This is a genomic window from Pedobacter sp. KBW01 (genome assembly GCF_003852395.1).
Lineage (GTDB): Bacteria > Bacteroidota > Bacteroidia > Sphingobacteriales > Sphingobacteriaceae > Pedobacter.
In genome coordinates this window covers 201,201-258,871 of record NZ_QAJQ01000013.1, presented here as the reverse complement: position 1 = coordinate 258,871, position 57,671 = coordinate 201,201, and the positions used below count along the sequence as shown (strand labels likewise).

General features: G+C 39.6%; 50 protein-coding genes (2 of these 50 cut by a window edge). 23 read left to right on the top strand and 27 right to left on the bottom strand.

The window, feature by feature from the left end:
- The 9 genes from DBR40_RS15395 to DBR40_RS15355 form a co-directional block, all read left to right on the top strand.
- Positions 1-595: the 3' portion of an aspartate aminotransferase family protein gene (locus DBR40_RS15395; protein WP_124560639.1), read on the top strand. Its footprint begins 536 nt before the window's first position; the window shows 595 of its 1,131 coding nt (coding positions 537-1,131); its start codon lies beyond the left edge, outside the window; the stop codon is at positions 593-595.
- A 168-nt stretch (positions 596-763) separates the two neighbouring features.
- The gene (locus DBR40_RS15390) at positions 764-1,735 is read left to right on the top strand and encodes an acetylornithine carbamoyltransferase (RefSeq protein WP_124560638.1); all 972 of its coding nucleotides are present in this window, start codon (positions 764-766) and stop codon (positions 1,733-1,735) included.
- 105 nt (positions 1,736-1,840) lie between these two features.
- On the top strand, positions 1,841-2,629 hold the full coding sequence (gene argB, locus DBR40_RS15385) for an acetylglutamate kinase (protein WP_124560637.1): 789 nt from the start codon (positions 1,841-1,843) through the stop codon (positions 2,627-2,629).
- A gap of 250 nt (positions 2,630-2,879) precedes the next feature.
- Positions 2,880-3,689 carry a pyrroline-5-carboxylate reductase gene (proC, locus tag DBR40_RS15380; protein ID WP_124560636.1) on the top strand — a complete coding sequence of 270 codons (810 nt, stop codon included), beginning with the start codon at positions 2,880-2,882 and terminating at the stop codon, positions 3,687-3,689.
- Positions 3,690-3,833: 144 nt separating this feature from the next.
- Complete coding sequence (locus tag DBR40_RS15375; protein ID WP_124560635.1) at positions 3,834-4,901, top strand: M20 family metallo-hydrolase; 1,068 nt, start codon at positions 3,834-3,836, stop codon at positions 4,899-4,901.
- A 101-nt stretch (positions 4,902-5,002) separates the two neighbouring features.
- Positions 5,003-6,421, top strand: coding sequence for a sialate O-acetylesterase (locus DBR40_RS15370; RefSeq protein WP_124560634.1), 1,419 nt, complete (start codon positions 5,003-5,005; stop codon positions 6,419-6,421).
- 6 nt (positions 6,422-6,427) lie between these two features.
- Entirely contained in the window at positions 6,428-7,759 is a 1,332-nt protein-coding gene (argH, locus tag DBR40_RS15365) for an argininosuccinate lyase (protein WP_124560633.1), read from the top strand.
- A gap of 51 nt (positions 7,760-7,810) precedes the next feature.
- Positions 7,811-8,275, top strand: a complete 465-nt coding sequence (locus DBR40_RS15360) for a hypothetical protein (protein ID WP_124560632.1) — start codon at positions 7,811-7,813, stop codon at positions 8,273-8,275.
- Between the two features lie 84 nt (positions 8,276-8,359).
- Positions 8,360-9,613, top strand: coding sequence for a pyridoxal phosphate-dependent aminotransferase (locus DBR40_RS15355; protein WP_124560631.1), 1,254 nt, complete (start codon positions 8,360-8,362; stop codon positions 9,611-9,613).
- 187 nt (positions 9,614-9,800) lie between these two features.
- Here DBR40_RS15355 and DBR40_RS15350 read toward each other — a convergent pair whose 3' ends face one another.
- The 4 genes from DBR40_RS15350 to DBR40_RS15335 all read right to left on the bottom strand — a co-directional run bounded on the left by DBR40_RS15350 (position 9,801) and on the right by DBR40_RS15335 (position 15,300).
- Positions 9,801-11,225, bottom strand: a complete 1,425-nt coding sequence (locus tag DBR40_RS15350; protein ID WP_124560630.1) for an RtcB family protein — start codon at positions 11,223-11,225, stop codon at positions 9,801-9,803.
- A 9-nt stretch (positions 11,226-11,234) separates the two neighbouring features.
- Positions 11,235-12,296 carry a DNA polymerase beta superfamily protein gene (locus DBR40_RS15345; RefSeq protein ID WP_124560629.1) on the bottom strand — a complete coding sequence of 354 codons (1,062 nt, stop codon included), beginning with the start codon at positions 12,294-12,296 and terminating at the stop codon, positions 11,235-11,237.
- Complete coding sequence (locus DBR40_RS15340) at positions 12,286-13,047, bottom strand: DNA polymerase beta superfamily protein (protein WP_124560628.1); 762 nt, start codon at positions 13,045-13,047, stop codon at positions 12,286-12,288. The genes DBR40_RS15345 and DBR40_RS15340 overlap by 11 nt, the downstream gene beginning before the upstream one ends.
- 735 nt (positions 13,048-13,782) lie before the next feature.
- On the bottom strand, positions 13,783-15,300 hold the full coding sequence (locus DBR40_RS15335) for a TROVE domain-containing protein (RefSeq protein WP_124560627.1): 1,518 nt from the start codon (positions 15,298-15,300) through the stop codon (positions 13,783-13,785).
- Positions 15,301-15,589: 289 nt separating this feature from the next.
- Between DBR40_RS15335 and DBR40_RS15330 the strand changes: the two genes are divergently transcribed.
- Positions 15,590-16,645 (top strand): helix-turn-helix transcriptional regulator, encoded by a 1,056-nt coding sequence (locus DBR40_RS15330; protein WP_124560626.1) that lies wholly within the window; start codon positions 15,590-15,592, stop codon positions 16,643-16,645.
- Between the two features lie 56 nt (positions 16,646-16,701).
- Positions 16,702-18,219: a glycoside hydrolase family 32 protein gene (locus DBR40_RS15325; RefSeq protein WP_124560625.1), complete on the top strand. Its 1,518-nt coding sequence runs from the start codon at positions 16,702-16,704 to the stop codon at positions 18,217-18,219.
- Between the two features lie 89 nt (positions 18,220-18,308).
- Here DBR40_RS15325 and DBR40_RS15320 read toward each other — a convergent pair whose 3' ends face one another.
- Positions 18,309-19,892, bottom strand: a complete 1,584-nt coding sequence (locus DBR40_RS15320) for a peptide chain release factor 3 (protein ID WP_124560624.1) — start codon at positions 19,890-19,892, stop codon at positions 18,309-18,311.
- A 311-nt stretch (positions 19,893-20,203) separates the two neighbouring features.
- On the opposite strand from DBR40_RS15320, the gene DBR40_RS15315 reads away from it, so the two are divergent.
- The 3 genes from DBR40_RS15315 to DBR40_RS15305 all read left to right on the top strand — a co-directional run bounded on the left by DBR40_RS15315 (position 20,204) and on the right by DBR40_RS15305 (position 23,370).
- Positions 20,204-22,474 (top strand): helix-turn-helix domain-containing protein, encoded by a 2,271-nt coding sequence (locus DBR40_RS15315; protein ID WP_124560623.1) that lies wholly within the window; start codon positions 20,204-20,206, stop codon positions 22,472-22,474.
- 1 nt (position 22,475) lies between these two features.
- A complete protein-coding gene (locus tag DBR40_RS15310; RefSeq protein WP_124560622.1) occupies positions 22,476-22,658 on the top strand; it encodes a hypothetical protein in 183 nt (60 codons plus the stop codon).
- A gap of 103 nt (positions 22,659-22,761) precedes the next feature.
- Positions 22,762-23,370, top strand: coding sequence for a SprT-like domain-containing protein (locus DBR40_RS15305; protein ID WP_199748356.1), 609 nt, complete (start codon positions 22,762-22,764; stop codon positions 23,368-23,370).
- 10 nt (positions 23,371-23,380) lie between these two features.
- On the opposite strand, the gene DBR40_RS15300 is transcribed toward DBR40_RS15305, so the two are convergent.
- The 17 genes from DBR40_RS15300 to pdxA all read right to left on the bottom strand — a co-directional run bounded on the left by DBR40_RS15300 (position 23,381) and on the right by pdxA (position 41,971).
- Positions 23,381-23,767 carry a hypothetical protein gene (locus DBR40_RS15300; RefSeq protein ID WP_124560621.1) on the bottom strand — a complete coding sequence of 129 codons (387 nt, stop codon included), beginning with the start codon at positions 23,765-23,767 and terminating at the stop codon, positions 23,381-23,383.
- A 16-nt stretch (positions 23,768-23,783) separates the two neighbouring features.
- Positions 23,784-25,421 (bottom strand): adenine deaminase, encoded by a 1,638-nt coding sequence (gene ade / locus DBR40_RS15295; protein WP_124560620.1) that lies wholly within the window; start codon positions 25,419-25,421, stop codon positions 23,784-23,786.
- Between the two features lie 89 nt (positions 25,422-25,510).
- Positions 25,511-27,487, bottom strand: a complete 1,977-nt coding sequence (locus DBR40_RS15290; protein WP_124560619.1) for a thiamine pyrophosphate-dependent enzyme — start codon at positions 27,485-27,487, stop codon at positions 25,511-25,513.
- A gap of 29 nt (positions 27,488-27,516) precedes the next feature.
- Positions 27,517-28,905 (bottom strand): LutB/LldF family L-lactate oxidation iron-sulfur protein, encoded by a 1,389-nt coding sequence (locus DBR40_RS15285; protein ID WP_124560618.1) that lies wholly within the window; start codon positions 28,903-28,905, stop codon positions 27,517-27,519.
- Positions 28,906-29,056: 151 nt separating this feature from the next.
- Entirely contained in the window at positions 29,057-30,691 is a 1,635-nt protein-coding gene (locus DBR40_RS15280) for a M28 family peptidase (protein WP_124560617.1), read from the bottom strand.
- Positions 30,692-30,718: 27 nt separating this feature from the next.
- On the bottom strand, positions 30,719-31,156 hold the full coding sequence (rpiB, locus tag DBR40_RS15275; RefSeq protein ID WP_124560616.1) for a ribose 5-phosphate isomerase B: 438 nt from the start codon (positions 31,154-31,156) through the stop codon (positions 30,719-30,721).
- A 45-nt stretch (positions 31,157-31,201) separates the two neighbouring features.
- A complete protein-coding gene (gene tatC, locus DBR40_RS15270; protein WP_124560615.1) occupies positions 31,202-32,086 on the bottom strand; it encodes a twin-arginine translocase subunit TatC in 885 nt (294 codons plus the stop codon).
- Between the two features lie 162 nt (positions 32,087-32,248).
- A complete protein-coding gene (locus DBR40_RS15265; RefSeq protein WP_124560614.1) occupies positions 32,249-33,451 on the bottom strand; it encodes an LVIVD repeat-containing protein in 1,203 nt (400 codons plus the stop codon).
- A gap of 213 nt (positions 33,452-33,664) precedes the next feature.
- Positions 33,665-35,005: an acetyl-CoA carboxylase biotin carboxylase subunit gene (gene accC, locus DBR40_RS15260; RefSeq protein ID WP_124560613.1), complete on the bottom strand. Its 1,341-nt coding sequence runs from the start codon at positions 35,003-35,005 to the stop codon at positions 33,665-33,667.
- A 97-nt stretch (positions 35,006-35,102) separates the two neighbouring features.
- Positions 35,103-35,579 (bottom strand): acetyl-CoA carboxylase biotin carboxyl carrier protein, encoded by a 477-nt coding sequence (accB, locus tag DBR40_RS15255; protein WP_124560612.1) that lies wholly within the window; start codon positions 35,577-35,579, stop codon positions 35,103-35,105.
- A gap of 194 nt (positions 35,580-35,773) precedes the next feature.
- A complete protein-coding gene (locus DBR40_RS15250) occupies positions 35,774-36,772 on the bottom strand; it encodes a beta-ketoacyl-ACP synthase III (RefSeq protein WP_124560611.1) in 999 nt (332 codons plus the stop codon).
- Between the two features lie 9 nt (positions 36,773-36,781).
- Positions 36,782-37,720, bottom strand: a complete 939-nt coding sequence (gene plsX / locus DBR40_RS15245; RefSeq protein WP_124560610.1) for a phosphate acyltransferase PlsX — start codon at positions 37,718-37,720, stop codon at positions 36,782-36,784.
- Between the two features lie 101 nt (positions 37,721-37,821).
- Positions 37,822-38,013 (bottom strand): 50S ribosomal protein L32, encoded by a 192-nt coding sequence (rpmF, locus tag DBR40_RS15240; protein ID WP_025143959.1) that lies wholly within the window; start codon positions 38,011-38,013, stop codon positions 37,822-37,824.
- Between the two features lie 15 nt (positions 38,014-38,028).
- On the bottom strand, positions 38,029-38,559 hold the full coding sequence (locus DBR40_RS15235; RefSeq protein ID WP_124560609.1) for a YceD family protein: 531 nt from the start codon (positions 38,557-38,559) through the stop codon (positions 38,029-38,031).
- Positions 38,560-38,692: 133 nt separating this feature from the next.
- Entirely contained in the window at positions 38,693-39,535 is an 843-nt protein-coding gene (locus DBR40_RS15230; protein WP_124560608.1) for a sulfurtransferase, read from the bottom strand.
- Positions 39,525-40,706 carry an MFS transporter gene (locus DBR40_RS15225; protein ID WP_124560607.1) on the bottom strand — a complete coding sequence of 394 codons (1,182 nt, stop codon included), beginning with the start codon at positions 40,704-40,706 and terminating at the stop codon, positions 39,525-39,527. The genes DBR40_RS15230 and DBR40_RS15225 overlap by 11 nt, the downstream gene beginning before the upstream one ends.
- Before the next feature lie 185 nt (positions 40,707-40,891).
- Positions 40,892-41,971 carry a 4-hydroxythreonine-4-phosphate dehydrogenase PdxA gene (pdxA, locus tag DBR40_RS15220; protein WP_124560606.1) on the bottom strand — a complete coding sequence of 360 codons (1,080 nt, stop codon included), beginning with the start codon at positions 41,969-41,971 and terminating at the stop codon, positions 40,892-40,894.
- A 183-nt stretch (positions 41,972-42,154) separates the two neighbouring features.
- Here pdxA and rsmA point away from each other — a divergent pair, with 183 nt between their 5' ends.
- Entirely contained in the window at positions 42,155-42,940 is a 786-nt protein-coding gene (gene rsmA / locus DBR40_RS15215) for a 16S rRNA (adenine(1518)-N(6)/adenine(1519)-N(6))-dimethyltransferase RsmA (protein ID WP_124560605.1), read from the top strand.
- 236 nt (positions 42,941-43,176) lie between these two features.
- The gene (locus tag DBR40_RS15210) at positions 43,177-43,779 is read left to right on the top strand and encodes a thioredoxin family protein (RefSeq protein ID WP_124560604.1); all 603 of its coding nucleotides are present in this window, start codon (positions 43,177-43,179) and stop codon (positions 43,777-43,779) included.
- A gap of 79 nt (positions 43,780-43,858) precedes the next feature.
- Here DBR40_RS15210 and DBR40_RS15205 read toward each other — a convergent pair whose 3' ends face one another.
- A complete protein-coding gene (locus tag DBR40_RS15205) occupies positions 43,859-44,140 on the bottom strand; it encodes an ATP-dependent Clp protease adaptor ClpS (RefSeq protein ID WP_121948908.1) in 282 nt (93 codons plus the stop codon).
- A gap of 152 nt (positions 44,141-44,292) precedes the next feature.
- Here DBR40_RS15205 and DBR40_RS15200 point away from each other — a divergent pair, with 152 nt between their 5' ends.
- Complete coding sequence (locus DBR40_RS15200) at positions 44,293-45,339, top strand: 3-oxoacyl-ACP synthase III family protein (RefSeq protein WP_124560603.1); 1,047 nt, start codon at positions 44,293-44,295, stop codon at positions 45,337-45,339.
- Between the two features lie 126 nt (positions 45,340-45,465).
- On the opposite strand, the gene DBR40_RS15195 is transcribed toward DBR40_RS15200, so the two are convergent.
- Positions 45,466-47,922, bottom strand: a complete 2,457-nt coding sequence (locus tag DBR40_RS15195; RefSeq protein ID WP_124560602.1) for a hypothetical protein — start codon at positions 47,920-47,922, stop codon at positions 45,466-45,468.
- Positions 47,888-48,913 carry a hypothetical protein gene (locus DBR40_RS15190; RefSeq protein WP_233603905.1) on the bottom strand — a complete coding sequence of 342 codons (1,026 nt, stop codon included), beginning with the start codon at positions 48,911-48,913 and terminating at the stop codon, positions 47,888-47,890. The genes DBR40_RS15195 and DBR40_RS15190 overlap by 35 nt, the downstream gene beginning before the upstream one ends.
- Positions 48,914-48,943: 30 nt before the next feature.
- On the opposite strand from DBR40_RS15190, the gene dtd reads away from it, so the two are divergent.
- Genes dtd through DBR40_RS15175 form a run of 3 tightly spaced genes read left to right on the top strand, consistent with a single transcriptional unit; the run spans position 48,944 to position 51,292 of the window.
- Positions 48,944-49,396 (top strand): D-aminoacyl-tRNA deacylase, encoded by a 453-nt coding sequence (dtd, locus tag DBR40_RS15185; protein WP_124560600.1) that lies wholly within the window; start codon positions 48,944-48,946, stop codon positions 49,394-49,396.
- 17 nt (positions 49,397-49,413) lie between these two features.
- On the top strand, positions 49,414-50,976 hold the full coding sequence (locus tag DBR40_RS15180) for a glycosyltransferase family 39 protein (RefSeq protein ID WP_124560599.1): 1,563 nt from the start codon (positions 49,414-49,416) through the stop codon (positions 50,974-50,976).
- The gene (locus DBR40_RS15175) at positions 50,966-51,292 is read left to right on the top strand and encodes a nucleotide pyrophosphohydrolase (RefSeq protein WP_124560598.1); all 327 of its coding nucleotides are present in this window, start codon (positions 50,966-50,968) and stop codon (positions 51,290-51,292) included. Before DBR40_RS15180 ends, DBR40_RS15175 begins: the two co-directional genes overlap by 11 nt.
- Positions 51,293-51,374: 82 nt before the next feature.
- Here the strand turns inward: DBR40_RS15175 and DBR40_RS15170 are convergent, their stop codons facing one another.
- Positions 51,375-51,677 carry a DUF4286 family protein gene (locus DBR40_RS15170; protein ID WP_124560597.1) on the bottom strand — a complete coding sequence of 101 codons (303 nt, stop codon included), beginning with the start codon at positions 51,675-51,677 and terminating at the stop codon, positions 51,375-51,377.
- A gap of 267 nt (positions 51,678-51,944) precedes the next feature.
- Between DBR40_RS15170 and DBR40_RS15165 the strand changes: the two genes are divergently transcribed.
- On the top strand, positions 51,945-52,595 hold the full coding sequence (locus DBR40_RS15165) for a hypothetical protein (protein WP_124560596.1): 651 nt from the start codon (positions 51,945-51,947) through the stop codon (positions 52,593-52,595).
- 73 nt (positions 52,596-52,668) lie between these two features.
- Here DBR40_RS15165 and DBR40_RS15160 read toward each other — a convergent pair whose 3' ends face one another.
- Complete coding sequence (locus tag DBR40_RS15160; protein ID WP_124560595.1) at positions 52,669-54,492, bottom strand: tetratricopeptide repeat protein; 1,824 nt, start codon at positions 54,490-54,492, stop codon at positions 52,669-52,671.
- A gap of 228 nt (positions 54,493-54,720) precedes the next feature.
- On the opposite strand from DBR40_RS15160, the gene DBR40_RS15155 reads away from it, so the two are divergent.
- Together DBR40_RS15155 and DBR40_RS15150 are read left to right on the top strand one after the other, a co-directional pair.
- Positions 54,721-56,604: a prolyl oligopeptidase family serine peptidase gene (locus DBR40_RS15155; RefSeq protein WP_124560594.1), complete on the top strand. Its 1,884-nt coding sequence runs from the start codon at positions 54,721-54,723 to the stop codon at positions 56,602-56,604.
- 3 nt (positions 56,605-56,607) lie between these two features.
- Positions 56,608-57,671 carry the 5' portion of a sensor histidine kinase gene (locus tag DBR40_RS15150; protein WP_124560593.1) on the top strand. 610 nt of this gene lie beyond the right edge of the window, so 1,064 of the gene's 1,674 nt are visible here — the first part of the coding sequence; the start codon lies at positions 56,608-56,610; its stop codon lies off the right edge, out of view.

Sequence of the window (57,671 nt, the reverse complement as noted above, 5' to 3'; positions counted from 1 at the left end):
TCAGGGTGTTGGCGGAATTAAAGAAGCTTCGAAAAGTTTCCTGCAAAAAATACGCTCGCTTTGCGATGAGTACAATGCCGTTTACATTGCCGATTCAGTGCAGTGCGGTTACGGTAGAACAGGATTGTTTTACTCGCACGATTGGGCTGGTGTAGAAGCCGATGTATACACCATGGCCAAAGGTATGGGCAACGGATTTCCGGTAGCCGGAATTTCTATTGCTCCGAAATTTAAACCTTGGCATGGCGAACTAGGTACCACTTTTGGCGGTAATCACCTGGCTTGTGCAGCTGCATTGGCGGTGCTCGAAATTATGGAGCAGGATAACCTGATGAAAAATGCCGAAGAAGTTGGTAATTACCTCATTGCCGAACTGAAGAAATTTGAGCAGGTAAAAGAAGTTCGTGGTCGTGGTTTAATGATTGGTATTGAATTGCCTGAAGAACTGGCGCATGTTAAAAAGGAGCTTTTATTTAAACACTTCATTTTTACCGGCGAGGCAAAACCAAATGTAATCCGTTTGCTGCCAGCGTTAAACTTAACCAAAGCACATGCTGATGAGTTTTTGGCTGCGTTTGGTAAATTGGTAAAATAAGGTAGGTGGCAGGAAGGTAGAAGGCTGGAAGGCCTGGGATGAAAAGGCTAAGAATTGTAAATTAAAAAATTAAATCAGGCGGTATTAATCGCAATTGTAAATTTTGAGTGATGGAGGATTGAGGTGTAGCAAACCCTCAACCTTCCAACCTTTAACCTAATAAAAAAGATGAAATTGTTCACTTCCGTACACGATGTTCCAAACATCAAACAATTTGTAACTGATGCATTGGCATTGAAGGCTAATCCTTATGCACATCAGGATTTAGGTAAGAACAAAACCCTGGGTTTGGTTTTTATGAACCCAAGCTTACGTACCCGGTTAAGCACGCAGAAAGCAGCCTTAAATTTGGGTATGAATGTAATGGTGATGAATCTGGATAAAGAAGGCTGGGCTTTGGAAACCCAGGATGGGGTAGTGATGAATGGTTCTACAGTAGAGCATATCCGTGAAGCTGCGGCTGTTATGGGCCAGTATTGCGATATTTTGGGCTTGCGGTCGTTCCCGAAACTAAACAACCGTGAGGAGGATTACAGTGAAGATTTTTTTAACAAGTTTGTAAAATACTGTGCGGTACCAGTAGTGAGCCTGGAGAGTGCAACACGCCACCCCCTGCAGAGTTTTGCCGATATCATTACCATTCATGAAACATGGACCAAGAAACCTGACGGAGCAAAACCCAAGGTAGTTTTGGCCTGGGCGCCGCATGTAAAAGCTTTACCGCAGGCGGTACCAAATTCTTTTGCCGAATGGATGTGTAAGGCACAGGAAGAGGGCATGATCGATTTTACGATTGCGCAGCCTGAAGGTTATGAGCTGGCAGAAGATTTTACGCCAGGGGCTAAAATTGAATATAATTTAGAAGAAGCTCTTGTCGGTGCCGACTATGTTTATGTAAAAAACTGGAGCAGCTATAAAGAATATGGTAAGGTATTAACCTATCCTGACGGCTGGATGATGAACAACGAAAAGTTAAAAATCACCAACGATGCAAAAGTAATGCATTGCTTGCCGGTTCGCCGCGATTTAGAATTATCATCAGAGATTTTGGATGGACCAAACTCATTGGTGATCCACGAAGCGGGAAACCGTTTATGGGCTGCGCAAGCTGTAATTAAAGCGATGCTGGAAGAATTGTAAAACGTTCAGCCCCGGCTCGTGTCTTCACGAACCGAAATTGTTAATATGGTGAAATAAAACAATTAATGTGGTTCGTGGAGGCACGAACCAAGGAAAGCATAAGTTATGAAACAACTCACTATCATAAAAATTGGCGGCAACGTAATTGATAATTCTGAAAACCTGCACCGGTTTTTATTGGATTTTACGGCTTTGCCCGGTGATAAAATTCTGGTGCACGGGGGCGGCAAAATTGCAACCGAACTGGGCGAAAGTTTAGGCGTTGAAGCTAAAATGATTGAAGGCCGCCGGATTACCGATATTGAAACTTTGCGGATTGTAACCATGGTTTACGCCGGATTGATTAATAAAAATATGGTAGCACAGTTGCAGGCCAAAGGCAGTAATGCAATTGGCTTAACTGGTGCAGACGGAAATATTATTCAGGCAAAAAAACGTCCTGTAAAAGAAATCGACTATGGGTTTGTTGGCGATTTGGATGAAAATTCAGTATCTGCAACAACCTTAGATAATTTACTGAAAGCAGGTTTGGTACCTGTTTTATGTGCCATTACCCATGATGGGGAAACACAATTGTTAAATACCAATGCCGATACTATTGCCTCGTCGGTGGCGGTGGCGATGTCGGGCTTATATGAAACACGTTTGGTATATTGCTTCGAGAAAAAGGGCGTGCTGAAAGATGTAAATGATGATGGCTCTGTGGTGAGAGAAATTAGGGCAGATGAATTTGAAGGTTTGAAGGCTGATGGGACTGTTGCAGGTGGGATGATCCCGAAATTGCATAATGCTTTTGAGGCGATTAAAAAAGGTGTTTCGGCAGTGTATATTGGTAAAGCAGATGAACTGACTGAACTTGCAACAGGTACTTTTGGCACTAAAATGCTGAAGTAAGGTAGAAGGCTTAAAGGTTGAGGGCGGAAGGTTAATCTGTTATATAGGCTTTTGCAGAAAAAGGCTGAAATGTACTGGTTTTGCCTAATAAAACTAATAGCAGCGGGCACGGAGTGTAACGGAGTAAAGCGGATAGCAGGACAGAACATCAATAGTATGATGAAATTGCTTTTCAGAATAAAACAGAAAGCTGTGCAATCTTATAAACTGTGAAATCAAACGAACTAGAAACAATAAAACGAACCACAAAATGAAAAAAATCGCCATAATCGGTAGCGGAAATATCGGTTTATCTTTAGCAAAAGGATTGGTTAAAGCCAACTACACCACAACCAAAAACATTACCTTAACCAGGCGCAACACAGCCAATTTATATAAGTTTGCACAAGAGCGCTACAAGGTTACTGCCAATAACGCTGATGCAGCAGCTGATGCAGATGTGATTATTTTAGCTGTGCTGCCTCAGCAGTTAAATGTGGTTTTAGAGGAAATCCAATCGGCCATAAATCCTGCTAAACATTTGGTGATTTCAGTAATCTCGGGCGTAAGCTGTGCTGCGGTTCGCGAGAAACTGGATAGCGATGTTCAAATTATCAGGGCTATGCCCAACACTGCTATTGCGATAGGCCAATCCATGACCTGTATTGCAAGCGACAATGCTTCGCCACAAAATTTAGAAGATGTAACCCGCATGTTTGAAACGGTAGGTTCGGTAGTTAAAATAAACGAAGATTTAATGACTTCGGCTACTGCACTCTGTGCCTGCGGTATTGCCTTCTTTTTAAGGGGAATCAGGGCAGCTTCGCAAGGTGGGGTAGAAATTGGTTTCCATGCCGATGAAGCCTTGAAAATGGCCGTACAAACTGCAAAAGGAGCGGCCGATTTACTTTTATTACACGGAACACACCCAGAATCAGAAATAGATAAGGTAACTTCGCCGAAAGGTTGCACCATTGCAGGGTTAAACGAAATGGAGCACAATGGTTATAGTTCTTCGCTGATAAAAGGTATTAAACTTTCGGCCTTAAAAGCTGGGAACTTGTACACTAAAGAGAGCTAAAAGCTTAAAGACTAAAGTTTAAAGAAGGACGTGCAATGCCTATACTTTTAAAGCTAAAATAAAACAGGTATCAAGTATTCAGTATCTCGAACAGGTTAATCCTGATACTGAATACTTGATACCAGATAAAGAGTACTTGATACTATGTCATTAGAAAATATACAAAAAGAAAGTCTGGACTTATTGCGGCAGTTAATCCGTATCCAGTCTTTTAGCAAAGAAGAAGATAGAACGGCGAATTTAATTGCTCAGTTTCTGGAAGAGAGAGGGATTAAGACCCAGCGTAAAATGAACAACGTTTGGGCCTACAACAAGCATTTCGATGCCGCTAAGCCAACCTTTCTTTTAAACTCGCACCACGATACGGTTAAGCCAAATTCTGGTTATACCCGTGATCCGTACGATGCAGCAATTGAAGGTGATAAATTATTTGGTTTGGGCAGTAACGATGCGGGAGGATGTCTGGTTTCGCTAATTGGAACGTTTCTGTATTACTACGATCAGGAAAATTTAAAATATAATATCTGTTTGGCTGCTACTGCCGAGGAAGAAATTTCGGGCAATAATGGTTTAGAACTGGTGCTGCCAGATTTAGGGGAGCTTGAATTTGGTATTGTAGGTGAACCTACAGAAATGAATTTAGCCATCGCCGAGCGTGGTTTACTGGTCTTAGATTGTGTATCGCACGGTAAAGCCGGGCATGCTGCACGTGAAGAAGGCGAGAATGCCATTTACAAAGCATTAAAAGATATTGAGTGGTTCAGAAACTACCATTTTCCAAAAGTATCAGAGGTTTTCGGCCCGTTAAAAATGACGGTGACCATTATCAATGCAGGTTCGCAGCATAATGTTGTGCCGGCCAATTGTACTTTTACAGTTGATGTACGCGTAACAGATTCCTATACCAACGAAGAGGTTTTGGAGATTATCCGTGCCAATGTTGATTGTGATGTTACCCCACGTTCTATCCGCTTAAAACCTTCGTCTATTGATAAAAACCACCCACTTGTACAGGCTGGAGTTGCTTTGGGAAGAACAACCTATGGCTCGCCAACAACTTCTGACCAGGCTCTACTGGATATTCCATCAGTAAAAGTTGGTCCGGGTTTTTCGGGCCGTTCGCACATGGCCGATGAATTTTTGTATGTTAGGGAAGTAGCTGAAGGTGTTGAAGGGTATGTTAATATGTTAAAACCTGTATTAGGTTTATAGCAGTTGTTGGTTTGAAATGACAAAATGAAACGACCAGGATTTATAAAAATCAAATGATTATAGCCTGTCAGTTTCATTATTACTTAAACAAATCTAAGCAGATGAAAAAAAATATCACATTTTTATTCTCCATCCTATTATTTAATTTTTTCGTTGCGAAAGCGGATATCCGGCTTCCTAATGTATTGGCCAGTAATATGGTTTTGCAACAAAAATCGACTACAAAATTATGGGGTTGGGCAAGTCCTGCTGAGAAAATTAAAATTACTACTTCATGGGACAATAAAACAATTGAAGTTACCGCAACAGGGAATGCCGATTGGCAAGCTAGTGTGCAAACGCCCGCTGCCGGTGGACCTTATACCATATCCTTTGAGGGGCAGAATAAAGTGGTATTGGAAGATATCCTGATTGGAGAAGTTTGGGTATGTGGCGGTCAATCAAATATGGAATGGAGTTACAACCAAACCATTAAAAGTATTAAAGAGGAGTTCGGGCAGCTTAGTGGCCTAAAAATCAGGCTTTTTCAGGTGCCTAAAGGCACTTCTAAATCTCCGCAGGACGATTTGCAGGCCAGTTGGAAAGTATGTGATAGTAATACTTTAAAGGCATTTAGTGCGGTAGGATACTATTTCGGCAAAAAATTAAATCAGAATTTAAATGTACCTATTGGCTTAATCGGGAGCAATTGGGGTGGTACGCCTGCTGAAGTTTGGACACCCGAGCAATTGGTAAATGCAGATACGTCTTTAAAGACGGTTGCAGAAAAGCGAGCTCAGGTTGCCTGGTGGCCGGTAAGCGCAGGCCTGGCTTATAATAGTATGATAGCTCCCTTAACCAATTTTAATATTGCTGGTGTTATTTGGTACCAGGGCGAAAGCAACCGCGATTTCCCTTCAACCTATAGCAAGCTATTAGGTAAAATGTTGGACGCATGGCGTAATAAATGGCAAAAAGATTTTCCCTTTTATTTTGTACAAATTGCACCGTTTAAATCGGCTATTGATAATGAGGTTGCGCTATTGCAGGAGCAACAGGCTAAATTTCTTGGTCAGAATACTAATGTCGGTATGGTTGTAGTTTCTGACATTACCGGCGATGTAACCAATATCCACCCTACAAATAAGAAAGATGTAGGCACCCGATTGGGCAATTTAGCTTTGTCTAAAACCTATGGAAAAATTATACCAGGTGCTGGCAGTCCCCTTTATCAATCTGTGAGCTTTAATGGGGCAAAGGCACAGGTAACTTTTAATATTGGCGATAGTAAAGGCCTTCAGTTACAGAGTGCAAATGTCGATGAGCTGTTTCTCGCTGGCCAGGATGGTATATTTTATCCTGCTAAGGCAAATATTGGAAAGAATATAATTACAGTAAGTAGCAATCAGGTTAAATCTCCTAAAGCGGTAAGGTACCAATTCAGTAATACAGGTATTGGAAATTTAAAAAATAAAGAAGGATTACCAGTAGCCCCTTTTAGAACAGATAATTGGGAAATAGGGCAGACGAAAATCAAATAATTAGACATGAAAATCTGGCAAAAAAATATAGATGTAAATAAATTTGTAGAAACCTTTACCGTTGGTAAAGACCGCGAACTGGATCTGCAAATGGCAAAATTTGATGTTTTGGGTTCTTTGGCCCACACAGAAATGTTGGAAACTATTAATTTGCTTACTGCTGATGAATTAAAAACCGTTCAGCAGGAACTGAAAAATATTTACGCCGAAATTGAAGCCGGTAATTTTACCATCGAAGATACTGTAGAAGATGTACACTCGCAGGTAGAGTGGTTGCTTACGCAGCGTATTGGCGAGGCGGGTAAGAAAATCCACAGTGGCCGCTCGCGCAACGACCAGGTTTTGGTTGATTTAAAACTGTTTTTCCGCGCCTGTATCGAAGACATGGTCGGTCAAACTGCAACTTTATTTAACCAGCTAATTGAACTGAGCAATACCCACAAAGATAAATTACTTCCGGGCTATACGCACTTGCAAATTGCTATGCCTTCATCGTTTGGTTTATGGTTTGGGGCTTACGCTGAAAGCCTTGCTGATGATATGGAACTGATGTTGGCTGCCTGGAAAATCACCAATAAAAATCCATTGGGTTCTGCAGCAGGTTACGGCTCGTCGTTCCCGTTAAACAGAACTTTAACCACTAAATTGCTTGGCTTTGAAAGCTTAAATTATAATGTGGTTTATGCACAAATGGGCCGTGGTAAAACCGAAAGAATCCTGGCGCAAGCCATGAGTGCAGTGGCCGCAACTCTTGCAAAAATGGCTATGGATGTTTGCCTGTTTATCAACCAGAATTTCGGCTTTATCAGTTTTCCACCTGAGCTTACCACAGGTTCGAGCATTATGCCGCATAAAAAGAATCCTGATGTTTTCGAACTGATCCGTTCGCGCTGCAATAAAATTCAGGCACTGCCAAATGAAATTGCCATGATGATCACCAATCTGCCATCAGGCTATCACCGCGATTTACAATTGTTAAAAGAGAACCTTTTCCCGGCAATTACTTCATTAAATGAGTGTTTAGAGATCGCTACGTTTATGTTCCAGAACATTACGATAAAGGATGATATTTTAAAAGATAAAAAATACGATTACCTGTTCAGTGTAGAAGTGGTAAACGATTTGGCATTGCAAGGTGTTCCATTTAGAGAGGCCTACAAAATAGTTGGCGAACAGATTGAAAGTGGTACTTTTGCACCATCAAGCCAAATACATCATACACATGAAGGCAGTATAGGTAACCTTTGTAACGAGCAAATTTCTGCTTCAATGAACGCTGTTTTAGCACAATTTGGTTTCGAAAAAGTGAATAAAGCGATAAGGGATTTGGTTAAATAACTCTTATTAAATCTCAAGTTGTTGAAATTTTAATAATATAAATTAAAAAAAATGAAATTTTACCTAGCTACCTTCGCACTTCTGTTCGCTGTAAGTATTGCTAATGCACAAAAAAAGCCAAATCACCAGGAAAAACCTAATCCAATATCAAAAGCTTCATTTAGTGGGAATGCCTGTGATATTTTGGTAGGACAACTTGTAGACCCAAAAGATTTTAAAGCAGTAGGCTTATCCGGCATTAGTTCTGCAGATATGTTAAAGCCAAAGATTGACAAATCAATAGGGGTTGATATTTCATTGAAAGAAGATGCGGAGGTAATGAATGCAACGGCCTTCTTTAAATATTATGAAGTTCCTGCTGAAAATCAAGAACTAATTAAAGTTAATGGCAGTGCGTTAAAAACTCTAGAGAATTTCCTAGCAAGTAAAACAATGATTAGGAAAGTAGAATTTGGTAAGGATCAGACAGGTAGACTGTTTACCAATATTGTCACCCTTAACAACAAGAAGAAGTAAGTCAACGTTTAATTAAGTGGTTTTATTTCTTGAAATAATTGATACAGCTGGATAAAAGAAAGCTAAGCGAATAAAAAAGAACATATGAAAGTTTCAGTAATAGCCAATTCATTAATTGGCTCGGAAATTATAAAAATTGGTAACGAGGTTAATGAAATGAAGCGCAAAGGCGCATCAATTGCTAATTTAACCATTGGCGACTTCGATTCGAACATTTACCCGATTCCGGCCGAATTAAAAGAAGGAATTGTAGCGGCCTACAACACCAATCAAACCAATTACCCACCAGCCGATGGTGTTTTGCAATTGCGCGAAACGGTTTCTGAATTGCTAAAAGACAGATTTGGTTTAGACTATAATACCAACAGTATTCTGGTTTCAGGAGGTTCACGCCCTTTAATTTATGCTACTTTTCTGGCATTAATTGACCCAGGTGATACAGTAGTATTTCCGGCACCATCATGGAATAATAACCACTACTGTCATTTAACTTCGGCAAATGCGATTGCGGTAGAAACCGATGCTGCCCATAATTTTATGCCTACTGCAGCACAATTAAAACCGCATTTAAAAGGCGCAACTTTATTGGCTTTGTGTTCGCCATTAAACCCTACAGGTACCATGTTCGATGCCGATGCTTTGGCTGAAATTTGCGATGCAGTTTTGGAAGAAAATGCACGCCGTGGAGCAGATGAAAAGCCACTTTATTTAATGTACGATCAGATTTACTCGCTTTTAACTTTTGATAAAGAGCATGTAAATCCGGTTTCGTTGCGCCCTGCAATGCGCGAGTTTACAGTTTTTGTAGATGGTAGTTCTAAATGCCTGGCAGCAACTGGTGTACGTGTGGGCTGGGGTTTTGGTCCCGAAGATATCGTAAACAGAATGAAAGCATTGGTAGGGCACATGGGCGCCTGGGCACCAAAAGCAGAGCAGGTAGCCATGTCTGATTACTTTAACAATAAACCACAGGTTGATGCTTTTTTAACCAGCTTTAAAGGCCAGATACAAGACAGCTTAAATGCGCTTTATAATGGTTTTAGTGCATTAAAAGCTGAAGGTTTTAACGTAGATGCAGTTGAGCCGATGGGTGCCATTTACCTGACGATTAAGATTGATTACATTGGTAAAACAACCGAAGATGGTCAGCTTTTAAAAGATAGTGCTGATGTAAACTTCTACTTAATTAAAGAAGCCGGCGCTGCGCTGGTACCGTTCTCGGCATTTGGAAACGAGCACAGTATGCCGTGGTTCAGGGCATCAGTAGGGGCTTGTACCTTACAGGATATTAAAGATATGTTGCCAAGGATTAAAACAGCTTTAAGTAAGTTGAAATAAGATTATAAATAGATAGGAAAGCCTCTTCAATTAATTTTGAAGAGGCTTTTTGTTTATTTGGGCGTCATTTCGAGCGGAGTGCAACGCAGTCGAGAAATCTGCCTAGAGATAATCTCTCCGCTTCACTGCGTTCCGGTCGAGATGACGACTTTTTTATCGGGTTTGCTATAGACTTAAGACTAAAAAACTAATCCTCCCTACTTCCGTCATCAGCCATTCTCACCATTTTAGGTTCGAATTTAGCCACTACATCAACCAATTCGGTTTGTGCAGCCATTACTTTGTGGATATCTTTATAAGCCATTGGGGCTTCGTCTAAACCGGCACCAATTAGAGTAACGTTATGGTCTTTCAAAATGGCTTTCATATCCGATTTGGTGATCGATTGGATCGCTTTCGTTCTACTCATTTGTCTACCCGCACCATGCGAAGCTGAATTGATCGAACTCATCTCACCTTTTCCCCTTACCAAGAATCCTGGAGCTGTCATACTTCCCGGGATAATTCCCATTACGCCTTTACCAGCCGGTGTGGCACCTTTACGGTGAACAATCACTTCCTCGCCATTAATTAGTTCTTTCCAGGCAAAATTATGGTGATTTTCTACTTTGGCTAAAACCTTGGCACCAATGGCCCTTGTTAACCTTTTATGGATCACCTCATGGCAAGCCGAAGCATAATCGCCGGCTAAGTTCATGGCAATCCAGTATTCTTGCCCTTCAGCTGTGTTAAGGTCTAAATAGGCCAGATTTGCTGCCTCTTTAGGTAGTTTACAAATGCCTTTCGCCAGTTTGGTATAATGATCAGCAATGGTTGCGCCCAATCCACGCGAACCGGAATGGGTTAGCAAAGCTACATAACGGCCTTTATCGATATTTAAAACTTCATCTCGTTCTGCAAAATCTATAATTCCCCATTCTACAAAGTGGTTACCACCACCCGATGTACCCAACTGTGCCCAGGCTTTTCCGTGCAGGTTTTTTAAGAAAGGTGTGCTGTTAAAAGCTTCATTTTCTAAAACGTCGTGATCAGCTTTTTCTGTCCCACGGAAGTTTTGTCCTGCACCAAATTTGGTAAAGGCAATTAATTCGCGTTTGTACATGTCGTCCTTACCGAAATAATGTTTCTCGGGGATATTAAAGATACTAAGGGCCATTCGGCAGCCAATATCAACGCCTACTCCGTAGGGAATAATGGCGTTTCTGGTGGCCAGTACACCACCAATAGGTAGGCCATAACCTTGGTGCGCATCAGGCATTAAAGCGCCCGCTACCGCTACCGGTAGTTTCATGGCAGTATCCATTTGGTTTCGCGCACCTTCTTCAATGTAATCGGGGCCAAATACTGCATAGGGTTTCGCATCGCTTACCAATTCAATCGTTTCATCTTTTGGCACATTGGCTTCCTCAATCATGGCGGTAGCCAGCGTATTTAAAACCGGATCATCCAAAAAGCTTTCCGGGTATTCTTTTACTTTTTTAAATAAGGCCAGCAATTCTTTTTCTTCAGTATCCACAAAATTTTCTTTCAGGATATTCAAGGTCAGGCCTACTATTTTTCCTTCGGTATAACCTATTTCTATAAGGTCGTTACCAGTTATATTGTTTTTCATTGTTGTTTTTTAATCTGCATAAAGTTCTGCTCTCATCTCAACAAGTAATGATTCTACCAGATTTGCATCAGGTTTATCCATAAGCTTGCTGTTAATCGTTTCTTGTTCAATTTTTTTCATCAGAATTTCTGCCATTTTTAATACATCCTCGTAATCGAGTTCCCCTCTTTTAATCATAAGTAACTCATCTCGATTTTCTCTTTTTACATTTAATTTTCCATCACGAACAATCTCCAGTGCAACTTGTAGCAGCCTAATGGTATGCATCATGTTTTTAGCATCATAATCTTTACCATGGTTTTTATTTAAGCTACACCGATCCTCATTCCGTTTCTCTACCCATTCCCAATATTCGCCATATTCTTTGCAGTATGAAGAATAACTGTCCTTATTGAAAAATAAATACGCTATTTCCTTTTCTCCTGCAGGGATAGAAGAGATCGAAACTTCGTTAGCGGTTTCTTTATTTGCGATTCCTTTATAGTTAAATCTTTTTTCTGAATCATGAAATAAAGCATAAAGATTATTTGTATTTGGAATTTTTGCTAATCCACAATTTGCCTGCGAAATGCCACTTTTTATCAACCAGCTTTTGAATTTAACGGATGAATAATTAACCATAACGAAACAAAAATCCAGCACTGTTTTCCTTAGCTTCGGGATTGGGTTTAAAATCTTCTTATTTAAACCTTTTGCTTTTCTGATCTGTGTTAATGCATACCCACCAAAAGTATCTTTGCATAGCTTGGATAAAATGATATCAATATTTAACTTATTCATGATCGGATTTCTGTACAAGATGCATTCATCCGGTGTAGCTAAAATCTCTACAATGTTCGGATTGTTCTTGATCAATAATTCAACGAAGCGACCAATTTCATAATACACCTCATCGTTGCTATCATTGCTGATTTGTGGAATATACTTCAGTCCAAAAAACATTTCTTTCGGCATATAATATATTCCTTTAATATCAGTGTCTGATTGTGGCGTATCCAATCCATAAGCCTTGCTACCGCTTAAGCATTCAAATAAAAGCAGGTTTTGATCCTTTAAATCTTTAATTGTCATAACGGTTTATTGTATTTCTAAAAAAGGCATCCAGCATTTCTGTATCAAAACTCTCTTTGGGCAGATCTTTAGCTCCTTCTGTACAGTTTTTAAACTCTTCATCAATGTAATTACGCAGTTCTTTGTCTATCTTAATGATGAAACCCTCAGCCGAGCTTGACTTTAATCTGATTAAATCTTTTACCAATACTTGAAGCTGTGCTGGCATCAGGGTTAAAAGCGGCCCAATAGTCATCGGAGCAATCGTATTTTTTTCTAAACACCATTTTGCAGAAAGTAAAGGGCGGAGTACATAAAAAAGCTTTTTGATCTTGATTTCGTTGCCATTTATTACGGTTTCTAATGCGCTATGTGCTATTCCCAAATAATGGTTGATATTTGTTTTCCGATAGAAATAAGATTGACACAACGCCCATAATTCATCCCTGAAATGAGGCTGTTCTCCATAAATGATTGGCGATTGTAGCCATTCAAACGGAGTGGTATTTGATTTTCTAATTAGTTTAAGTACCTTTTTTATATCCCAGCCGTAAATATCAAGCTCATCATTGATTGGAAAACCCAGTTGATCATCTTTATCCGAAACGGAAAGATAATAATTAAGCGGCCGCACATAGATAAAACGAACATCAAAATCGCTGTTCGGTGATGGAAATTCCCATCCACGGCTTCCCGATTCGCAGGCGAATAATATTTTGATCTCATTTGCCTTTTCTATTTCTGTAAGTCTGTTTATGATGGTGGTTTTCATTTCACTTTTTGTTAATCCCCGGCAGGCAACATTCGCCTGGCCAGGGGCTTCTAAATTTAATTTAAATTAATGAGGCGATAGGCAAAAAATGTATATTGATTCTAATTTGGACGAAGTAACATTTTTCAACGGCACTCATTTTTTTGAGAGAGCGTAATCATTTAAGAGCAAAACTGGCAAGCGTGTATTTACTAGCAGGATTCGAACCTGCACTATATTCAACCAATCGAAGTAACACTTGCACAACGGCATCTTAATTTTTTTAATTAACAAAAGCAAAAAGCAACAAAAGTTTTATGGGGCATGTCATGCCGGAGTCGAACCGGATAATCTTGCTGGTTTTACAACTTCATTATTCCTCCCCTCAATTGGTGACGAAGTAACTCTTGTTTACGGCATTCTGTTTTTATTATAGATAAGGCAATGAGTGATAAAGACATTTCCCCATGTTCTAAAACTTAAACTATTCTGCGTTAGCAGAAGCTGGAATTGAACCAGCATCCTGGGCTTGAATCGAAGTAACTTTTATCTACGGCACTTATCAATATTTTATTAAGCAAGGTTAAAGGCAAAAGAGACTGTTTCCTGCTCTACCAACTGAGCTACCCATTTTCATGGGGCAGGATTCGAACCTGCGACACGGGCATTAAGAGTGCGAAGTAACTCTTCTTTACGACACTTGCTATATTTTTAAATTTCTTTTAAACTCCCGCAACCAAATATTGCGGGAGGAGTTTATAATGTAATCTGATTGATATTTTCCAAAGCAGATTTGGTGTTTTCCATGGCAGCAAGAATATCGAAAATTTTATCCGACCATCCTGCCAAAAGGTATACATCGTTTTTTTGTATATTTAAAGGTACTTTACCATAACCCGAAAGATCGAATAAGTACAGTTTTGCATCAGGGGCAATTTTTTTATAATTGGTCCATGATGTAGCGAACGAATGACTGGTATTATTACTGTTCCACATTTGGGTATCAGTAAATAACATCACTTTATCAATCATTTCTCTCCTTTTGATCAGGCTTTCAATAACCAAATGTCCATTTGTTGAGTAACCCACTTCACCTTCCCGTCTGTAATACTCCTGAACGTTGGCCAAAACATTTCTTTTTGGCATGTTGATTATTTTCCAGGTATCGCCAAACATACCCGATACTACGTTTTTGCATTGTGATTGTAACAGCATGCCCAGCATCAATCCAACATCGTATAATAATATCGAGCTTTTTGGCGAAATGGCCTGTTGCATTGAGCCCGATACATCGCAGGCAATTACTACAGAAGTATCAAAGCCAAAACCTTTTATGTTTTTTGCACTGCACATAACCGCATCTTCCAAAGCATCTAACACAACCGAAGCGTATTTCGATTTCATGGCTTTGATCTCACGGTATGCAGATAAAAACCTGAATGGCAATTGTTTTGAACTTAAAACGGCCTTCTCATTTGATAAATAAGCACAGATCATTTCAATGTGGTTGCCCGATACATTGGCTTCCAGTATGTTGCGCAAATTTCTCAACAAGGCCATATAACCAATTTTTTTGCTTTCGATCATTTCTTCCCATTTCCTGGTAAAGGCCAATGCTCTGGCAGATTCATTTTCAAATCTGTTTTTACCCAAGGCAGAAAGCTCTGTTTCCCAAGTGTAAGGAGTGGCTAAGCTATCTGACGCAATTTTGTCGAAAATCAACTGTTGATCGGCATCTTTAGCTTTAGGATGTATCAAAAACAAAGCGTCTTTTAATTTCACATCGGCGTTTCTGTTGTATTTAGCAAACTGATACTCATCAAAATTATTGAAAGAAGCTCCCAAACCTTTCTGTATCTGTTTAGATAGCCTGTTTAATTTTTTGGTTTGAGTCCGCTCATTCGAAATTTGGTAGTAAGCCAACAACTCGGTAATCTCATCTGCCCGCAGTACAACCCTATTTACCGTTTTACTCACGATTGAATTACCTGATGCTTTTCTTGCCAATTCTACTGATAAAACCATTGGTATTGATCTTAAATTCATTTCAGTTCTGGCATAAACAGCCAACCTTGCGACAAATTCAGGATTGCATTTTTCAATTAGACCCTTAATTCTTTCCAACCTGCTGTTTCCGGCTTCGTAAAACGAATCGTTCAATCCTGTAGTAACAACTGCAGTATACAGTTCCATTTCAGGGCTCATTAAATATGCTTTTGCACCTTCGTGATTTAATGTTACTTGTGTGTTCCTGTTAAAAAAATTGAATTTCATAATCGTTTTAATTAAGTGTTTAATCTTTTGTTTTACCAGTGCAAATATCTTTACCGTACTGACATTACAAAGATGCCTGCACCACTGCGCGGAGGAATTGCGTAGTTGAAAATATTCTATGATTATTTTTTATGTATCTGATAATTAGTTGAATAAATTTTATTCTTCCTGAAAAATGCTTCTTTTTATCGTGATCTGCGCAATTGTATTGCGTAGATGTGAAGCGCTTTCGTATATTTAGATTAACGAAATCACTAGATTTTTAACAGAAACCTAAAACTGCTCTAAAATGGCCATTAATAAATTAGCCCTCATCCGTTATAAAACCATCGACGATTGTTTGAAAAACCGTTTCCGTAAATGGACACTCGACGATATTATTGAAAAGGTTGCCGAAACCCTTTACGAGTTGGAAGGCATAACCAGTGGCGTAAGTAAACGTACCATACAAGCCGACATCCAATTGATGAGGAGTGATAAACTCGGCTATAATGCACCGATTGTGGTAAAAGATAAGCGGTTTTATGCTTATGAAGATCCAGGTTTTAGCATAACAAAAGCGCAGATTAACCATGCCGATGTAGATAAAATGAAAGAAATTGTTGGTGTGCTGAAACAGTTTAACGCTTTTAATTATTTCGACGAAATGAGCGATATGATTGCCCGTCTGGAGAACAACCTTTACAAATCGACCAAGCAAAGTGGCAATAACATCCAGTTAGAAAGCAATAAGTTGGTAAAAGGACTGGAGTGCATCCCTTCACTTTACCAGGCCGTGTTAAATAAGCGTTCGTTGCTGATTGAATATAAATCGTTCAAGGCACAGCAGGCGCAACAGGGAATTTATTATCCATACCTGTTAAAGGAATACAGAAACCGCTGGTTTTTGATTTGCAAAGCGAAGAAACGTCCTGGGATCTTAAATCTGGCTTTAGATCGTATTGTCGAATTTCAGGAACTGCCAAACGAAGAATTTTTGGCTTATGAAGGGGTAGATTTTGATCGCTACTATGAAGATTTGATTGGCGTGAGCAAAAACGAGAAAGACCGGGCACAGAAGGTAATCTTAGAATTTGCCAACTATCATGCGCCATATGTTGTGACCAAACCACTGCATTCATCACAGATGATATTATCAAAAAACGATAAAACAACAATTTTTAGAATCGATGTGGTATTGAACTACGAATTGGAACGGGAGATTCTGGGCTTTGGAGAATGTGTTAAAGTCCTATCTCCACGATTTTTGATTTCTAAAATTAAAAAGAGACTAGCCCAAACTTATGAGCAATACGAAACTATTCAAAAAACGGAAAAAGTCATTGCTCAAAATATCTTGGCTTAGTTAAACGTTTTAGTAATTGGATTCTTATTTGTATTTTGAAGGCTCAAAAACCAATTATGAGCAGAACCAAATATATCCTATTACTTGTTATCGCTTGCGCGATGAACACCTTCGCACAGCAGGCTACCCCGCAATGGCGGCCAAATTATCACTTCACTGCACCTGCAAACTGGCTTAACGATCCAAACGGATTGATTTACCTGAATGGTGAATACCATCTGTATTATCAGTATAATCCATTCGAAAATAAATGGGGGCACATGAGCTGGGGGCATGCCAAAAGTAAAGATCTGGTACGCTGGGAAAACCTGTCTGTTGCTATCCCCGAGAAGATTACCAAAGATACTACTACCATGATTTTTTCGGGATCGGCTGTTTTAGATAAGCAGAATGTAAGCGGATTGGGAAAGGGCAAAGCGCCAATTCTGGCTTTTTATACGGCCGATTTGCCTAAGCAACGTAACGAATCGCAGTATATGGCTTATAGTAATGATGGAGGGTTAACTTTTACCAATTACGCGAAAAATCCCATCATCGATTTAAATAAAAAAGATTTTCGAGACCCGAATGTGTGGTGGCATGAGGCTTCTAAACAATGGATTATGACGGTTGCTATGGTTGATGAACACCAGGCACGGTTTTACGGATCAAAAAACCTGAAAGACTGGAGCATGCTCAGCGATTTTGGAAAGCAAGGCAATCAGGGCAGTGGTTGGGAATGCCCTTTTATGATTCCACTCGCAGTAGATGGAAATAAGGATAATACGAAATGGGTATTAATGATTTCGCTATTTGGGCCAAAAGGGCCAACCATGCAGTACTTTGTGGGTGATTTTGATGGCAAAACTTTTAAAAATGACAATGATGGCCAGTTAACTTTGCTGGTAGACGATGGCGATTCGTTTTATGCGGCCATTCCCTGGAACAATGTGCCAAATGATAAACGCATTCTTTTAGGCTGGTTGCAGCCCGGAGGCAAAGAAACCTTCCCATGGAAAGGACAAATGTCTATCCCCAGAGATTTAGCTTTAAAAACTACTGCTGATGGGGTAAGGTTGTTTCAGCAGCCGAGTTCGGTTATTGCAGGTAACCTTAAAAAACTTGCCCAAAACCGGGTCGTTTCCAAACAACATCTGCTTGTTGAGGGAGAGCTGAAACTCGATGATATTAGCAATGCAAATTGGATTGAAGCTGAATTTGATTTAAGTAATTCGAAAAACGCAGGTATCAAACTAGCACAATTAAAAGATGGGGAAGGACGGGTGATCAAAGAAATTGAAGTTGGTTACCAGGCCGATAGAAATGAGCTTTATGTAGATTGCTCGCGTTCAGAAAAAGGGATTAAAAACGACAAGAATATTATTCAAACTGCTAAAATAAATCCTGTTGGCAGTAAAGTTAAAATTCAGATCCTGATTGATAAATCATCGCTGGAAGTTTTTGGTAATAGTGGTGAAAAGGTTATCTCGACCATGATTTTTCCAGATGAAAAAGCAATCGGAATTACTGCTTTTTCAAAAGATGGCAAAAGCACTTTAAGCAGTTTAAAGATTTGGGATTTGAGCAGTAAATAATTAAGCCGTAATTTTCAGGAATATCTTATACAAAAAACCTCGCCGGGTTTAAATCTGGCGAGGTTTTTTGATGCGTTTTGGACTCCCGACTAGCTTTTAAACTCGCTTGTTTTATGGAAATCGATATCAGCATAATCTTGTTTGGTTAAGTTAATCATGTACTCGCTATCTGCCAGATAAACCGGGTTAGCCTCTTTATCAAAACCGATGTGTTGCTGCTTGCGTTTTACAAACTCATCCAGTTTCTTTTTATCTTCTGAAGTTACCCAGCTCGAACGGGTATAACTTAGCGTACGGAAACGACATTTTGCACCATACTCGTGCTCTAAACGGAAATTAATTACCTCAAACTGAAGTTCGCCCACAGCACCGATTACTTTGCGGTTTCCTGGCTGCATTACAAATAATTGTGCCACACCCTCATCAGTTAACTGTTCAATTCCTTTTTCCAGTTGTTTGGTGCGCATGGGGTCCATGTTTTCTACTTCTTTAAAAATAGAAGGTGAGAAGCTCGGAATCCCTTTAAACTGTAGTTTTTCACCTTCGGTTAAAGTATCACCAATTTTGAAGTTACCACTATCGTACAAACCAACCACATCACCTGGCCAGGCTTCTTCAACAATACTTTTCTCATTGGCCATGAAATCCATCGGGTTAGAGAATTTCAGTTTTTTATCCTGGCGGGTATGGTAATAAAATTTGTTGCGTTCAAATTTACCAGAACAGATCCTTAAAAAAGCAATCCTATCGCGGTGTTTAGGGTCTAAGTTGGCGTGGATTTTAAATACAAAACCACTAAAATTTTTCTCTTCTACCAACACATCACGCTCCTCGGCCTCTCGGTGTTTCGGGCTTGGCGCAATATCAATAAAAGTATCTAAAAGCTCTTTAATACCAAAGTTGTTGATGGCACTTCCAAAAAACACGGGGGCCAGTAATCCTTCGGTATATAAATCTTTATCAACCTTGCCATAAATCCCGTCAACCAGTTCTACATCGTCTTTTAAAGACTTAATTTCCGAATCTTTCAGATAATCTAAAAGCGAAGGATCATTTAAATCGTTTGCGGCAACTACCGAGTCGGTAACCTTGGTTTTATCAGAATTGAATAAATTTAAGTGCTTGTTATAAATACTATACACTCCCTTAAAGGTATGTCCTTGTCCAATTGGCCAAGAAAGTGGGCATAAACTGATATTCAGTTTTTCTTCAATCTCATCCAGTAAATCGTAAGCTTCTTTACCTTCTCTGTCCATTTTGTTAATGAAGATAATAACAGGGGTGTTCCGCATGCGGCAAACCGACATGAGTTTTTCGGTTTGTTCCTCCACACCCTTTACACAGTCGACTACCAAAATTACACTATCTACCGCCGATAATGTACGGTAAGTATCTTCGGCGAAATCTTTGTGACCAGGTGTATCCAGGATATTAATGCGTTTACCGCTGTATTCGAAACCCATTACCGAGGTAGCAACAGAAATACCACGTTGTTTTTCAATCTCCATAAAATCGGAAGTATTGCTTTGGTTGGCCTTGTTTCTTTTTACCGCACCAGCCGTGTTGATGGCACCTCCAAACAGCAGAAATTTTTCTGTAAGTGTGGTTTTACCCGCATCGGGGTGGCTAATAATGGCAAAGGTTTTACGTTTTTCTATTTCAGGGTTAAGCATAATAAATAGGAAATTATAAGATAGGTGGAAGCGTTAAAGAAATCTTGCTAAAAGAAGAATTTTAGATTTTTGCTCCATGAGGCTGCAAAGATACGAAAAACTGGCTAATTGTTTAATTGCGCGAAAGTTATAATTGCTATCGCCTGGGGTTAAGCCCTGGGCGATTTCGAGAGGTGGGTTTAAACCCAAGGCGATAGATTCAGATAAAAAACAAAATAATCCTGAAATTCTATAAATCATGTCTATTTTTGTGCTAAAATGTTTAGCTTTATTTATCCTCCCTGTTTTAGCAAACTAAAATTTTATTGCTGATGCCTACATTAGAAGAAAGTTCTATGCCCGCTGAAATTGCGGCTAAATTTGTGAATTACACCTCAAAACATGTTTTCTTGACAGGGAAAGCAGGAACGGGTAAAACTACTTTTTTGCGGAAATTAATTCAGCTTACGCATAAAAAAGCGATGATTTGTGCGCCCACAGGTATTGCGGCCATTAATGCAGCAGGTGTTACCATCCATTCACTTTTTCAGCTACCTTTTGGTGCTTTTTTTCCCGATGCTGCAGGAAATATCATCAATCAGAACATCACCTTTAACTTTAATACACCACGTACTATGGTTAAGCATTTAAATATGCAGGGAAATAAAAGGCGGATGATTCAGGAACTCGAGCTATTGGTGATTGATGAGGTAAGTATGTTGCGGGCCGATATGCTGGATGCTATTGATTTTTCGTTACGCTATATCCGCAGGAATAAAAATGTGCCTTTTGGTGGAGTACAGTTATTATTTATCGGCGATTTGCACCAGTTGCCTCCCGTAGTTAAAAACGATGAATGGCGGGTAATGGCCGGCTTTTATAAGAGTATTTATTTCTTTGATGCACTGGCGCTGCAAAATAATCCACCGGTATATATTGAACTTGATAAAATTTACCGCCAGGATGATTCGGTTTTTATTGATTTGCTAAATAACCTGCGCAATAATCAGATTACCGCTCAGGATACTATATTACTGCAACAACATTTTATCCGCGATTTTAAACCTGCCGCAGATGAGAATTACATTACCTTAACCACACACAACAATAAAGCTGATGCGATAAACCGTGAACGCTTAACACAGCTGACCAGCAAATCGTACTTTTTTGATGCTAAGGTTAGCGGTGAGTTTAGCGAGCATGCTTATCCGAATGATAAAAGTCTGGAGCTTAAGGTTGGTGCACAGATTATGTTTATTAAAAACGACATGACTGCCGAAAAACGCTATTACAATGGTAAAATAGGCGTTGTGCACCATATCGAAAAAGGTGTGGTAGAAATAGAACTACCTGAGGATAAAACGGTCATCCAGATTTCGCCTTACACCTGGGAGAATGTAAAATACAAACTTAACGAGGCCACCAACGAAATTGAAGAAAATGTAGCGGGTTCTTTTGTTCAATATCCAATAAAACTGGCCTGGGCTATTACGGTGCATAAAAGTCAGGGTTTAACATTTGATAAAGCGATTATCGATATCGGTGATGCTTTTGCTCCCGGACAGGCTTATGTTGCACTTTCGCGCCTGCGCTCACTCAAAGGATTGGTATTAACTTCGCATTTGCGCGATAGTGGTTTACAACAAGACCAAAACATCCATTATTTTTCTAAAACCAAACAGCCGGCAGAAGTGCTAGATCAGCAGATTAGTGCCGAGAGCCACGATTTTATCAGAACTTATTTGTTATCGGCTTTCGATCTGAATATAGTACGCTATTATTTTAAAGAGCATATGCAAACTTTTGATAAGAGCGAAGCCAAATCAACCAAGCAGCGCTACGATGATTGGACGATGGATTTATACAAGGATTTTCAGAAAATTACGGCAACAGCCGATACTTTTATCCACCAGCTTAAAAACCTTTTTGCCCAGCAAACCGAGCATACTTTGTTTAATGTATCGAAAAGGGTTCAGGCTGCGGTGAAGTATTTTAGTCCTTTAATTAAAGAGGTATCAGATAAATTCTTAATCCAGATTGAAGTCATAAAGGAAGAAAAACAGATTAAAACTTATTTAACCGAACTGCTTGAGCTGGAAATTGTGATTTACGAACAGCTGAAAAAAATACATAAAAGTAAAGCCCTGCTTGAGGCCATTATTGATGGAAAAGAATTCAGCAAGGCTGATACCGAGGCCCTTTTGAATACAGTTGAAAGAGAGGCTCAGTTAAAGAAGGCGATTACCCTTAAAGGAACGGCACTAAAAGTGAGGTCTGCTGCTGAGAAGAAAAAGAAAGAGCCGAAACCCGATACTAAACTTTTAAGTTTTGAATTGTACAATGAAGGCAAAAACTTAGCTGAAATTGCGAGGGAACGAGGTTTATCTTTGGGGACCATTGAGGGCCATTTGGCTTACTATGTTTCTACCCAACAATTGGATGTAGCGAAACTGGTTAAACCCAATAAAATCAGAAATATTACCGATGCAGTTGACAGCCAGAAAACAAAATCGATGGTCACTATAAGAGAGTTTTTGGGTAAGGATTATTCTTTCGGCGAGATAAAAATGGTGTTGGCATCGTTGTTTCCAACGGAAGAATAACATGCTTTTACCGCAAATTGCACAAGATTTTTACCACAGTGAAAACAGAGCTAAAATACAGAGCACAAAGAGCTTCATGAAAGAAGATTTATTAACAAGAACCATTATTGGGTTGGCGATGGATGTTCATACCGCTCTTGGTCCGGGCGAATATCACAAAAACTACTCTGTTTTCTCTGTGTAAACTCAATGTTCTCTGTGTTTAAAAACTATAATCATTCTGTTTTTTCATTGTAAAACTTTGAGGCTTTAGTGGTTAAAGCTTAAAAATATTTATCTTAGCATCTGTGGAAAAGGTAAAAGTTTTAGCGCAATATATGCCTGCAGAGGCAGCACCGCTAATTGCCAAGTGGATTGATTATTTTCAGTGCGAATTTAAGATCGCCAAAACCCGTTCTACCAAACTGGGCGACTACCGCCATCCTTTCCGTGATAAAGGCCACCGTATTTCTGTAAATTTTAACCTGAACCATTATGCTTTCCTGGTTACTACCGTACACGAATTTGCCCATTTGTTAACCTGGAACGACTTTAAGAATAAGGTAAAACCGCATGGTACCGAATGGAAGAAAAACTTCCAGCGCATGATGGTCCCCTTTTTTGACATGAATATTTTTCCGGATGATATCCATAAAGCGATAGATAATTACATGTCGAACCCTGCGGCCTCGAGCTGTTCAGATTTACATTTATCGCGTGCACTAAAAAAATACGATGCTGATACAACAGGTATCTTGCATGTAGAGCAATTACCTGCTAATGCAAATTTCAAAATTAAAGATGGCCGCCGTTTTACCAAAGGCGAGCGCATCAGAAAACGTTACCGCTGTGTGTGTTTAGATGATAAACGCGTTTACCTGTTTAATCCACTAGCGGAGGTGTTTTTATTAGATTAAAAAATTAATCCTACCAATTTCCATCAGCAGAATATAGAAAATCAATATTATCTTTTGAAGTTTTACATAACCAATTGTATCCAGTTGAAACATTTATCATAAGATCAATTGCTTCTAGGTATGATGCTGTAGTTAATTCGCAAATAAATGTTGATGCTTCTGATGTTTTTAGGACCCCATTGTCAATTGAGGAAAGTTTTAATATTAATTTACAATTTACGGATTTAACATATTTTGTTATTTCAATATCAAGGCCGTTAGTAACAAGCACTTTGATTAGATTAATCAACTTTGCTGTTTGAGTTTCGTCAAAATCATATAATCTAACTATATTTTCTGATACTACTTGCTTAAATTTCCCACTATCGCTTAGGTTTTCAATAAAATCTAATTTCATAAAATACGAAATGATTTTACACCAACTTAAACTCATCCCCATCAAATAAACCTTTATCGCTTAGTTTCAGGTGTGGTATAACCAAAAGTGCCATGAAGGAAAGTGTCATAAATGGAGCGAGGAGGGTTGATCCCAAATCTTTAGCAAATTGATCGATAGCAGTATAACATGTGGCAACCTCATAACCATTGTGGTTACTCATTAAACCAGCAACTGGTAGGGGCAGCACTTCTTCTTTTCCATTACCTAGGGCTACAACGCCACCGGTTTCCTTAATCACCAGGTTTACCGCCTCACAAATACTTTTATCATCAACACCCAAGGCAATAATATTATGGCTGTCGTGCGCAACACTTGATGCAATTGCCCCCTGTTTTAAACCAAAATTTTTAACAAAGGAAATGGCGATGGGCGCATCGTGGTAACGGTTAACCACTACCATTTTTAATACATCATTGGCTACATCACTCACTATGTCTCCGTTTTCTACCTTTGGTGTAACAAGTAACTTATTGGTGATCAACTGACCGTCTAAAGCTTCAATAACCGGAATTTCGAGCTGATTTTTGTATGGTAAAATAAAATCTGCTTCTTTTTTCGGGCTGCAATCAAAATGGTTAATCGATTCTTTGCTCGCAACATGATTGATCCAATTACCCACCATTCTGCCATTTTCTGCCAGCAAAAGCCCATTTACATAGGTTTGTTTAACTTGGAAACTGATCAGGTCTTCAATTACAATAAAATCTGCATCATCATTTACCTGTAAAGCACCAACATCCAGTTTATAATGCAATATCGGGTTAATACAGGCTGCACGGAGCACTTTAAAAACATCAATCCCTTTAGCTACAGCTCTTGCACAAATTTCGTTGATGTGGTTTTCCACTAAACTATCAGGGTGCTTATCATCGCTGCAAAACATCATCATTTCCGACCAATCGTGAAGCAAATGGATTAGTGCCTCAAAATTTTTAGCGGCACTGCCTTCGCGAATCAGGATTTTCATGCCACGTTGTAGTTTATCCAGTGCTTCCTCGGCGGTAAAACATTCGTGGTCGGTAGAAATACCTGCATCGATATATTTTTGAGCTGCATCGCCACGTAAACCCGGAGCATGTCCATCAACCGGTTTACCCAAGTGGTGGGCAGCTGCAATCTTTTTTAAAACTTCCTCATCTTTGTACAATACTCCTGGAAAATTCATCATCTCGCTGAGGTATTTAATTTCAGGACGTTCTAAAAGTGCTTTAACATCATCGTGGTTTAACTCAGCACCAGCCGTTTCGAAAGCGGTGGCAGGAACACAACTTGGCGCACCGAAATTGAATTTAAATGGCACGGTATTCCCATTTTCAATCATAAATTCTACGCCTTCCATGCCACATACATTGGCAATCTCGTGCGGATCGCTAATGGTCGCTACGGTGCCATGTACAACGGCTAGCCGGGCAAATTCACTTGGAATTAACATGCTGCTTTCGATGTGCACATGGCTATCGATAAAGCCAGGAGTGATAAACTGGCTGCCAGGCTGTTCTTCCGAAATTTTAGTAATAGATTTTATCTTTCCGGCTTCAACCTCTATTTCGCCAAAGAAAATATTTCGCTTAGTGATATTAACTATGTTTCCGCTGACTTTGAAAGTGCTCATTGCAATTTGATGTTTAATCCTCGTCACCCTGAATTCATTTCAGGGGCTCAATTAGAGGTGCTGAAATAAATTCAGCCTGACGATAAAGGTTAGTATTTTAATAATTTATCAATCGTTTCGGCTAATCTGGCTTTAGCTAAAAAATTATCTTCGAGTACCTTACTCATTGGAATGGCAGTATCTAAACTTGCACAACGCATTACAGGTGCATCGAGGTGGTGGAAGAGATGCTCTCCAATCCAGGCCGAAATTTCAGCACCAAAACCATTAGTCAGTGTATCTTCATGCAAAATCAATACCCGTCCTGTAGCTTTAACAGCCTCTTCGACGGTTTCCTTATCCCAGGGTTGGAGCGTACGTAAATCAATCAGGGTTGCTTCTTGCTCAGGATGGTCATTTAAATACTCCAATGCCCAGTGTATACCCAAACCATAGGTGATGATGGAGAGCTGCTTACCAGTTTTTAAAGTAACTGCTTTGCCAATTTCGGTGGTATAATAGCCATCGGGCACCGGAGCGCTTAAACTTCTGTACAGGTATTTATGTTCAAAATAGATCACTGGATTAGGATCGGCAATTGCTGCCAAAAGCAAACCCTTGGCATCTTCGGGGAATGCCGGGTAAACAATTTTTAGACCGGGTGTTTTGGTAAACCAGGCCTCGTTGCTTTGCGAATGAAAAGGTCCTGCACCTGTTCCGGCGCCAGTAGGCATGCGTACTACCACATCGGCTTTTTCTCCCCAGCGGTAATGTGTTTTTGCCAGATTATTCACAATTTGGTTAAAACCTACAGTTACAAAATCAGCAAACTGCATTTCTACAACAGCTTTATAACCATTAATGGATAGGCCTAAACCTGCTCCAACAATAGCCGATTCGCAAATAGGAGTATTGCGGACCCTAGCTTTACCATATTTGGCGGTAAAACCATCCGTAATTTTAAAAGCCCCGCCATATTCGGCAATGTCCTGTCCCATTAGAACCAGGTTGGGGTATTTTTCCATAGCTAAATCGAGCGCATCGCTAATGGCATCTAAATATCTTTTTTCGGTTGAAGATTGGCCTGATTGAACGACTTCCTGTTCAAAAGGGAAGTACATGTCTTGTTCTTCCTGAAGGGCATCGGCAATGGGTTCGGGCTCATTAAAAGCTGATTCAACTTCTAATTCAATGTTCTTTTTTACTTCAATTTTTATATCAATAACCGAAGCAGATGTTAACACCCCCTGCTCAATTAAATAAGCCTCAAAATTGCTCAGTGGATCTTTCTTTTCCCATTGATCAAATAACTCCTGCGGAACATATTTGGTTCCTGATGCTTCTTCGTGTCCACGCATTCTGAAGGTCATGCATTCTACCAAAATAGGTCTGGGATCTTTTCTGATCTCCATAGCCAGCTGGTTAATGGTATCGTACACTTCAAGAATGTTATTTCCGTCAATTTGCCGCCCTTCAATGCCGTAGCCAATGGCTTTATCAACCAGGTTTTTACATCTAAATTGCTCTGATTTTGGCGTAGAAAGTCCATAGCCATTATTCTCAATCAAAAAGATAACAGGAAGTCCCCAAACAGCAGCAACATTTAACGCTTCGTGAAAATCGCCTTCACTGGTTGCACCCTCGCCGGTATAAACTAAAGTAGCATGCTGTTTATTAGCCAGAAGGTCGGCCAATGCAATGCCATCTGCCAAGGCCATTTGTGGGCCTAAATGGGAAATCATCCCTACAATTTTATAGTTTTGTGTACCGAAATGAAAGGAGCGGTCGCGGCCTTTGGTAAAGCCTGTTAACTTGCCCTGCCATTGGGCCATTAACTTTTTTAAAGGAATATTACGGGAAGTAAAAACCCCTAAATTGCGGTGCATGGGCAAAATGTATTCTTCGTGCTGCATGGCCAAAGTACTGCCAACTGCAATGGCTTCCTGCCCAATACCTGAAAACCATTTACCTATGCGTCCCTGGCGCAATAATTTGAGCATTTTATCCTCCACCATCCGGGGATAAAGGAGCTTTTTATATAAATTCAGTAAGAATTCGTCGTCTTTATCTCTTCGGTTAAAATGCATATTTGGTTGTTTTGGCTAATGGTTTCTGACTAGGATTCCCGGTTCTTTTTCATCTCCTCAAACTGTTTTGCGAAAGATTTATCTGCAACTTTTGGCATTTCGCGGTATTTGCCCCAACTCTTTTTAAAGAAGGTTTTGAGCATAAAATTTTTAAACTTTCCACCAAAGAAATCCATCCACTTGCGTTTTTGCATCATTTTGTTGAACATGCTCCAGCCCATTTCTTCCTTTTTGCCGTTCTCGTGTCCGGCTGCTGCATCTCGTCGGTTTAGCAACAGCATTTTATGGATATCGATTTTTACCGGACAAACCTCCGAGCATTTTCCGCAGAGACTGGAAGCATAGCTTAAATGCTTAAACTCCTCCATGCCTTTTAAGTGCGGCGTAATAACCGAACCAATTGGTCCGCTATAGGTGGTGTTGTAGGTATGCCCACCAATATTTTTATATACCGGGCAGGCATTTAAGCAGGCCCCGCAACGGATACAGTATAAGCCTTGCCGCTGATCTTTTTGTGCCAGTAAATTGGTGCGGCCGTTATCTAACAAGATTACATACATTTCTTCGGGGCCATCCGTTTCATTTGGCTGACGGGGACCGCTTAGAATGCTGTTGTAAACCGTTAAATTTTGCCCGGTTCCGTGCGAAGCCAGTAAAGGCCAGAACAAATCCAGATCGGCCATAGAAGGGATTACCTTTTCGATACCAACAATGGCTATATGGATTTTAGGAAATGTAGTACTTAAACGCGCATTACCTTCGTTTTCGGTGATGGCAATACTTCCGGTATCGGCAATCAGGAAATTTCCTCCGCTAATACCAATATCAGCATTTAAATATTTTTCTCTGAGCAGCTCCCTAGCTTTTTGCACCAGTTGTGGTGGCGTAGCATCGATAGGGGTGCCAAATTTATCGTGAAATAATTGCGCAATATCGGTTGCACTTAAGTGCATGGCCGGGGTAACAATGTGGTAAGGTGCCTGGCCCAATAACTGAACGATATATTCACCAAGATCACTTTCCAGCGATTCGATATTGTTTTGCTCCAAAAAGTCGTTCAGGTGGATTTCCTCCGTCGTCATCGATTTGGATTTGATGACGGTTTTGCCATTGTTTCTTTTAATGATATTGAGGATTTCCTGCTGGGCTTCTGCCGCATCGTTTGCCCATATAACCTTACCGCCTCGGCGCTGAAAGTTCGATTCGAACTCGGGCAGGAACTTATCAAGATTTTCCATTACCCGCCATTTTACTACGTGTGCCTTTTTTTTAGACGCCTCGAGGTTTTCGAACTTTGACAAGCCGCGTTCAACTGCTGCATTGTATTTACCAATATTGTAATTTATGGTTTTACGATGTGGTAAATCGAAAGCTTTCTCATCAGACTTCTCTAAAAATTCCTCGGCAGTTTTCATCAATGGCAATTTTATTACAGGGGTAACGAAGAATAGCTATTTTTAGTTTTTAGCTACTCCGTTAAAAACCAAAGATATGAATTTATACAGGCACCAAAAGTAATGTGCACAAAAAAAGCCCCAACATTTCGTTGAGGCTTAGTCTTTTGAATTATTATTTCTTCGGATTACCTTTTCCATCCATGTCTACTACCGGACGTTTAGCTCTGTTAGCCAGTTCCCATGCAGTATAGTAGGTTAACTTGGCTCTTTTTGCTAGTAGCGGGAAGTTGATTTTACTTACTTCATCGCCTGGTTTGTGGTAATCCTGTTGTAACATTCCATCATAATAGAAAATAATCGGAATACCTAATTTGGCAAAGTTGTAGTGGTCTGAACGGTAATAAATTTGCTCAGGGTCTTTTGGATCATCATATTTGTAATCCAGTTTCATTTTGGTATAGGTAGCATTTACCTGCTCGCTTAAATTAGCCAAATCGCTGCTCAACATTCTCGAGCCTACTGAGTAAATGTAGTTAGCAGAATCTGGTTTGCCCAAATATTCTTCACCTGTACGGCCAATCATATCGGTATTTAAATCGGCAATGGTATTGGCTACAGGGAAAACAGGGTGCTCAGAGTACCATTCAGAACCCCAAAGGCCTTTTTCCTCACCGACCACTGTCATAAATAAAATGCTGCGTTTAGGACCTTTGCCTGCTTTTTTTGCATCCGTAAAGGCTTTTGCCATCAATAAAACACCTGTAGTACCCGATCCATCATCATCGGCGCCGTTGTTTACTTTATCTTTCGCGTTTGGATCAGTTTCTAAACCAATGTGATCATAGTGGCCTGTTAAAATCAATACTTCTTTTTTAAGTACCGGATCAGAACCTTCTAAGTAACCCAAAACATTTTCGCACCTAACTGATGCTTCATTTTTGGCTGCACTTGCAGAGAATGGAACATTTACTATTTGCGAAGCAGGCGCAACGCTTTCCGTAATTTTCTTTTGTAAATCTGCTACCGTAGTATTGCTTGCCTTTAACAGGTCGTTTGCCAATGCCACAGAGATTGAAATACGTGGAATTTCGTTTTGCTTTTGTGCCTCGATAGCAGCATTGGTTTTCACCATTACCCTGCCTTTATTTTGGGCTTGCTTGCTATTTTCGGTAATTCTATCAACACTTGGATCGATCAGTATAATGGCTTTAACATTATTCTCTGCAAAATATTTTGCCCTGCTATCTAACATGGCGCGGTAAGCTGCCCTGTCAATTCTGGTACCTGGTTTAACCGTAGGGTCACCACCATTAAACATCATTACTACCTTTCCTTTAATGTCGGTTCCGGCAAAGTCGTTGTAGTTATCTTTCTTGATCCCGTAACCGATAAATACAATCTGATCGGTAGAAAAAGTGAAACCGTTATCGCTGATTAAACTAGGTGAAACGATATAATCTTTCTGATATTCTTTCGGTTGACCATTAACGGTTACATGGCTTTCTTTTAAGGTAACATTTACCAGATTAATTTTCTGAAAATAGCTGCCGTCAACAGGGCCTTTTAGTCCGATAGATTTAAAATAATCGCGGATATAATCTGCAGCCATCCAGGCACCTTTGGTTCCTGTTTCGCGACCTTCGTATTCATCAGATGCCAAAACAGACAGGTGTTTATAGGCATTATCCGGGTTAATGGCCTTGCTAAATTTAATCGCGTCTTTATTGGCCGGGAGCGGTTTGATCTGGCCAAAGCAACTTGCTGTAACAAGCGTAACCAAACCAAGGGTTAAAAACTTTTTGTTCATTATGATAATAGTTAGTTGAGTTTCTTGTTAGCACGAAATTTTTTCGACCCGGTTTTGGTGGCGACCGCCTTCAAATGCCGTAGTTAAAAAGGTTTCGGTAATTTTTTTTGCTTCATCTTCTGAAACGAAACGGGCCGGAATGCAAAGTACATTAGCGTTATTGTGCTGACGTACCAGTGATGCGACTTCGTTTTCCCAGCATAGACCTGCTCTAATGCCCTGATGTTTGTTTGCTGTTATAGCCACACCGTTTGCCGAACCGCAAAGTAAAATACCGTAGGTAAATTCCCCGTTTTCAACAGCCGAAGCAACAGGATGTGCAAAATCAGGGTAATCAACTGAATCTGCAGCATAAGGGCCAAAATCTTTTACTTCGTAATCCTGTAAAAAATCTTTTAATATTTCTTTGTATTCGAATCCGGCATGATCCGCGCCAATAGCAATTTTAATTTTTGTATCAGACATTGTCAAATTTATAGAGAATTATGAATTCTGTTCGTAATGTTTTTGTTAGTTAGCGTAGAAAGCAGCTTCGGCTTTTTTCTTCTTTCTTTCGATATATGCCGAAACAAAAATACTGGCTTCATACAGTAGAAATAATGGAGCAGCTACAGTTAACATCGTCAATATATCGGGGGTTGGCGTTACAATTGCAGCAATAATTAGAATAATAACTGTCGCATATCTTCTGCTCGCCCGCATCAGCTTAGGCGTCATTAAACCCAGTTTCGATAGAATGAAAATAATAATTGGGAGTTCAAAAATAATTCCGGTTCCTAATGTTAGTGTTGCGATCGAAGAAACATATGAGTCTATTGTGAAAGTATTTTTAATTTCAGTACTAACAGTATAACCCGTTAAAAAGTTAATTGATAGTGCGCAAATAATAAAATATCCGAAAATAATCCCAATGATAAAAAGAACAGAAGCGAAGAATACAAAACCACTGGCCGATTTACGTTCATTCTCATGCAATGCGGGTTTAATAAAACGCCAGATTTCCCATAGTAAATATGGAAAACCAAGTACAATACCACACATTACACAAACATTTAATTGCAGGTTAAACTGACCTGCCATTTCGGTATTGATAATTTCGCCATTGATTTTGGTGATACACATATCCTTACCAAGTGATGGAAAGTGTTCTACCAGTTTACACATCATGCGGTAGGTCCAGAAGTCTGGTTTCTTTGGACCAAAAATGATTTTGTCTAAAATTTCTTCATTGAAATAAAAGGCGATACCTGTAAATACGGCAATGGCAATTACTGCTCTGATTAAGTGTTTGCGGAGTACATCGAGATGATCAAAAAAAGACATTTCTGCCTCTAATGTTGTGCTTTTTTTTCCGATCGCTTTTGTTAGTGATCTTTTTTCGTTAGTGTCGCTCATGTTGAAAACAAAAATACCATTCTATTTGAATAGAATGGTATTTACGTGTTAAATATAGAAATAGTTTATCTTATTCTGAGAATTGCCTGTAAAAATAGAATACTACAATTAAAAAATAAAATTTACCACTTAAAAAGTACTGCAGCTATTAGCGGGATCTGGTTAGTAACTTTGTACCCTAATCAAACTCAGCTGCCTTAAATTTGCAGCATTGCTGTAGTCAAATTGATAAATGCCATCTTCACCGGTTACAATTAATGATTTAGGGCCTGCAATAACATCAAAGCTTTTAATTTTACTTAAATGCTGTAGCATGTTGTTCCCTATTTTATTTTTATCGGCGATATTAAAGCTCTTTATTCCAAAAGCGCCTTCGCAAAGAAATAAATTATTGGCACTTACGCTTAAACCATGTGGATTTTGCATCGGATAAACCGCAAGCTGTTTTGGTTTTGTCGGGTCTTCAATATCAACAACTTCCAGTTGATTGCTTGCTTGCCAGCACATGTTCCCCGTACGTAGGGTAACGTAGGCATATTGCCCTTGCACAACCACAGGATCGCAAGCAAAAATATGGCTGTAAGTAGATAGTTTTATAGGATTTGAGGGGTCGGCAGCGCTAAAAATATGCATTCCCCTATTGGTGCCTATAAACAACTTATTTTCGTATGGGAAAATAGTTTCTACTCCCCAGCCTAAATTAATATTTTTTAGAAAAGTTGGATTTGATGCTGTTTTCACATCAAAGAGATTCAGCTCGTTACTGCCTACCGCATATAAATAATCGCTTAGTAAGGTAAACCTTGCCATCGATCCGCCCTGACCTGAAGTACCACCATAACTCGAATTGGCATACATCAAATCTGATTTGTAATGCGTACTCTTGTTTACTACGGTGTCTTTATAGGTTACCACATATTTTTGAGCGCCGGCAGTATAAAATTGGTTAAATACATCGTTTAATCTTTTTACTTGTTTGATATTGGTAATCACTGAAATATCAAAGGCAAGTAAATCTACATAGCTGTCGGCATATAGAATATTATTGTTAATTGCAAGATCTGCATTTCCCGGTATTTGTAAAAAAGCAATGTTTACAGGGGCACCCGGATTAGCGTTATTGTAGATATGGATGCCTTTATTGGGTTCATTAATAAACAGCAGATCTTTGTAGATGTATATCTTTCCGGTTTTTTTTGCCCGTACAGGTTTGGTAATGCCTACAGGTAATGCCCTCATGGCCTGAATAGTGATTGGTTTGGCAATTTGTATTACCTCAAATTCGTCACTGTTATTTTTCTTGCATTGAGATAGTATTGCTACAGTAAATAGCAATAGCAAGCTGTTAAATAGAATTTTTTTCATGATTTGGTGGTTTTACGTACAAACGAAAGCCACTACTAAAACGCTACATAATAGTTCGTTAATGTTTTTTTTCAGATAATCACTAACATCTTAAGTCAGTAAATCTTTTTAAATTGGTGAAACAACCAGATGTTATTCGAATCCCAAAAAAAGAGGCTGTCCAGTTATTTTTGGAACAGCCTCAATGGGTACTAAATATAAGTTTAGACTATATTATTCTGAAAATTCAAATGTTTCCATGAATTTTGTAGTGAAGTTTCCGGCCCTGAAGTTAGGGTCTTTCATTAACTGCAAATGGAAAGGAATGGTAGTTTTAATACCTTCAATTACAAATTCGCTCAAAGCACGCTCCATGGTGCAAATGGCTTCTTCGCGGGTTTGTGCTACGCAGATTAATTTTGCAATCATCGAATCGTAGTTCGAAGGAATAGAATATCCAGCGTAAACATGCGTATCAACACGAACACCATGACCACCTGGCGAATGGAAATTCGTAATTCTTCCTGGTGATGGGCGGAAGTTGTTTGCCGGATCTTCGGCATTGATACGGCACTCAATTGCGTGCATTTCCGGAGTATAGTTTTTACCTGAAATTGGAATTCCGGCAGCAACTTTAATCTGTTCTTTAATTAAGTCGAAGTTGATTACCTCTTCTGTAACCGGATGCTCTACCTGGATACGGGTATTCATCTCCATGAAATAGAAGTTACGGTGTTTATCAACGAGGAACTCAATAGTACCTGCACCTTCGTAATTCACAGCCATCGCACCTTTAATAGCAGCCTCACCCATTCTTAAGCGAAGTTCTTCGGTCATAAACGGCGAAGGAGATTCTTCTACTAATTTTTGGTGACGACGTTGAATTGAACAATCACGCTCTGATAAGTGACAGGCTTTGCCAAACTGATCGCCAATAATCTGGATTTCAATGTGGCGTGGATCTTCGATATATTTCTCTAAATATAAACCATCGTTACCAAATGCTGCGCCAGATTCCTGACGGGCACTATCCCAGGCATTCTCAAAATCTTCATCTTTCCAAACTACACGCATACCACGGCCACCACCACCGGCAGTAGCTTTCAGGATAACCGGATAGCCCATATCGTTGGCAATTGCAATACCTTCTTTAACGCTGGTAAGCAAACCGTCTGATCCTGGAATGGTAGGAACGCCAGCTTTTTTCATGGTTTCTTTGGCAGAGGCTTTATCGCCCATACCATTAATCTGCTCTGGCGTAGCACCAATAAATTTGATGTTGTACTCTCTGCAAATGTTAGAAAACTTAGCGTTTTCTGACAAGAACCCATAACCTGGGTGTATTGCGTCGGCATTCGTTAATTCGGCAGCCGAGATAATATTTGGGATATTTAAATAAGAATCTTTACTAGGTGGGGGGCCAATACAAACAGCCTCATCAGCAAAACGTACGTGTAAACTTTCGCGATCGGCGGTAGAATAAACAGCAACCGTTTTGATGCCCATTTCCTTACAGGTACGGATAATACGCAAAGCGATTTCTCCCCTGTTGGCAATTAGTATTTTTTTAAACATAATTTTTTAATTTAGGATTGCACAGATTTAAAAGATTACGCCGAATTAACGGCATAATTGAAACCTGTGAAATCAAATTAATCTGTGAAATCAGATTCTAAATAGGTTCTACCAAAAATAATGGTTGGTCGTACTCAACCGGTGATGCATTATCAACCAGGATTTTAACGATACGGCCTGAAATCTCGCTTTCAATCTCGTTGAAAAGTTTCATTGCCTCAATAATACAAACTACTTTACCTGCACCGATTTCATCGCCAACATTTACAAACATTGGTTTCTCCGGGCTGGCAGAACGGTAGAAAGTACCGATCATTGGAGATTTAATGGTTAAGTATTTCGAAGTGTCTTCTGCAGCGGGTACAGCAGGTGTTGCTGCAACTGGGGCAGTAGGAGCTGTAGCAACTGGAGCAGCAGCCTGTACAAGCGGAGCTTGCGGGATGGTTGCATGCACAACTGTAGGTGCTTGGTTTGTTTTGATCGTGATTTTGAAGTCCTCTTGCTCAATGGCAACTTCGTTTACTCCAGAACGAGAAACAAATTTGATCAGTTCCTGTATTTGTTTGATATCCATTTTTTAATCCTTGTTATGTGAAAAAAAGTGTATAAATGAATTAACTAAGTTATACTTTTTTTGTTTTAAATTTTAATTATTGCGGGGTGCTACGGCTACTCTTTGCGTTAATGGTTTTTTGGTTGATGGTTAATAGCTAAATACTATCAACTAATGTCCATTAACTATGGAGCCATTGTACTATAGACTTTAACCTAGTTAGAGTCATATGCCCATTTCAGATAAACAGAACCCCAGGTAAAACCACCGCCAAAGGCCGCTAACACAATGTTATCGCCTTTTTTTAACCGGCTTTCCCATTCCCATAAACACAATGGAATGGTACCGTTGGTAGTATTTCCGTAACGTTCGATGTTAATCATCACCTTATCGGTGGTAACGCCCATGCGGTTTGCAGTAGCATCGATAATACGTTTGTTGGCTTGGTGAGGTACTAACCAGGCTACATCATCAGCGGTTAAGCTGTTGCGTTCCATAATTTCTGCAGCAACATCAGCCATATTGGTTACAGCAAATTTAAATACTGTAGGGCCTTCCTGGTGTGCAAAATGCTCTCTGGCATCAATGGTTTCGTGGGTAGCCGGTTTAACAGAACCACCAGCTTTCATGCCTAAGAAATCTCTTCCGGCGCCGTCGGTTCTTAAAATCGAATCCTGAATTCCCAAACCTTCTTCATTTGGCTCTAATAAAGCGCAACCGCAACCATCACCAAAAATAATACAGGTGGTACGGTCTTCGTAATTAATAATCGATGACATTTTATCGCCACCAACTACCAATACCTTTTTGTGCCTGCCCGATTCGATAAATGATGCACCTGTAGAAAGGCCGAAAATAAAGCCAGAACAAGCGGCTTGTAAATCGTAACCCCATGCGTTGGTTGCACCAACTTTATCTGCTAAAACGTTTGCTGTTGCAGGGAAAGTAAAATCAGGAGTAGTGGTGCAAAAGATAATCAGTTCAATTTCTTTTGCATCAATTCCTCTTTTTTTAAGTAAACCGTTTACAGCGTGAACAGCCATATCAGAAGTACCTAAACCTTCTCCCTTTAAAATTCTACGTTCTTTAATCCCCGTTCTGCTTGTAATCCATTCATCCGAAGTGTCAACAATGGTTTCTAACTCTGCGTTTGTAAGCACATAGTCGGGGACGTAACCATTTACTGCTGTAATAGCAGCGTGAATTTTACTCATTTTAATAAATTATTTAAATGCCATTCTAATTTTTTCTACCAATCCGGTAGTAATCATTTCCCTGGATTGGAGAACCATATTTTTAACAGCTAAAGGACTGGAAATTCCATGTCCGATAACTACGGGAGCGTTAACACCTAGTACCGGGCTTCCACCGTATTGTTCGTAATTGAAACGATCGAAAAACTCATCTTTTAATCCTTTCTTAATGGTGAGTACGTAGAACGATTCTGCCAGCTTTAGCATTACATTCCCGGTAAAACCATCACAAACAATCACATCAGCCTTGTCATTAAATAAATCTCTGCCTTCAACATTGCCTACAAAGTTAAACAAGTTGGTGTCTTTCATCAACGGAAAAGTGGCCATGCTTAGCATGTTTCCTTTTTCATCTTCTTCACCAATATTCATTAGCGCTACTTTAGGGTTTTCTATCTGCAAAAGATTTTCTGCATATAAACTACCCAGTACACCAAATTGTAGTAAAATATCTGGTTTACAGTCGGCATTTGCGCCAACATCTAAAAGCAGGCCAGTGCCGCCTTTAATTTTAGGAAGGATTGTACATAAACAAGGGCGAATGATGCCCGGAATGGTTTTAACGCTAAATACAGCGCCAACCAGCATGGCTCCAGAATTACCTGCACTTGCAAACGAATCGATTTTACCTTCTTTTAAAAGGTTAAAACCAACTGCGATGCTTGAGTTAGGTTTCTGAACAATTGCTTTGGTAGGATGTTCGCCCATACCAATTACTTCATCAGTATGAACGTATTCAAAATGATCTGGATTAAAGCCTTCTTCTGCAAGAATGGGTTTAATCTGTTCGGTATCGCCAATAAGAACAAGGTGTTCTCCGGCGTTAAGCGATTGATGAGCAGCTATTGCTCCCAAAACAATTGCTTTGGGAGCATAGTCTCCGCCCATTATGTCGAGGCCTATTTTCATAGAAAAAATCTGTTTGTGTTAAGTCAGGTGTAATCCTGAATTTTTCAGTTGACTAAGGTATGACTAAAGCCGCTGAAAACACAAACAATTTTTTAAGAAAATTACCCAATCTGAGTATTTTCGATAACCAGTTTACCGTTGTAGTATAAGTTACCATCAACGTTGTAAGCACGGTGAGGTACGTGGATAGCACCTGTTGCCGAGCATGTTGCTAAAGAAGGAGTAACTGCTTTGTAGTGTGTTCTTCTTTTATTTTTTCTCTGTTTCGAGATTTTCCGTTTTGGATGTGCCATTGGTGTATAATCTAATTATTTTTTTAACTTATTAAGGGCTTCCCAACGTGGGTCGCTTGTTTGTTCATTTTCTTCTGCTTGTTTGGCAATTGTTAATTGCTCCAGGCGATCAATCATCTCCTGATCGCAATCTTTGTTTGCCTGCTCGCAGTTTTTGATATAAGGTACCGCTACGTTAATCATCTCGTATAAAGGCCCTGATATATCAATCTCAGAATCTTTGCGGCTTAGCGTAATAATCTCTTCATCGTCGCTCTCCAGTTCATCTTCAGCAAATTTTACAATCTGCCTTTCGTAAAGATTTACCGGATAAGCAAATTCGGATAAACATTTATCGCAATCTAAATTTACAGTACCAATAACTTTGAATTTTAGTATCAACATGGTTTCTTGTTTATCAAGTTCCAGGTCAACTTTCAAATCCCCACTTTTAATTAACGAATACTCAAAAGCATTAAAAAAGCGGTCATCAAGCTCATAATCAAACTGATGAGTTCCCAATTTTAATCCGGTAAACGGTAATGAAAATTGTTTTAGTGGGTTCAAAGTACTGTAAAATTTTAGCCTGCAAATGTAGGGATAAAATAATTAGATTAAAAATGTTTTTTAAAAATTGTTGATGTTAACTCTTGATTTTTAGACCTTACAGGTTTTTAAAATCTGTAAGGTCTGTGTAAGACTAGCCAGCCAGTACCATTTCCTTATTATTTCTGCTCCATTCGCTCCACGAGCCAACATACAACTTAGGGATAGGTAAGCCTGCATAATCCATAGCCAAAAGGGTATGACAAGCCGTAATACCTGAACCACAATGCGCAATTACATTTTCAGGAAGGACGTGCGATAAGGCTGCTGCATATTTTTCCTTCAATATTTCGGGTGCAAGGAAAGCGCCTGTTGCATCTAAATTTTCGGTGAAGGGAATATTGGTTGCTCCAGGTATATGGCCCGCAATTAAATCAATAGGCTCTGTTAAACCTGCAAACCGGTTGGCATCGCGTACATCTATCACAATGTAATCGTCTGTTTTTGCTACTTTTTCTACTTCGTTTATATCGGATAGGGGTAGGTTCCAGGCTGTGATTTCGTATTTTTCAACAGCCTTTGGAATTTCAATTTTATTTGTTGTTGGGAAACCGGCTTTAACGGCCGCTTGAAAGCCCCCGTCAATTACCTGTACTTTTTCATGGCCTATTGCTTTTAACATCCACCAGAGCCTCGCAGCTGCATTACCGCCATTTTTATCGTCGTAAACAATTACATGGGTATCTTTTGTAATTCCAAACCTTTGCAAAACCAGTGTAAATTGCTCCAAAGTAGGTAGTGGATGGCGGCCACCTACAGCAAAATCTACAATATTGGCTAAATCATTGTTTACGTCTGCGAAAAGTGCTCCGGCTAAATGCTGTTCATCATATCTTTCTTTTGAGCCTGCACTGGCATCGATAATTACGATTTCTTCGTCTTGGTTTAACCAGGTTAATTCTGCTGGTTTTATGATGGGTGATAGTTTAATACTCATGATTGTTTTTTAATAATGCCAAAAGTCCCAAAACAGGCCCAATAGCTAAGACCATATAAAGATAGTGCGAATTCGTCTCTTTCGCCAATAGATTAATTACCTGAATGCTAATAATGGTGATGGCAAAACCGATACAATTTACCAAGGTTAACGAAGTTCCCCTTAAACTTTCGGGTGCGTTTTTAGCAATTAATGAAGAGAATAGCGGAGAATCTGCAGTACCTGATAATCCCCAGATAAATAAGAAAAATAGCAAGGTATACACTGAATCTGCAAAGAGAAAAATAGGGGAGAGTAAACAGCATGAGCCAGATATGGCCAGGGCAATCATCGCAATGCGTTTGGCGTCAAATTTTTGAGATAGCAACCCGCCTACCATACAGGATAATCCACCAGATCCGATTACTAAAAACGAAAATAAGGGAGTATTTAACTCAGCGGCTGGGTGCGTACCGTTGTAATGGAGCAGCATTGCCGGTAAAAATGCCCAAAAGGTGTATAGCTCCCACATGTGGCCAAAGTAGCCAAAAGCCGCTGAGCGGAAACCTGGGTTTTTAAATCCGCTTAAACAGGAACGGAAATCAAATTTTTGCCCGGGTTTTCTAAATGGTCCATCGGCAACAAAGAAAAGGATACTGCAGGCACCAATTACCGACAAAGTTGAGGTTGCATAAATCACGTATTTCCATGGGAAATCTGCTGTAAATGTTTTCAAAAGATGGGGAAAAGCGGTGCCTAAAACTAGAGCACCTACCAAAAAGCCCAGCGATTTGCCTAAACCATCTTTAAAATAATCGGAGGCTATTTTCATCCCAACGGGATAAATGCCTGCTAACATAAAGCCGGTTAAAAAACGGAATAAAAGTAATAGTCTTACATCGGTTATTTCGAGACAGATGGCAACGTTAAACAGTGCTGCTGCAATCCCACACGCAAAAAAGACTTTTGAAGGTGAGAACAGGTCGGAAATGGCAAAGAAAGCAAACAGCAGTGTGCCGGTGATAAAGCCAAACTGCACCATACTGGTAAGATTGGCTAAAAGGTTATGCTCAAGGGGGAAATTTTTAACAATATCAGGGAGTACAGCATTGCCCGCAAACCATAAAGAAGTGCACAAAAATTGTGAGATAACAATAATGGGCAAGATGCCAGCAGCTTTAGGGGCTTTCATTTGTTAAAACTTTCAGTTTTATTCTTGCAAACAGATTTCTCCACTACGGTCGAAACGACGGTTCCGCTTGAGGCTTTGTCTTAAAGTATTTAGTCCTCGGACCCCTGATTTTTTGATTTCGGTCTTTTTACCACCTAAGACATTTAAGGGCATTTAAGCTTTAGTCTTTAAACTTTAGCCTTCCCTTAAGAAGCATCATCTTTAATGTCGAACTGTGTTTCTACTACTTTACCGCCGGTACGTAACTGGTTGCCCAGCATTTCTTCCTGTTCTCTACGTTTTTTTACAATGTGGATAGCCGAAAACAAGGCCTCGGTAAACGAAGTAGGATCGGCCAGATCTTTACCTGCAATATCATAACCCGTTCCATGATCGGGAGAGGTACGTACAAAATTTAAACCTGCCGTATAATTTACACCATTGTGGAAAGCCAGTGTTTTAAAAGGAATAAGCCCCTGATCGTGATACATGGCCAGTACGGCATCAAACTGTTTGTAGCTGCCATTGCCAAAGAAACCATCGGCAGGGTATGGTCCGAAAACCATCATGCCTTTATCGTAAGCTTCCTGAATGGCCGGACTTATAATTTCTGCCTCTTCTGTGCCTAATAAACCGTTATCACTGGCATGCGGGTTTAGACCCAAAACAGCGATTTTCGGTTTTTCAATCCAGAAATCTTTCTTTAAACTATCGTTAATCAGCTTTAATTTGCTGGTAATTTTTTCTTTGGTAATTGCTGCCGGTACATCTTTTACCGGAATATGTCCCGTAACTACACCTACGCGCAGGCCTTCGCTAATCAGGAACATCAACACGTCTTTACTGCCACTTTTTTCCTGCAGGTATTCTGTGTGGCCCGGAAAGGCGAATGTTTCAGACTGGATATTGTGTTTGTTAATCGGAGCAGTAACCAAGGCATCGATATCGCCATTTACCAGATCGGCAGTGGCACGCTCCAGCGATAAAAGAGCATATTTACCGCCAGTTGGGGTAACCTGGCCAAGTTCTATTTTTACATCTTCTTCCCAGCAATTAATCATGTTTGCCCTTTTTGCCTGTGCCTGGTTGGCCTGGTTAATCACGTTAAAACTGAAATCGCCAAGATTGTTTGCCTTCCTATGAAATGATGAAACCTTGGTGTGGCCATAAACTATTGGTGTGCAGTAATTTAAAATAGCAGGGTTGGATAATGTTTTAATAATCACCTCTAAACCTATGCCGTTCACATCGCCTATACTGATACCTATTTTAAGTTTATTGCTCATAATTACTGAAAAATTTTAGCGCAAATTACTGATTTTCGATTAAAGAGGTGCTTACCCGATAAAAATTAGTTATTTTGTAATAAAATATAGTGAACGCGAAGATGCGATCTATACGGATGATAGGCAGGTAAGTGCACAATTTTCTGTGGGTTCCGTGCCTCCGTGGCAAAATAATGCGCAAAGATGAGTTTAGTAAAAGCAAAAAAACATTTAGGTCAACATTTTTTAACCGATAAAGGCATTGCCAGCCGCATTGTAGAAGCGTTGGTAAATACCGATAAGTACCACCAGGTTTTAGAGGTGGGCCCCGGGATGGGAATCTTGTCTGATTTTTTGTTGCAGCGCCAGGATTTAGAAACCTACCTGATTGACATCGATACGGAATCGTTTCACTTCTTGAACGAAAAGTACCCGCAATTGGGCGATCGTTTAATTAATGGCGACTTTCTGAAACTCGATTTTGATGCTATTTTCCCAGGTCAATTTGCCATTATTGGTAATTTCCCTTACAATATCTCCTCTCAAATTTTATTTAAGATTTTAGATAACCGCCATAAAGTTGTTGAGATGGTGGGCATGTTCCAAAAAGAAGTTGCCCAACGTTGTGCGGCTCCGGCAGGTAGCAAAGAGTATGGTATTTTAAGTGTATTTCTGCAGGCTTACTATAAAATTGAATATCTGATTACAGTTAAGCCAGGCACTTTTAATCCACCGCCAAAGGTGCACTCGGCAGTAATCCGCTTAACCCGAAACGAAGTGGAGACTTTAGATTGCGACGAAAAATTATTCTGGCGCGTGGTTAAGGCTGGCTTCAATCAGCGTAGAAAAACCTTGCGTAATGCTGTTTCTTCAGTAATGCCTAAAGATAAAATGGACAATCACATTTATTTTGAAAAACGTGCCGAGCAGTTAACCGTTGCCGATTTTGTGGCCTTAACCCAGCATGTAAGTCAATTAATGGCGGTTTAATCATTAGTATATTTTTTAAACCAGTATTGCGGTATAAACCCCGGTTATTAATCCTCATGATTAGATTTTTGCTGTCTTTAGAGATTCTTCACTGCGTTCAGAATGACAGTATGATAGAGAAAATTTAAAATCTGTGTCATCTCAAAATCGGTACAATCACCCGCTTGCGATTCTTGCAAAATCATGATTATTTTCAGCTAATTTCTCCTTTTCTTTGCCTCATAATTATAAACATCATGGTTAATTATCGCGAAATTTTTGACGAACAGGGAATGGACTATGCCACTTACCGTCAATTGGTTGACAAGCTTTTAGCTGCCGGACAAACTACCGGTCCGGATAACTCTGAAGCCATGCTGCACTATAGTAAAATGAATGTGCAACGCATGAACAGGGTTGATAAAACGGTTAGTTTAAACGAAGCACTAACTGCTGCAATTAACGATTTAAAAGGAAACTATAAATTATGGGTAATTACTGAAGGTTGGTGTGGCGATGCTGCACAGATTGTTCCGGTTTTTAATAAAATAGCTGAGGCTGCTCCCGATAAGTTTGACCTGAAGTTTGTATTGCGCGATAAAAATCTACCACTTATCGATGCACATTTAACCAATGGGGGCAGGGCTATACCGGTTTTGCTGGTGTTAGATGAAAAAGGAGAACAGGTTCTAAAAAGCTGGGCACCGCGTCCACAGGTTTTGCAAAGCCTGTTAAAAGGATGGAAACAGGAAAATACCGATCCGATGGCTACAGCCGAGAAATTACATAGCTGGTACGCAAAAGATAAAACGCAAACTACACAGGCAGAATTAGCGGAGTTGTTGAGCGGGTTGGAATAACGGGTCAGTAATCCTGATCCAATAACTATCTGATTTGTTTCAGGATTTCTCGTTATAAGAAATAGAGTAAATCCAGTAATTAATCAACCGAAACGGTTAAACCTTCCTGTTGTAAAATTTTGCGGTAAACTTCCATCTCTGTAAAAGAGCCTTCAAGCACGGGGCACTTGCCTTCATTATGCACTTTCCAGGCAATTTTCTCTGCCTGCGATTCGCTGTAATCTAAATATTTCATCATGCAGTAAATTACATGATCGAAAGTATTGATGTCGTCATTCCACAAAATAAGGCGATGTACGGTTTTAAGGGAAGTTAAAATTTCTTCGAGTGTAAAGGTCTCTTCTTTGGTTTCTGTAGACATGGCGCAAAAATAAACAATAATTTAGAAGATTTGAGATATTAGACCTGAGATATTAGATTTTAGGTGATTACGCTGAAATCTCACTACTCAAATCACGCTTCTCATATCTTTTTTATTGATTAACTTTGTTTAACCAAAATATAAATAACAGGATGCATCAATCTAAAATTGCCGGAATTGGCTACTATGTTCCGAAAAATATTTATACCAATACCGATTTAAGTCGTTTCATGGAAACCAGCGATGAGTGGATACAGGAACGTACCGGTATTAAGGAACGCCGTTTTGCCGATCGTAACGAGGAAACTACCACTACAATGGGTATTGAGGCTGCTAAAATTGCTATCGAACGCGCTGGTATTACGGCAAAAGATGTTGACTTTATCGTTTTTGCTACGCTAAGTCCCGATTACTATTTTCCGGGTTGTGGTGTTTTGCTACAGCGCGAAATGGGTATGGGCGAAATCGGTGCTTTAGATATCCGCAATCAGTGCTCGGGTTTTGTTTATGCACTTTCTGTTGCCGATCAGTTTGTAAAAACAGGCATGTATAAGAACGTGCTGGTTGTAGGAAGCGAGAAACATTCTTTTGCTATGGATTTCGAAACCCGTAGCCGTAATGTATCGGTGATTTTTGGTGATGGTGCAGGTGCAGTGGTGCTGCAGCCGACAGATGGGGCTGGCAAGGGGATTTTGAGTACGCACTTACACAGCGATGGTGCCGATGCCGAAATTCTGGCCATGTATTATCCCGGATCACATGCCAATAAATGGTTAAAAGATAAACCGGCCTACCCTGAACAGGAGTTGGGAGGTTTGTTTATGACGCCTGAGATTTTAGAAAGTGGTGCAGCTCTACCTTATATGGATGGCCCCGCAGTTTTTAAAAAAGCCGTTGTAAAATTTCCTGAAGTAATAAAAGAGGCTTTAGCTGCGAATAATTTAACCGAAAAAGATATTGATATGCTGGTGCCGCATCAGGCTAATTTACGTATCAGCCAGTATGTACAGCAGTTGTTGGGCTTAAACGACGATCAGGTGTTTAATAATATTCAAAAATATGGCAATACCACAGCCGCTTCCGTTCCGATTGCTTTGTGCGAAGCCTGGGAAGCTGGTAAAATTAAAGATGGCGATTTGGTTTGCCTTGCTGCCTTCGGTTCGGGCTTTACCTGGGCAAGTGCTTTAATCAGGTGGTAGTTTTTAAGGATTAAAATAGGTTCACTGGAAGTTTGTCACGTTGAGCCTGTCGAAACGCCCCATATAGCGTTAGGGCAGGTCCTTCGATAGGCACAGGATGACAATCTTTAGTAGTAACGCAGCATGTTATTTTTTACTTTTAGCGGCTATAAAATCCCTTAAATAACTGCAATCGCCCGCCGCAACCTGATAAAAAGGAGTTTTGTTATAATTAAGCCTTAATTCTATAAAATAAGGATTGTTGTAATTGGCCTTGATAAAGTTTCTCCATTTCACATCAGTTTTATCGTAATATGAGAAAGATAGCGGATGTGCATTCATGATAATTTGTTTCTGCAGGCATTTGGCGAGCATAAAAGTGCATTTGGCTTTAAAATCGGGATTGCTACTTAACGACCTCGCTTTTAAATACCAGGCCTTGGCGGTCTGTGCCTTTTTATAATCACCATCGTAAACAAATTTGGCAGGGGCACTATTATCGTACGATGACCAGTCGTAGCTGATTAAAAACCAGCTATTGCCATAATAACCTGTTTGGTAAACTGCGTTGGCCATTTTGTAATAATAGGTGGCTGCATTTTTTTTATCGCTCACCAGTAATTTCTGTAAACGAAGCATTTCGGCTGCAAAAGCCTTTTTGGTAACCGATGCTTTAGCCGTTACATATTTTTTAGGATAATCGTTAGTGGTTTCGATAAAAGGATTGGCATAAAGTTTCGAATTAGATTCCCCGCCGTACCAGTTTTCGGGAGCAAAATATTTATAATCTGCCGAAACCTTTGCAAACATCTGAACAGCCTTATCGTACTGGTGGGTGCGCAGATAAGTGGTGCCATATAGCTCATAAAAATCATCGTTTTTAAGCTGATTTAATGCCGAAGCCAACAAAGCGGTAACATCGTTGCCGGCGGCTTTGGTTTTATAAACGGCCAAACCCTGCATGCTTTTCGGACTCAGATTTTTTTGCCAAAAAGCTATACTCTGGTAGCTCATATTCTGAAAAAGCGAATTTTGTTTTAATGTTTTATATTCCAGATCGCCTTTAACCATAGCGAGAGCTGCTTTTGCTGTATCGCCCATACTTAAATAGGCTGGAGCCAATATCTGCTGGTAAAAATTTCGCGTGGTTCTGCTAAAGCGCTTTTCGGCCCGATTGGTGTCGTAATAATATTGTTCGTTGGGTTGAGTTTTATTTTCTGCAAACCGTTTTTCATCCAGCCATTTCAAGGTCGGCAATAAATCGTTTTCGTTAAATGGATTACCTTTTTTAATGTTTTTCGCTTTAATCAATAAATCAACAATCCGGTATTGATCGCGCAGCCTTTCAGGTAATTTATCAGATTTTAAGATGGCAAGGTAGTTTGAGGCCATAAAATCTTTGTTTTCCATCCACGATAAATAGGCCGCAGTTAAAGTACCCAGTTCAGGCTGAGGGTATTTTTTTTCTGTTGCCAGTTTTACCGCAAAATTCCTGATTTCGTTCAGGTGTTTAAGGTTAACTGCTTTTAAACTGTCTTTATATTTCGAACCACCATTATCCGAAAAGTAGTAATTGTAAGCTATTTTGGCAATATCATTGGCTTCGATCAGATTTTGTTCTAATTTGTTTACCTCACGTACCAATAAGGTTCCGTTAAGCTGGCTTTTAGGCTCGTACTGGTAAACTTTCTGCAAACTTTCTATACCCGAATCGGCATCACCAAAGCCGTTAATGGCCCAGATATTGGCCTTTTCGTTATCGGTTTTAGCGTATTTTAATGCGCCGTTTACAGGTGTACTGTTATAATAATAGTTTTTATAGGCTTGTACCCTGCGTTCGGGATTACTGGCAAAAACCTTTGAGAATAAAAAGGCCGATTCTTCCGGATTACCTAACCTGCGGGTCGATCCGGCATAAAGTGCCAGTCCCCAGCCTTTAACGGCACTGTTTAGCTTGCTTGTTTTAATGTATTTCTCGTAAGTCGATTTACTTTCGGCGTGGAAGCCACCAAAATGAAACATACGAGCCGATTGGTAGGCATACCGCAATTTCAGGAAATCATCCTTTTCATCAGCGGTAAGCTTTAAACCTTCGTTTGCTTTTTCAGCCATGGCTGTGGTATCGCGTGGTTTCGCATCCCACAGGCTAAATTCTACATTGGCTAACGGCTCGCAGCTTTTGGCAAATAAATAATATTTTAATGGTGCTTTACGTTTGCTCAATGCCTGGATAAAGGTATTCTGCTGCAAGCTATCGGGCAATTGCGATAAGCTTCCGTCAAAATTGGCAAGTTTGGCACTGGTTGCGCTGTCGGTTTTATACATTACTTTCAATACATCCTCTTTTTTAACGTTGAGGTATTTAGCCCATTCGCGGCTGTTGATATCAGGCTCGCTTTCTACATCATCTTCACTGTTTAAATACACCATTTCGTTATAAGCAAAAGGGGCATATTCATCGCCTTCAATGTTGTTATGGAAATAGGAAATGTAATAATCGTAGGGGTCTATCTCGCCGCCACAGGCAATGTTTACGGCTATTTCACCGAAAAAGGTGAGGAGAAATACACTAGAGATCAGCGATAATTTTTTGAAAGTCATCATGGGTAAAATGTTTTAACAGGTCGGTGTCTAAATGGTAGAAAACAAGGTTTCGTTCTTCAGGCTTTAAATATCGGGATAAAAATTTAGCAGTAGAAGATAAATCTTGTGCCGAAATTTCTTCCCAGCGTACTACATCGCCACTTTTTAAGCCTGCATCGGGGTAATCAACAAGTAAATCGTATAAAATGGAATTTTTGCGCTGTTTAAAAAGTTTTGGGTCCTCTAGTTGTACTTTACTGATGTGTTTGGAAATACCTGCATACTCCTGATTTCTGAACACCACAGCCCACTCAAAAATGGGTAAAGCCACATCAAGTGCCAGCGGGTATTGCGCCAGATAATCTTTGAGGTAAAGATCCATTTCGTGCTGATTTAAAATAGAGTTCTGTTCGCCGTATTTGCGCAGGTTACCCATATTGTAGCACATTAAAATTGCCCTTTCTACCGGTGGAATTCCGCTCGATACAATGTTTTTAACCTGGTGCAGGCGTAAGGTTACCGAAATGGCTTTGCCCTTCAAAAGTGGGTTTGCTTTTAATTGTTCAAGAAATTTAAAGTAGGCAACTTTGGTGGTTTTGGTCCAGTCGCAATCGATCTGCAGTTCGGCATAATTTCGCTTTCCCGATTGTTTCACCTTATCATCTACAAATTTGGCTATGCGGCTGGCTAAAACGGCTGTTTGCTGCGAATCGATTTTATTGAAAACGTTGTTCACAATAAATACAACCGGAATAATGTTCAGCCCGTCAGGCAAAGAATCAGAAAATTTAATGGGCGAAACAGGAGCGGGCTGCTGTATATCCGGATTAAAATCTACATCCATTATGCGCACGTAGAGCGATTTTGATTTAAACTGATTGAGGTAAGTAGTTTCTGCTGGTTTATTGCGGTAATCGGTTTTCCAGTAATAAAAAGTAGGGTGAATAACCGATTTTTGCTTACAGCCGAATAAGAAAAAGGCAAAAATCACTAAAATACTTATCTTGCGCATATCAATTTTATCGATCAAAAGTAATATAAAATGCGGGCAGTTTTACAAAGAGTTACACAGGCAAGTTGCACAGTTGAGGGCGAGATTACCGGACAAATTGAAACCGGTTTTTTAGTGCTGCTGGGAATTGAAGATGCTGATACGAACGAAGATTTAGATTGGCTGGCACAGAAAATTGTAGGCATGCGGGTTTTCGGCGATGAAAATGGCTTGATGAACAAAGCTCTTGCCGATGTAGACGGAAATATTCTTTTAATTAGTCAGTTTACTTTATTTGCTTCGACCAAAAAGGGTAACCGACCGGGATTTACCCGTGCGGCAAAACCTGATGTTGCGGTACCGCTTTATGAAAAAATGATTGAAAAATTGTCGGCCTTGCTTGGTAAGCGAGTAAAAACAGGGATTTTTGGTGCGGATATGAAAATAGCTTTACTTAACGACGGGCCGGTTACCATATTAATCGATACGAAGGATAAGGAATAAACTCCAAACAGGTATATATGCAAAATGATATCAACTTTAGAACGTCGAAATCCCCACAGGTGGATTTAGCAGTGCTTTGTGGATTTGTTATTGTAAAACTCATTTTGCCCTTCTTTTTTGTTAATGCCGCCTATAGCCTACATCGCGATGAGTTTTTACATCTGGATCAGGCCAATCACCTTGCCTGGGGCTTTCAGTCGGTACCACCGGTTACTTCGATTTTTGCACTTTTAATTCAGTTTTTAGGAAAAAGCGAGGCAGCTGTTCGGTTGGTTACGGCAAGCATTGGCGCGGCAACTTTAATTTTTACCTGGAAAATTGTAGCCGAGTTTAGAGGAGGCCTCTATGCAAAAGTGCTTTCTGCTATTGCTTTAATATGCTGCGCGGTTGGCCGCCTGGATTTACTTTTCCAACCGAATGCATTTGATCTCTTAAGCTGGACTGCCATTTACTTTTTCCTGATTAGGTATATCAATACCAAAGAAAACCGATACTTGTATTTTATGGCTTTAGCCCTTGGTATTGGTTTCTTAAACAAATACAGTATTTGCTTTTTGGCCGCGGGTTTACTGCCTGCCTTACTGATCTCTAACCAGCGCAAAATTTATAAAAATAACCACCTGTATTTTGCTGGGCTTGTTGCTTTGCTGGTTATGCCCCCCAATTTACTTTGGCAATACCACCATCATTTTCCGGTTGTTGGCCACATGAAAGAACTGGCCAGAACGCAACTCGATAAAATTAACAGAGCCGATTTTTTAAAGGATCAGCTTTTGTATTATTTCAATATCATTTTTATTGTTTTGGCCGGTTTATGGGCTTTGCTTTTTAGTAAAACCTTTGCCCCTTACCGGTGGATTGTGATTGGTTTTGTGATTTCGCTGGGCTTGTTTACCTGGTTTAGGGCCAAAGCTTATTATGCGGCAGGTTTATATCCTGTTGTTATAGCTGCTGGCTGCACTTATTTGGCCTTGTTGTTTAACCAGCGGTGGAAAAAATACCTCAGGGTTTTAATGATAATTTTACCTCTTGCATTGTTTAGTATCACTGTAAAATATGCCTACCCGATTTTAAGTCCACAACAAATTGTTGCTAAACACAATAAATTTGCCAGGGTAGGGTCTTTGCGTTGGGAGGATGGACTACAGCACGATTTACCGCAGGATTTTGCTGATATGCAAGGTTGGAAAGAAATGGCCAGGTTAACAGATTCGGCATATGCCCGAGTTAAAGATAAATCGGCCTTATTGGTACGTGCCGATAATTACGGTGAGGCAGGCGCAATAAACTACTATTCGAAATTTAAAAATATAAATACGGTAACTTACAATGCTGATTATTTGTACTGGTTTAAAATGGATAAACCAATTAAACATTTAATTCTGATCAGGGAACCGAACGAGGAAGATCCACAACGAAAAAAAGAGCAGCCATTTTTTAAGAAAATAACCAAAATAGGAGAGGTAACTACGCCTTATGCCAGAGAAAAGGGCGCAGCAGTTTTTTTACTGGAGGATGCTACCATTGATATTAACAGCAGGATACAATCAGAAATAGAAGAAGAAAAACATGACCATTAACGAAGCACAGGAAACAGTAGACCGTTGGATTAAAACAACAGGTATCCGTTATTTTAACGAGTTAACCAATACCGCCATTTTAATGGAAGAGGTTGGCGAAGTAGCCCGCATTATGGCCCGTAAATACGGTGAGCAATCGTTTAAAAAAAGCGACGAGGATGTAAATCTGGCTGATGAAATGGCCGACGTGATGTTTGTTCTAATTTGCCTGGCCAACCAAACCGGCATTAACTTAACCGAAGCTTTAGCGAAAAACCTCGAAAAGAAAAGTATCCGTGATGTCGACCGGCACAAGAATAATGAGAAGCTAAAGTAATTATGGAATGCATTAATGGTTGAGTGATTGAATGATGTTGTTTACATTCAATTCACTCATTCAAAATTTAATCCTTTTAAACTTAACCGATAAACTCCATCAAGCTGCGGTAGGCTACAAAACGGTTTTTGTATCTTTCGTTTAATTCGGTCTGTAAAGGTGGTGCGAAAATTTCCTGATATTGGTTGTAGTTTTCTAAACTATCTACTACGTATTGTGCGCAATAGGTTACGCCTTCATTTGGCGAATCTACCACCTTTAACAAACGGTTAGACACAAACATGCCAGTAGCCATTACCTGTGGAATATGGGTTTCCTGCATCCACTGCAACCATTCCTGGGCTGCAGCATCTTCTAAAATGAGCGTAACATTGTATAAGTACATACTGCAAAGATAAATAATATATCATGGCTAAAAAATTGGAACAAGCCTTTCACCTCTATTTTTACTTTGATTTGCTGCTGCACACTGCAGGAAGGTTTCAAAGTAGATTAACTCAATTATTGCATTTATAACTGGTTTTTTATTATAAAATGATTCTTTTACCAGTAAGCTAACTGAGTAACAATGGTGGCCAACTTCTACATAAAAGAAATTACCAGAAACATTTTAATATATATCTTTATTCGCACCTAAATAGTTATAATAACCATGGATTTTGTAACCTTTCAACGATTTAATGATAAAGCTGCTGCATTGGTACTAACAGAAACATTAAAGGAAAATGGGATTGAGGTTGAATTGGAGGATGTTTCTGCAGATTTTGATGTTTCGTTCGCCAATAACGAAATTGATAAGGATTTTAGGGTTAAGTTGAAATCGGCAGACTTTGAACGGGCCAATACTTTGTTACAGCAATTGGCAGAGAATGATTTAGCATATATAGAACCTGATTATTACATTTTTGATTTCAGCAATGAGGAACTAAAAGAGATTGTAGTAAAACAGGATGAATGGAGCAGTTTAGATTTTTTACTGGCCAAAAAAATATTAAAGGAACGGGGAATTGAGATAAACGATGATCAGATTGAGTTGCTTAAGGCAAAAAGAATAGATGTGTTGGCCGAACCAGATAAAGCTCCACAAGGACTTATCGTTGCAGGCTATGTTACAGCAGTTCTTGGAGGACTCTTTGCCGTGGTAATTGGATTATACTTAAGAAACCACAAAAAAACTTTGCCCAATGGCGAAAGGATTGTTGGTTATGTGCATGGAGATAGGGTACATGGCGAACGTATTTTAATATTGGGGATTTTAGGGATTATGGTTTCTGCTTTTCTTCAATTTAGAAATTACATTTAAACAAGGCTCAATTTATCTAATTTGATAAATTGAGTTTGTAACAATTAACCGATTTAAACAGTCAACCAATTAACTAAACCCCATCTCCGCGTAAATTCCTAAACCTTTTCCTGGCTTCGGCGCTAAACATACTGCCGGGATAATCGGTAATCAGTTTTTGGAAATAAATTTTTGCCTGAGCAATATCGTTTAGTTTTTTCTCGTATAAATCGCCAAGGGTAAAAAGGGCATCATCCGTCCATATGCCATCTTTAAAATCATCGGTTACTTTTTTAAGGATATCGGCTGCTTTTTGAAAATCGTTTGCTTTAATCAAAATCCTCGCTTTACTCATCATAATGGCATCGGTAAGGCTGTTTTGCGGAAAAGCAATGGCAATACTGTCCATTTTTTTGATGGCACGTTCAGGCAGGTTCCTAAATAAAAGCATCTCTGCATCGGCGTACATTTTTAACGCGTTGCTATCTGCAGGCGTTTGAATGTTGTCGTTAATCAATAAACTTAAGTTCAGGGCATCGTTTGCAATTAATTGCGAGGTGGCGGCTTTTAAAACCAGGCATTGGCCGTTACTGTATTCGAAATTACCCTGATAAAAAGAAAGCTTAGCGCTGCGGAAACGTGCTTCGTTGCCAATAGGCTGCCCTTCAAATTGCTTGCTTACCTGTTCGTAAACCAAAAATGCCTCCCAGGGTTCGTTGGTTAAAATGTAAATATCGCCTAAATCAAGTTTCAGCTGGCCTACTTCTTGGTCGTTAACGCCCGGCATTTTTATGGCTTCTTCCAGTTCTTTTTCGGCCAATGCGGGTTTATTGAGATAGTAAGCCTGTAAATTAGCCAGTTTTTTAATGGCAAAAAGGGTATTGCGGTTTTTGCCGTTTTCGGCCAGTAAAGCCTCGTAATCTTTGGCCAGTAAATCAAGTTCAGCAACTGTATATTTCCCGCTGGTACGCAGGTTGTAACGGGTGTTTAGCATTTCGATTTTTGATGGCAGATAATACTGGTTATCCTTTCCTTTGGTTAAAAGGTATTCGTATGCTTTTATAGCGGTTTCGTATGCATTGTTATCTACAAAAGTATAAATGGCATTAAATAAGGTTCCTCCATCTGCTTTAGTACGTTTATCAAAAGCAATGAGCTGGCGCAGGGCCATATCAAATTCCTGTTGTTGTATGTAATTCCAGGTAAGCAACTGGATATAAATTTCGGCATCGGGCTCTTTCTGTATCTTTTTCAAAATTGCCCCCTGAAAAAGCTGGTAATCGTTTTTATCTTCAAAAACAGCCGAAAGTACAGCTTCTGCCTGTGGTAAAAGCTGTGGCATTGTAGCAAATGCATCCAGATATTCCTGCATCAGCATGGGCTTATCCTTTTTAAACCTGTAGATATTTAGCAGTTCGAAAGTAAATAGCTGCTCATTGCCTAATATTCTCCGGCCCTGTTTAAACGTTTGTACCGCAAAATCGTAATTTTCGAAACGGTAAAAGTTATTGGCTAAATTTCTGATCTTAAATTCATCTTTCGGGAGTTTAGAAATTACATCAGTAAAAATTTTATTCGCCGCCTGTACATCGCCTTTTTCCTGGTACAATTTGCCCAAAGCAATGGGGTACATATCGCTCTGTGGATTTTTCTTAATCTCACGTTTAACTACCTTTTCGGCTACATCATATCGCTTTAGCTTTATTAAGGTGTTAAAATAGATGTCAAAATAGGCTTCGTTGTTGGGGATGGCATAAAGTTTTTCTAGCAAAACAAGTGCTTTTTCATAATCTCCATCCTGATAATATTGTATGGCTAAAGTGCTTTCGTCTGGCGCTATTGATTGGCCAGGGCGAAAAATCTGAGCATTGGCCCCCAGCGTAAGCGTTAAGAATATGATGAAAAGCAAACGGTTCATAAAGCCTAAATTATAAGTTTTAAATGTAACATTTTAATAAAGGTTTAGCTAAACCACTATCTTATATAAAACGTATTTTAAATGTTACCTGTATTTTATTTTGTGTATATGTTATAAATACTAAATTGAACCACTACTTATTATTGGTTGCATAGGTAACATTGTTGGTGTAAATCGTGGTTAAGTTGTTGTGATAGTTATTTTTGTTGTCCCGTTGAGGATTTATTTATGCTAAAAAGGATTTTTCTATTGTTAATGGTCGTATTTATTTTTGCCTGTAAAGGGAAGAATGATAGTGCTATACCTGTAGATGATTTTTTTAAAACGCAGGATAAAGCCTATTACCGCATTTCGCCCGATGGGAAAAGCCTTTCGTATTTAAAGCTACAGAACAAGAAGCTGGAACTTTTTGCCGAAGACCTGGCTAGTGGGAAGAGTGTGCAGCTTACCGACCTGAACGATAAGAGCATTAGCTTTCATTTTTGGACAAGCAACAACGAATTGATCTACTATACCGAAGATGAATCGAAAGAGCGCAGATCTGATATTTTTGTCATCAATAAAGATGGTAGCAAACAGGTACAGCTGTATACGAATGAAAAAAGCAGGTTGAGGGTAATTGAAGATCAGTTGATTGATAATAAATACATTATCGTTTCTTCAAATAAACGCGATTCGACCCTTTTTGACGTTTACCGCTTAAATGTACGTAACGGCGCCATGGATATGCTGGCCCAAAATCCGGGTAATTTCAGTCGGTGGATGACTGATTGTAAAGGTGAACTGATGTTAGCCATTGCCAGTGATGGAGTAAATGAAACCTTAATGTACCGCGAAAATGCAGGCAAGGAGTTCAAACCGGTAATTACCAATAACTTTGAAACCACTTTACAGCCTGTTGCCTTTTCAGAAACCAAATTGCATGGTCTCTATGCCATTTCTAGTGTTAACCGCGATAAAAATGCGCTGGTAGAACTCGATTTACTTACCGGAAAGGAAAAACGGGTGCTTTTTACAGGCGATACCTCAAACGTAGTTGATGCCACTTACTCGCGGTTCAGGAAAAAAATGCTTTTTGCAACTTACGAAACCTGGAAAAGAGAGAAATATTATCTTGATGACAGTACAAAACTGGCTTATTCAAAAATAGATCAGCTTTTGCCAGGTACCGAGTGGATAATTGCAGATAAAGATAGAACCGATAAAGTATTTATAATACGCACTTTTACCGATAAAAACCCTGGTTCATACTATTTATATACCGCTGCAGATAATAAGCTAAAAAAACTAACTGATGTGAGTCCTGCTATTAAACCAGAGGACATGAGCACCATGAAGCCCATTAGTTTTAGGAGCAGCGACGGTTTAACCATTAACGGCTATTTAACCCTGCCAAAAGATAAAAAAGCAGTTAATTTGCCGGTTGTAGTTTTTCCGCATAACGGGCCTAAAGCTAGAAATAGCTGGGGTTATAATGCTGAGGTACAGTTTTTAGCCAACCGCGGCTACGCTGTTTTACAGGTAAACTACCGTGGATCTACCGGTTACGGTAAATCATTTTACGCAGCAGGCTTTAAAGAGTGGGGCGATAAAATACAAAATGATGTGAATGATGGAGCCAGGTGGCTAATTGCACAGAAAATTGCCAACCCGAAGCGGATTGCTATTTATGGTAATGGTTTTGGAGGCTATATTGCCTTAAATTGTTTGTATAAAAATCCCGATCTTTATAAATGTGGTGGATCGAATTCTGGCGTAATTAACCTGTTTAGTTACCTGAAAACCTTCCCGCCGTTTTTAAAAGCTAAATTGCAGATGTATTACGAAATTGTAGGCAATCCGGTAACCGAAACAGATTACATGCGCTTTGCTTCGCCTGTTTTTCATGCTGATCGGTTTAAATCGCCTATTTTTATTGCGCAAAACCCTAAAGATCCAAGTGTAAACGTAGCCGAAGGGGTACAGTTTATTAAAGAACTTAAAAAACGCAATGTTCAGGTTACTTACATCGAAAAAGAAGAAGGCCCTAACCCGGTAATACGCCAGCAGGGAAGAACGGCTTTGTATAAGGCTTTAGAAGAGTTTTTACAAGAAAACCTGGGTAAGAAATAGGGTATGGCTTTAGATAAAAAAAGCGGTTACCGTAAAAACTTTTCTCTTGGTGTAACCTTTATTGTACTCATTTCAATCCTCTTTATTTTATCGCTCTTTCTGGCCTTTAACTACAGCAAGAAATCGATAGAAAATGATTTTGTTTCGGAGAAGGTAAATGTACTGGAACAGAGCATTAAGCCCTATAACGATTTCTTTCAGAACAAAATGCCAGAAATCTCATATTATAGTGGCTATTTAGATTCCTCTACGGCTTCGAAATTTGTAGATACGGTAATGTTAAAGTATCCTTTTATTTCGAGGGTTACTTTTTACGATACAGAGGTAAAAGTGGCACCAGTAAGAGATGGTATTAATGCCAACTATCTGGGTATAGGTCCAAAATCAATTTATCAGTTCGGAAAAGGAATCAGCCCCGATTCGGTAAAAGTTTACTCAGAAGAAGATCCCACCTCTTTCAATGTTGGCGATGATTTTAATGCAATGGCCTATAAGCTGGCTACATTTGTCGATCGGTTAGATACCGCTGCTGTACCCACACAAGAAGAGCTTTTTACCAATTTTTCGGTGGTTAATTCGAGTGAGAATAAGATTACCTATTTAAATATTCCGCGCCGCGAAGACCTGAAAACATATAAAGAGATGATGAAGCGGAAGCTAAATCCCTCGCCGGTTTACCCGCAAGATGTACTCGTTTTTAAGCTCGACCCGCATCAGGTTAAAATTGTAAATACGCGGCCTTTATTGTATCAACATATTAGTATTGAGCCCTTAACATACGATCCGATTGATAATTCGGATGAAAATATGCATACCGAAATTGCCTTACCAGGGGCATTTTCTGATTTTAAACTGTACTTTGTTTCTTCAAAATCTTACATCAAAAAGGAGATTTTTATTTATTTTATGCCAATTGCCCTGGTGCTTTTATTGGTGTATGGTGTACTGCTGCTGGTTGCCTTCTTAATTTACCGTAACCTCAACATCAATAGCAAAATGTTTAAATTGCAGTACGATTTTGTGAATAACCTTACGCACGAGTTTAAAACGCCGGTAAGTGTGATCAA

Coding starts and splice junctions, on each gene's coding strand:
- DBR40_RS15390 (WP_124560638.1), top strand. CDS start 764: ATGAAATTGTTCACTTCCGTACACGATGTTCCAAACATCAAACAATTT.
- argB (WP_124560637.1), top strand. CDS start 1,841: ATGAAACAACTCACTATCATAAAAATTGGCGGCAACGTAATTGATAAT.
- proC (WP_124560636.1), top strand. CDS start 2,880: ATGAAAAAAATCGCCATAATCGGTAGCGGAAATATCGGTTTATCTTTA.
- DBR40_RS15375 (WP_124560635.1), top strand. CDS start 3,834: ATGTCATTAGAAAATATACAAAAAGAAAGTCTGGACTTATTGCGGCAG.
- DBR40_RS15370 (WP_124560634.1), top strand. CDS start 5,003: ATGAAAAAAAATATCACATTTTTATTCTCCATCCTATTATTTAATTTT.
- argH (WP_124560633.1), top strand. CDS start 6,428: ATGAAAATCTGGCAAAAAAATATAGATGTAAATAAATTTGTAGAAACC.
- DBR40_RS15360 (WP_124560632.1), top strand. CDS start 7,811: ATGAAATTTTACCTAGCTACCTTCGCACTTCTGTTCGCTGTAAGTATT.
- DBR40_RS15355 (WP_124560631.1), top strand. CDS start 8,360: ATGAAAGTTTCAGTAATAGCCAATTCATTAATTGGCTCGGAAATTATA.
- DBR40_RS15350 (WP_124560630.1), bottom strand. CDS start 11,225: ATGAAAAACAATATAACTGGTAACGACCTTATAGAAATAGGTTATACC.
- DBR40_RS15345 (WP_124560629.1), bottom strand. CDS start 12,296: ATGACAATTAAAGATTTAAAGGATCAAAACCTGCTTTTATTTGAATGC.
- DBR40_RS15340 (WP_124560628.1), bottom strand. CDS start 13,047: ATGAAAACCACCATCATAAACAGACTTACAGAAATAGAAAAGGCAAAT.
- DBR40_RS15335 (WP_124560627.1), bottom strand. CDS start 15,300: ATGAAATTCAATTTTTTTAACAGGAACACACAAGTAACATTAAATCAC.
- DBR40_RS15330 (WP_124560626.1), top strand. CDS start 15,590: ATGGCCATTAATAAATTAGCCCTCATCCGTTATAAAACCATCGACGAT.
- DBR40_RS15325 (WP_124560625.1), top strand. CDS start 16,702: ATGAGCAGAACCAAATATATCCTATTACTTGTTATCGCTTGCGCGATG.
- DBR40_RS15320 (WP_124560624.1), bottom strand. CDS start 19,892: ATGCTTAACCCTGAAATAGAAAAACGTAAAACCTTTGCCATTATTAGC.
- DBR40_RS15315 (WP_124560623.1), top strand. CDS start 20,204: ATGCCTACATTAGAAGAAAGTTCTATGCCCGCTGAAATTGCGGCTAAA.
- DBR40_RS15310 (WP_124560622.1), top strand. CDS start 22,476: ATGCTTTTACCGCAAATTGCACAAGATTTTTACCACAGTGAAAACAGA.
- DBR40_RS15300 (WP_124560621.1), bottom strand. CDS start 23,767: ATGAAATTAGATTTTATTGAAAACCTAAGCGATAGTGGGAAATTTAAG.
- ade (WP_124560620.1), bottom strand. CDS start 25,421: ATGAGCACTTTCAAAGTCAGCGGAAACATAGTTAATATCACTAAGCGA.
- DBR40_RS15290 (WP_124560619.1), bottom strand. CDS start 27,487: ATGCATTTTAACCGAAGAGATAAAGACGACGAATTCTTACTGAATTTA.
- DBR40_RS15280 (WP_124560617.1), bottom strand. CDS start 30,691: ATGAACAAAAAGTTTTTAACCCTTGGTTTGGTTACGCTTGTTACAGCA.
- rpiB (WP_124560616.1), bottom strand. CDS start 31,156: ATGTCTGATACAAAAATTAAAATTGCTATTGGCGCGGATCATGCCGGA.
- tatC (WP_124560615.1), bottom strand. CDS start 32,086: ATGAGCGACACTAACGAAAAAAGATCACTAACAAAAGCGATCGGAAAA.
- DBR40_RS15265 (WP_124560614.1), bottom strand. CDS start 33,451: ATGAAAAAAATTCTATTTAACAGCTTGCTATTGCTATTTACTGTAGCA.
- accC (WP_124560613.1), bottom strand. CDS start 35,005: ATGTTTAAAAAAATACTAATTGCCAACAGGGGAGAAATCGCTTTGCGT.
- accB (WP_124560612.1), bottom strand. CDS start 35,579: ATGGATATCAAACAAATACAGGAACTGATCAAATTTGTTTCTCGTTCT.
- DBR40_RS15250 (WP_124560611.1), bottom strand. CDS start 36,772: ATGAGTAAAATTCACGCTGCTATTACAGCAGTAAATGGTTACGTCCCC.
- plsX (WP_124560610.1), bottom strand. CDS start 37,720: ATGAAAATAGGCCTCGACATAATGGGCGGAGACTATGCTCCCAAAGCA.
- rpmF (WP_025143959.1), bottom strand. CDS start 38,013: ATGGCACATCCAAAACGGAAAATCTCGAAACAGAGAAAAAATAAAAGA.
- DBR40_RS15230 (WP_124560608.1), bottom strand. CDS start 39,535: ATGAGTATTAAACTATCACCCATCATAAAACCAGCAGAATTAACCTGG.
- DBR40_RS15225 (WP_124560607.1), bottom strand. CDS start 40,706: ATGAAAGCCCCTAAAGCTGCTGGCATCTTGCCCATTATTGTTATCTCA.
- pdxA (WP_124560606.1), bottom strand. CDS start 41,971: ATGAGCAATAAACTTAAAATAGGTATCAGTATAGGCGATGTGAACGGC.
- rsmA (WP_124560605.1), top strand. CDS start 42,155: ATGAGTTTAGTAAAAGCAAAAAAACATTTAGGTCAACATTTTTTAACC.
- DBR40_RS15210 (WP_124560604.1), top strand. CDS start 43,177: ATGGTTAATTATCGCGAAATTTTTGACGAACAGGGAATGGACTATGCC.
- DBR40_RS15205 (WP_121948908.1), bottom strand. CDS start 44,140: ATGTCTACAGAAACCAAAGAAGAGACCTTTACACTCGAAGAAATTTTA.
- DBR40_RS15200 (WP_124560603.1), top strand. CDS start 44,293: ATGCATCAATCTAAAATTGCCGGAATTGGCTACTATGTTCCGAAAAAT.
- DBR40_RS15195 (WP_124560602.1), bottom strand. CDS start 47,922: ATGATGACTTTCAAAAAATTATCGCTGATCTCTAGTGTATTTCTCCTC.
- DBR40_RS15190 (WP_233603905.1), bottom strand. CDS start 48,913: ATGCGCAAGATAAGTATTTTAGTGATTTTTGCCTTTTTCTTATTCGGC.
- dtd (WP_124560600.1), top strand. CDS start 48,944: ATGCGGGCAGTTTTACAAAGAGTTACACAGGCAAGTTGCACAGTTGAG.
- DBR40_RS15180 (WP_124560599.1), top strand. CDS start 49,414: ATGCAAAATGATATCAACTTTAGAACGTCGAAATCCCCACAGGTGGAT.
- DBR40_RS15175 (WP_124560598.1), top strand. CDS start 50,966: ATGACCATTAACGAAGCACAGGAAACAGTAGACCGTTGGATTAAAACA.
- DBR40_RS15170 (WP_124560597.1), bottom strand. CDS start 51,677: ATGTACTTATACAATGTTACGCTCATTTTAGAAGATGCTGCAGCCCAG.
- DBR40_RS15165 (WP_124560596.1), top strand. CDS start 51,945: ATGGATTTTGTAACCTTTCAACGATTTAATGATAAAGCTGCTGCATTG.
- DBR40_RS15160 (WP_124560595.1), bottom strand. CDS start 54,492: ATGAACCGTTTGCTTTTCATCATATTCTTAACGCTTACGCTGGGGGCC.
- DBR40_RS15155 (WP_124560594.1), top strand. CDS start 54,721: ATGCTAAAAAGGATTTTTCTATTGTTAATGGTCGTATTTATTTTTGCC.